The organism is Flavobacterium sp. (genome assembly GCF_036741995.1).
In the GTDB taxonomy this organism is placed as follows: domain Bacteria; phylum Bacteroidota; class Bacteroidia; order Flavobacteriales; family Flavobacteriaceae; genus Flavobacterium.
The window spans coordinates 57672-115342 of the sequence record NZ_DAINRG010000001.1 but is presented as its reverse complement, the minus strand read 5'-3'; the positions used below and the strand labels follow the sequence as shown (position 1 = coordinate 115342).

At 37.0% G+C, this 57671-nt stretch carries 55 protein-coding genes and 1 tRNA gene (2 of these 56 cut by a window edge); 26 read left to right on the top strand and 30 right to left on the bottom strand.

What is annotated here, in order from left to right:
* On the top strand, window positions 1–250 hold the 3' portion of the coding sequence (locus tag V7D82_RS00560) for an O-antigen ligase family protein (protein WP_333599020.1). Its footprint begins 926 nt before the window's first position; only the last 250 of its 1176 coding nucleotides appear in the window; the start codon falls outside the window, past its left edge; the stop codon is at window positions 248–250.
* Here V7D82_RS00560 and V7D82_RS00555 read toward each other — a convergent pair.
* Both V7D82_RS00555 and V7D82_RS00550 read right to left on the bottom strand, forming a co-directional pair.
* On the bottom strand, window positions 247–1347 hold the full coding sequence (locus V7D82_RS00555; protein ID WP_333599019.1) for a glycosyltransferase family 4 protein: 1101 nt from the start codon (window positions 1345–1347) through the stop codon (window positions 247–249). The genes V7D82_RS00560 and V7D82_RS00555 overlap by 4 nt on opposite strands.
* A gap of 86 nt (window positions 1348–1433) precedes the next feature.
* Window positions 1434–1952: a hypothetical protein gene (locus V7D82_RS00550; protein WP_333599018.1), complete on the bottom strand. Its 519-nt coding sequence runs from the start codon at window positions 1950–1952 to the stop codon at window positions 1434–1436.
* A 134-nt stretch (window positions 1953–2086) separates the two neighbouring features.
* On the opposite strand from V7D82_RS00550, the gene V7D82_RS00545 reads away from it, so the two are divergent.
* A complete protein-coding gene (locus tag V7D82_RS00545; protein ID WP_333599017.1) occupies window positions 2087–3328 on the top strand; it encodes an O-antigen ligase family protein in 1242 nt (413 codons plus the stop codon).
* On the opposite strand, the gene rfbD is transcribed toward V7D82_RS00545, so the two are convergent.
* Genes rfbD through V7D82_RS00505 form a run of 8 tightly spaced genes read right to left on the bottom strand, consistent with a single transcriptional unit; the run spans window position 3321 to window position 11585 of the window.
* Window positions 3321–4175 carry a dTDP-4-dehydrorhamnose reductase gene (rfbD, locus tag V7D82_RS00540; RefSeq protein WP_333599016.1) on the bottom strand — a complete coding sequence of 285 codons (855 nt, stop codon included), beginning with the start codon at window positions 4173–4175 and terminating at the stop codon, window positions 3321–3323. The two genes, V7D82_RS00545 and rfbD, sit on opposite strands and share 8 nt — an antisense overlap.
* Window positions 4169–4720 carry a dTDP-4-dehydrorhamnose 3,5-epimerase gene (gene rfbC, locus V7D82_RS00535; RefSeq protein WP_333599015.1) on the bottom strand — a complete coding sequence of 184 codons (552 nt, stop codon included), beginning with the start codon at window positions 4718–4720 and terminating at the stop codon, window positions 4169–4171. The genes rfbD and rfbC overlap by 7 nt, the downstream gene beginning before the upstream one ends.
* 3 nt (window positions 4721–4723) lie before the next feature.
* Window positions 4724–5581 carry a glucose-1-phosphate thymidylyltransferase RfbA gene (rfbA, locus tag V7D82_RS00530; protein WP_333599014.1) on the bottom strand — a complete coding sequence of 286 codons (858 nt, stop codon included), beginning with the start codon at window positions 5579–5581 and terminating at the stop codon, window positions 4724–4726.
* Between the two features lie 6 nt (window positions 5582–5587).
* Window positions 5588–6598, bottom strand: coding sequence for a hypothetical protein (locus V7D82_RS00525; RefSeq protein ID WP_333599013.1), 1011 nt, complete (start codon window positions 6596–6598; stop codon window positions 5588–5590).
* A 6-nt stretch (window positions 6599–6604) separates the two neighbouring features.
* Window positions 6605–8296: a DUF6909 family protein gene (locus tag V7D82_RS00520; RefSeq protein WP_333599012.1), complete on the bottom strand. Its 1692-nt coding sequence runs from the start codon at window positions 8294–8296 to the stop codon at window positions 6605–6607.
* Window positions 8297–8338: 42 nt separating this feature from the next.
* The gene (locus tag V7D82_RS00515; protein WP_333599011.1) at window positions 8339–9220 is read right to left on the bottom strand and encodes a carboxypeptidase-like regulatory domain-containing protein; all 882 of its coding nucleotides are present in this window, start codon (window positions 9218–9220) and stop codon (window positions 8339–8341) included.
* A 5-nt stretch (window positions 9221–9225) separates the two neighbouring features.
* Window positions 9226–10713, bottom strand: coding sequence for a GH3 auxin-responsive promoter family protein (locus tag V7D82_RS00510; RefSeq protein ID WP_333599010.1), 1488 nt, complete (start codon window positions 10711–10713; stop codon window positions 9226–9228).
* Between the two features lie 2 nt (window positions 10714–10715).
* Window positions 10716–11585, bottom strand: coding sequence for a M23 family metallopeptidase (locus V7D82_RS00505; RefSeq protein WP_333599009.1), 870 nt, complete (start codon window positions 11583–11585; stop codon window positions 10716–10718).
* A gap of 136 nt (window positions 11586–11721) precedes the next feature.
* On the opposite strand from V7D82_RS00505, the gene V7D82_RS00500 reads away from it, so the two are divergent.
* On the top strand, window positions 11722–11919 hold the full coding sequence (locus V7D82_RS00500) for a Sec-independent protein translocase subunit TatA/TatB (RefSeq protein WP_333599008.1): 198 nt from the start codon (window positions 11722–11724) through the stop codon (window positions 11917–11919).
* A 59-nt stretch (window positions 11920–11978) separates the two neighbouring features.
* Here V7D82_RS00500 and V7D82_RS00495 read toward each other — a convergent pair whose 3' ends face one another.
* From V7D82_RS00495 to V7D82_RS00475, 5 genes are all read right to left on the bottom strand, one after another.
* Window positions 11979–14102 (bottom strand): Tex family protein, encoded by a 2124-nt coding sequence (locus tag V7D82_RS00495; RefSeq protein ID WP_333599007.1) that lies wholly within the window; start codon window positions 14100–14102, stop codon window positions 11979–11981.
* Window positions 14103–14111: 9 nt separating this feature from the next.
* Entirely contained in the window at window positions 14112–14933 is an 822-nt protein-coding gene (locus V7D82_RS00490; protein WP_333599006.1) for an NAD(P)H-hydrate dehydratase, read from the bottom strand.
* A 1-nt stretch (window position 14934) separates the two neighbouring features.
* Complete coding sequence (locus V7D82_RS00485) at window positions 14935–15846, bottom strand: cation diffusion facilitator family transporter (RefSeq protein WP_333599005.1); 912 nt, start codon at window positions 15844–15846, stop codon at window positions 14935–14937.
* A 3-nt stretch (window positions 15847–15849) separates the two neighbouring features.
* On the bottom strand, window positions 15850–16281 hold the full coding sequence (gene rpiB / locus V7D82_RS00480) for a ribose 5-phosphate isomerase B (RefSeq protein ID WP_333599004.1): 432 nt from the start codon (window positions 16279–16281) through the stop codon (window positions 15850–15852).
* A gap of 635 nt (window positions 16282–16916) precedes the next feature.
* Window positions 16917–17150, bottom strand: coding sequence for a DUF2007 domain-containing protein (locus V7D82_RS00475; RefSeq protein WP_333599003.1), 234 nt, complete (start codon window positions 17148–17150; stop codon window positions 16917–16919).
* 110 nt (window positions 17151–17260) lie between these two features.
* Between V7D82_RS00475 and rnr the strand changes: the two genes are divergently transcribed.
* The 3 genes from rnr to V7D82_RS00460 all read left to right on the top strand — a co-directional run bounded on the left by rnr (window position 17261) and on the right by V7D82_RS00460 (window position 20857).
* Window positions 17261–19441 (top strand): ribonuclease R, encoded by a 2181-nt coding sequence (rnr, locus tag V7D82_RS00470; RefSeq protein WP_333599002.1) that lies wholly within the window; start codon window positions 17261–17263, stop codon window positions 19439–19441.
* 1 nt (window position 19442) lies between these two features.
* A complete protein-coding gene (locus V7D82_RS00465; RefSeq protein ID WP_333599001.1) occupies window positions 19443–20108 on the top strand; it encodes a head GIN domain-containing protein in 666 nt (221 codons plus the stop codon).
* 62 nt (window positions 20109–20170) lie between these two features.
* Window positions 20171–20857 carry a LysE family translocator gene (locus tag V7D82_RS00460; RefSeq protein ID WP_333599182.1) on the top strand — a complete coding sequence of 229 codons (687 nt, stop codon included), beginning with the start codon at window positions 20171–20173 and terminating at the stop codon, window positions 20855–20857.
* A 62-nt stretch (window positions 20858–20919) separates the two neighbouring features.
* On the opposite strand, the gene V7D82_RS00455 is transcribed toward V7D82_RS00460, so the two are convergent.
* Both V7D82_RS00455 and folB read right to left on the bottom strand, forming a co-directional pair.
* Window positions 20920–20990, bottom strand: a tRNA-Cys gene (locus V7D82_RS00455).
* Window positions 20991–21065: 75 nt separating this feature from the next.
* Window positions 21066–21425, bottom strand: a complete 360-nt coding sequence (gene folB, locus V7D82_RS00450; RefSeq protein WP_333599000.1) for a dihydroneopterin aldolase — start codon at window positions 21423–21425, stop codon at window positions 21066–21068.
* Between the two features lie 150 nt (window positions 21426–21575).
* Between folB and V7D82_RS00445 the strand changes: the two genes are divergently transcribed.
* The 4 genes from V7D82_RS00445 (at window position 21576) to V7D82_RS00430 (ending at window position 24477) form a co-directional block, all read left to right on the top strand.
* On the top strand, window positions 21576–23261 hold the full coding sequence (locus tag V7D82_RS00445; protein ID WP_333598999.1) for a glutamine--tRNA ligase/YqeY domain fusion protein: 1686 nt from the start codon (window positions 21576–21578) through the stop codon (window positions 23259–23261).
* Window positions 23262–23543: 282 nt separating this feature from the next.
* Window positions 23544–23870 (top strand): YtxH domain-containing protein, encoded by a 327-nt coding sequence (locus V7D82_RS00440; RefSeq protein ID WP_333598998.1) that lies wholly within the window; start codon window positions 23544–23546, stop codon window positions 23868–23870.
* A complete protein-coding gene (locus V7D82_RS00435) occupies window positions 23870–24220 on the top strand; it encodes a competence protein (RefSeq protein WP_333598997.1) in 351 nt (116 codons plus the stop codon). Before V7D82_RS00440 ends, V7D82_RS00435 begins: the two co-directional genes overlap by 1 nt.
* 2 nt (window positions 24221–24222) lie before the next feature.
* Entirely contained in the window at window positions 24223–24477 is a 255-nt protein-coding gene (locus tag V7D82_RS00430; RefSeq protein ID WP_333598996.1) for a DUF6327 family protein, read from the top strand.
* 29 nt (window positions 24478–24506) lie between these two features.
* On the opposite strand, the gene V7D82_RS00425 is transcribed toward V7D82_RS00430, so the two are convergent.
* Window positions 24507–25493 (bottom strand): SPFH domain-containing protein, encoded by a 987-nt coding sequence (locus tag V7D82_RS00425; protein WP_333598995.1) that lies wholly within the window; start codon window positions 25491–25493, stop codon window positions 24507–24509.
* An 80-nt stretch (window positions 25494–25573) separates the two neighbouring features.
* Here V7D82_RS00425 and V7D82_RS00420 point away from each other — a divergent pair, with 80 nt between their 5' ends.
* Window positions 25574–26197, top strand: coding sequence for a PorT family protein (locus V7D82_RS00420; RefSeq protein WP_333598994.1), 624 nt, complete (start codon window positions 25574–25576; stop codon window positions 26195–26197).
* A 34-nt stretch (window positions 26198–26231) separates the two neighbouring features.
* On the opposite strand, the gene gltX is transcribed toward V7D82_RS00420, so the two are convergent.
* Window positions 26232–27737: a glutamate--tRNA ligase gene (gltX, locus tag V7D82_RS00415; protein WP_333598993.1), complete on the bottom strand. Its 1506-nt coding sequence runs from the start codon at window positions 27735–27737 to the stop codon at window positions 26232–26234.
* Between the two features lie 130 nt (window positions 27738–27867).
* Here gltX and V7D82_RS00410 point away from each other — a divergent pair, with 130 nt between their 5' ends.
* The 5 genes from V7D82_RS00410 (at window position 27868) to V7D82_RS00390 (ending at window position 35258) form a co-directional block, all read left to right on the top strand.
* Entirely contained in the window at window positions 27868–31245 is a 3378-nt protein-coding gene (locus V7D82_RS00410) for a DUF4175 family protein (RefSeq protein WP_333598992.1), read from the top strand.
* The gene (gene ybeY, locus V7D82_RS00405; RefSeq protein ID WP_333598991.1) at window positions 31238–31660 is read left to right on the top strand and encodes an rRNA maturation RNase YbeY; all 423 of its coding nucleotides are present in this window, start codon (window positions 31238–31240) and stop codon (window positions 31658–31660) included. Before V7D82_RS00410 ends, ybeY begins: the two co-directional genes overlap by 8 nt.
* A 1-nt stretch (window position 31661) precedes the next feature.
* On the top strand, window positions 31662–33533 hold the full coding sequence (gene mnmG, locus V7D82_RS00400; protein WP_333598990.1) for a tRNA uridine-5-carboxymethylaminomethyl(34) synthesis enzyme MnmG: 1872 nt from the start codon (window positions 31662–31664) through the stop codon (window positions 33531–33533).
* A 54-nt stretch (window positions 33534–33587) separates the two neighbouring features.
* Window positions 33588–34433 carry a class I SAM-dependent methyltransferase gene (locus V7D82_RS00395; protein WP_333598989.1) on the top strand — a complete coding sequence of 282 codons (846 nt, stop codon included), beginning with the start codon at window positions 33588–33590 and terminating at the stop codon, window positions 34431–34433.
* Between the two features lie 246 nt (window positions 34434–34679).
* Window positions 34680–35258, top strand: a complete 579-nt coding sequence (locus tag V7D82_RS00390; protein WP_333598988.1) for an OmpH family outer membrane protein — start codon at window positions 34680–34682, stop codon at window positions 35256–35258.
* Window positions 35259–35322: 64 nt separating this feature from the next.
* On the opposite strand, the gene V7D82_RS00385 is transcribed toward V7D82_RS00390, so the two are convergent.
* Both V7D82_RS00385 and V7D82_RS00380 read right to left on the bottom strand, forming a co-directional pair.
* A complete protein-coding gene (locus V7D82_RS00385; protein WP_333598987.1) occupies window positions 35323–35706 on the bottom strand; it encodes a DoxX family protein in 384 nt (127 codons plus the stop codon).
* Between the two features lie 2 nt (window positions 35707–35708).
* Window positions 35709–36860 carry a DNA polymerase III subunit gene (locus V7D82_RS00380; protein ID WP_333598986.1) on the bottom strand — a complete coding sequence of 384 codons (1152 nt, stop codon included), beginning with the start codon at window positions 36858–36860 and terminating at the stop codon, window positions 35709–35711.
* A gap of 233 nt (window positions 36861–37093) precedes the next feature.
* Between V7D82_RS00380 and V7D82_RS00375 the strand changes: the two genes are divergently transcribed.
* The 4 genes from V7D82_RS00375 (at window position 37094) to V7D82_RS00360 (ending at window position 42101) form a co-directional block, all read left to right on the top strand.
* Complete coding sequence (locus V7D82_RS00375; RefSeq protein WP_333598985.1) at window positions 37094–38281, top strand: phosphoglycerate kinase; 1188 nt, start codon at window positions 37094–37096, stop codon at window positions 38279–38281.
* Between the two features lie 95 nt (window positions 38282–38376).
* The gene (locus V7D82_RS00370) at window positions 38377–40638 is read left to right on the top strand and encodes a LysM peptidoglycan-binding domain-containing protein (protein ID WP_333598984.1); all 2262 of its coding nucleotides are present in this window, start codon (window positions 38377–38379) and stop codon (window positions 40636–40638) included.
* A 38-nt stretch (window positions 40639–40676) separates the two neighbouring features.
* Entirely contained in the window at window positions 40677–41648 is a 972-nt protein-coding gene (locus tag V7D82_RS00365) for a DUF4837 family protein (protein ID WP_333598983.1), read from the top strand.
* Window positions 41649–41654: 6 nt separating this feature from the next.
* Entirely contained in the window at window positions 41655–42101 is a 447-nt protein-coding gene (locus tag V7D82_RS00360) for a GNAT family N-acetyltransferase (protein ID WP_333598982.1), read from the top strand.
* Here V7D82_RS00360 and V7D82_RS00355 read toward each other — a convergent pair whose 3' ends face one another.
* The 7 genes from V7D82_RS00355 to V7D82_RS00325 form a co-directional block, all read right to left on the bottom strand.
* Entirely contained in the window at window positions 42102–42914 is an 813-nt protein-coding gene (locus V7D82_RS00355; RefSeq protein WP_333598981.1) for an OmpA family protein, read from the bottom strand.
* A gap of 1 nt (window position 42915) precedes the next feature.
* Window positions 42916–44553, bottom strand: coding sequence for a S41 family peptidase (locus V7D82_RS00350; RefSeq protein WP_333598980.1), 1638 nt, complete (start codon window positions 44551–44553; stop codon window positions 42916–42918).
* Window positions 44554–44620: 67 nt separating this feature from the next.
* Window positions 44621–45007 carry a ribonuclease P protein component gene (rnpA, locus tag V7D82_RS00345; protein WP_333598979.1) on the bottom strand — a complete coding sequence of 129 codons (387 nt, stop codon included), beginning with the start codon at window positions 45005–45007 and terminating at the stop codon, window positions 44621–44623.
* A gap of 3 nt (window positions 45008–45010) precedes the next feature.
* The gene (locus V7D82_RS00340; RefSeq protein WP_333598978.1) at window positions 45011–45424 is read right to left on the bottom strand and encodes a hypothetical protein; all 414 of its coding nucleotides are present in this window, start codon (window positions 45422–45424) and stop codon (window positions 45011–45013) included.
* A gap of 74 nt (window positions 45425–45498) precedes the next feature.
* Window positions 45499–47382 (bottom strand): M1 family metallopeptidase, encoded by a 1884-nt coding sequence (locus V7D82_RS00335; protein ID WP_333598977.1) that lies wholly within the window; start codon window positions 47380–47382, stop codon window positions 45499–45501.
* A 46-nt stretch (window positions 47383–47428) separates the two neighbouring features.
* On the bottom strand, window positions 47429–49006 hold the full coding sequence (locus V7D82_RS00330; RefSeq protein WP_333598976.1) for a S8 family peptidase: 1578 nt from the start codon (window positions 49004–49006) through the stop codon (window positions 47429–47431).
* 72 nt (window positions 49007–49078) lie between these two features.
* Entirely contained in the window at window positions 49079–49939 is an 861-nt protein-coding gene (locus V7D82_RS00325) for an MBL fold metallo-hydrolase (protein ID WP_333598975.1), read from the bottom strand.
* Window positions 49940–50080: 141 nt separating this feature from the next.
* Between V7D82_RS00325 and V7D82_RS00320 the strand changes: the two genes are divergently transcribed.
* The 4 genes from V7D82_RS00320 to sufD all read left to right on the top strand — a co-directional run bounded on the left by V7D82_RS00320 (window position 50081) and on the right by sufD (window position 54045).
* A complete protein-coding gene (locus V7D82_RS00320) occupies window positions 50081–50410 on the top strand; it encodes a HesB/IscA family protein (protein WP_333598974.1) in 330 nt (109 codons plus the stop codon).
* Window positions 50411–50426: 16 nt separating this feature from the next.
* Entirely contained in the window at window positions 50427–51875 is a 1449-nt protein-coding gene (gene sufB, locus V7D82_RS00315) for a Fe-S cluster assembly protein SufB (protein ID WP_333598973.1), read from the top strand.
* 30 nt (window positions 51876–51905) lie between these two features.
* Window positions 51906–52658, top strand: a complete 753-nt coding sequence (sufC, locus tag V7D82_RS00310) for a Fe-S cluster assembly ATPase SufC (RefSeq protein ID WP_333598972.1) — start codon at window positions 51906–51908, stop codon at window positions 52656–52658.
* A 70-nt stretch (window positions 52659–52728) separates the two neighbouring features.
* The gene (gene sufD, locus V7D82_RS00305; protein WP_333598971.1) at window positions 52729–54045 is read left to right on the top strand and encodes a Fe-S cluster assembly protein SufD; all 1317 of its coding nucleotides are present in this window, start codon (window positions 52729–52731) and stop codon (window positions 54043–54045) included.
* Between the two features lie 40 nt (window positions 54046–54085).
* Here the strand turns inward: sufD and V7D82_RS00300 are convergent, their stop codons facing one another.
* The gene (locus tag V7D82_RS00300) at window positions 54086–54778 is read right to left on the bottom strand and encodes a hypothetical protein (protein ID WP_333598970.1); all 693 of its coding nucleotides are present in this window, start codon (window positions 54776–54778) and stop codon (window positions 54086–54088) included.
* A gap of 125 nt (window positions 54779–54903) precedes the next feature.
* On the opposite strand from V7D82_RS00300, the gene V7D82_RS00295 reads away from it, so the two are divergent.
* Together V7D82_RS00295 and V7D82_RS00290 are read left to right on the top strand one after the other, a co-directional pair.
* Window positions 54904–55899 (top strand): DUF2157 domain-containing protein, encoded by a 996-nt coding sequence (locus tag V7D82_RS00295; RefSeq protein ID WP_333598969.1) that lies wholly within the window; start codon window positions 54904–54906, stop codon window positions 55897–55899.
* Complete coding sequence (locus V7D82_RS00290; RefSeq protein WP_333598968.1) at window positions 55883–57040, top strand: hypothetical protein; 1158 nt, start codon at window positions 55883–55885, stop codon at window positions 57038–57040. Before V7D82_RS00295 ends, V7D82_RS00290 begins: the two co-directional genes overlap by 17 nt.
* 114 nt (window positions 57041–57154) lie before the next feature.
* On the opposite strand, the gene V7D82_RS00285 is transcribed toward V7D82_RS00290, so the two are convergent.
* Window positions 57155–57671, bottom strand: the end of a protein-coding gene (locus V7D82_RS00285) for a polysaccharide deacetylase family protein (protein WP_333598967.1). It continues 617 nt past the right edge of the window; the window shows 517 of its 1134 coding nt (coding positions 618–1134); its start codon lies beyond the right edge, outside the window; its stop codon occupies window positions 57155–57157.

The window sequence follows — 57671 nt, the reverse complement described above, 5'->3', positions numbered from 1 at the left end:
TTCCTTGTTTGCCCGCATCTGTTCTGATTTTGGCATTATTGGTATTTTCCTTGTGTTTTTTATAATGTATAAAGCTTCCGTATGCTTTTCTAGTAAAGACTATGTTTTTGCACAGGGTGTCTACATTTACTTTTTATTAAAACTCTTTAGGGATGGACATTATTTTCCGCCTGAATTCTTTTTCTTTGTGTGGTTGTTTTATTTTTCTTTGAGAGAAATAAAGGTTCTCAACGATGAGAACGCGGCCTAATCGCTGTAAATTTCTTGGTAGAAATCATGCGTTTCCCGACAGCACTTTTCCCAACTGAATTTGGAGGATTGCTCGAAGCCTTTGTTGATTATATCTGCTCTGAAAGTGTCTTCCTCTAACTGCCGCAACCCTTTTTTGAAAGCTTCAAGATTTAAATTGTTCTCTAAAATGGCCGCATTTCCGGAAACTTCAATGATAGAAGAATTTTTCAATGCCAAAACCGGACAGCCAGCCTTCATGGCTTCTATAATTGGAATGCCGAATCCCTCATAACTTGAGGGATAGACAAGGGCATGAGCATAATTATAAAGCACATTTAACGCCGCATTCTCCACATTGGAGATAATCTTTACCCTATTGATTGTTTCTTTGTCGAAAAGCCTTATTTCAGCTTTACTAAGGCTTCCGCCAACAATAACAAGATGTAGCTCTTTTTGTTCTTTCAGCAGCTGAACTACAAAATTAAAATTTTTGTAATTGACCCTTCCTCCCACAAACAGTATATAAGGTTTGTTCAAGTCGTGTAATTGTATGTATTGATTTGCCGAAGAATTGTTTGTTTTGTCAATGACATGATATTCATCACTAACTCCGTTATGGATAACGGCCACTTTTTGATTTTTGTTGGCGGGACAAAACTTTTTTAAATCCGTATAGGTGCTTTCCGAAATACAAATAATCCCTTTGGATCTTTTGATACAGCTATACTTCAACTTATTGTGAACTACTCTTTTGAGAAAACTCGAATAATAGTTATGTGTAAAATCATGAACGGTTGTTACTTCAGCAAAAATTTTACTCCCAACGAGCGGTCTGTAATAACTGGAATGATATAAAAAATAATCCTCTGTTGCTATTTTAACCTTCGATAGTCTTGCTTTTATAGATGACTCTATTGATGATGTGTTGACTATGAGCTTAGCTTCCGGGATGCTTAGTTGCTTTCTGTGAAAGTTAGACATAGCGTTTTTCTCTTCATAAAAAGAGAGATCATCTGATTTTTGATTCATCAAAAAATTGGAAAGTTCATACCAATAGTTAGACACACCGCCTTGAGTGACGTGAGAATAAATGATATTGTCGAGTATAATTTTCATAAGGAATGATTAAATAAATTATACTGTTCCCATGATGTTTTTGGAATAAATAAAAAAAGAAGTTGTACAACTTCTTTTTTTATTCTCTATTTTGTTAGAAGGCCTAATAATTTATCATTCCCCACTATGGATGGTGGATATTTGTTGCTGTGATTTAAATTAAATCTGGCATTTTTTAAATCCCATGAAAAAGAAGGATCAGTTGCAAAATATTCATTGTATTTGTTGTTATCCCCATCTAAAACCAGATTGGCTCCATTTTTAACAGTTACATTTTTAATTGTGATATAACTTTGGTCTTTATTCTTGCTAACACAAATCGATAAGTTTTCCACTTTTTGACCTTCCGGAATATCAAATGTAATTCTCTGTGCCATAGCAGAACCTTTTACCGCTTGCCAAATTGGTTTGTCGTACAAAAAGAAATTATCTTTTTGGTACACAACAGAAATACTATCGTCTTTTTCATAGATACCATCAATGATAACGGAATATTTATCGCTTACTGCTACTGGCTCTTGGGTAGCTTCAACTTCATTCTTTTTATCTTTTCCGCAAGAAGTTAATAATAAACCTGTAAAAAGCACTAAAATTAGTTTTCTCATTTTTATATTTTTTTTGATGAGCAAATATATTATATTTTCCATTAAACCATATATTTGTTAACTGAAATTAATAGAAAAAGTGGCCTGTTTTTATCATTTATTATGACTGCAAGAACCATTTTTAAATCCAAAGCATGAAAAAAATCTCCTTAAAACTATTCCCTTTTTTGATTTCTTTTTTGTTTATTTTTCCAATCCTGAAAGAGAGTTTGTCAAGTTTTATAGTCATTCTTATTTGCCTTAACACCATCATTTATAAAATAGCCGCCAAGGATTACACATTCCCAAAACCCAAAACACTACTACTTACCATTCCTTTTTGGATTATTCTGATTCGGTCTTTATTTACCAGCCATTTTAGTGTTAATGCGACTCACATTCAGCACGCATTGTTTTTTCTTTTACTCCCTGTATTTTTTCTATTAATTCCCAAAGAGTTTTTCAGAAAGGAGAAGCTAAATTTGTATTTTGAAATTCTGAAAAATGCCTGTTTTGTGATTGCCTTTGGTTATGTAATTGCTTTTTTGTGTGTCTATAATTTCTCCGATTTCTTTGTGTTCAAGTACGACATTCCTAAGTTTCGCGATTTTGTTTACAGCGAAGTTCCCTTTTTTAAAATCCATCCAACGTATTACACCTCGATTGTTTTTTTATGCACGGCCTACTCTTTTGAAAAAGTTTTAAAAGAAAAAAAATATATGGAGCTGATTTATATTGCAGTTTTCATCATGATTACCTTTATGCTTTTGGCCAAAATTAACATCATCATGATTGTAGGACTCTTGTTGTTTATGCTGGTGTTCCGCTCTCAAATTTCGGTAAAACAAAAAATAGCTTCTTCCGCGTTTTTTTTAGTTACGACTATGGTGCTTGTTTTGGCTATTCCCGGAATTAAACTTCGTTTTATCGAAGTCTTTAAAAGCTATAATAAACCTCCTGTTGGCGTTGCCTATGATTCGACAAACATCCGGGTGTCTATCTATAATTGCTGCTGGAATATTGCTAAAGACAATTATCTTTTAGGGGTTGGTTTTGAAAATTTGCAAACCGAATTGAATACCTGTTATAAATCAAATTACGATTCAAGTTTCTATGCATCGCACGATTATATGACGCATAATTATTATTTCTACCTATTACTTTCAAGTGGTATAATTGGTCTGTTATGCTATTTCTTTTACTTGCTTACTGTTATCCGAATTTGTTGGAAAACCAACCTTTTCCTTTTCAAAGTATTACTTTTTAATGTCTTAATAATCTGTTGTGTTGAAGATTATCTTTACAGACATTACGGCATTTTATACTTTAATTTAATGCTGGTTTGTTTTCTTCAATACTCGAAGAATAAGGAATCAGATGTTTTAGAAGTTAGGTAGTTTTTATCAGGCTTTCTTCCCAGTTCCTGATTGCAATTCCAAAAGCATTTTTAATTTTAGATTTGTCCAACACGCTGAATTTAGGTCTTTGGGCTGGCGTTGGATAACTGGTTGTGGGAATTGGCGTTACAGCTATAGCAATCTTATTGATTTCAAATATCTTTTGGGCAAAATCAAACCAACTGCATTGTCCTTCGTTACTGAAATTATAAATCCCGTAGTTATCATTCTTTGGGTTCAGAACCGTAGTTTTGATAATTGACACTAATGCTTCTGCTAAATCAACGGCATGCGTTGGCGTTCCAATTTGGTCATCAACCACCGAAAGGGAATCTCTTTCCGAAGCTAATCGCAACATGGTTTTCATGAAATTAGCTCCAAATTGCGAATAAACCCACGAGGTTCTCACAATAAAATAGTTCTCAAAAACAGCTTGAATTGCCTTTTCGCCATCCCATTTTGTTTGCCCGTAAACCCCGGTCGGATTGGGAATGTCACTTTCGGTATAAGGTGTGGTTTTGTTTCCGTCAAAAACAAAATCGGTAGAAATATGCAGTAAAATGGCAGAATACTTTTGGCAAGCTTCAGCTAAATTTTTGGTGCCAATAACGTTGATTAAATAAGCTTTCTCGGGCTCGCTTTCTGCTTTATCAACTGCTGTGTAGGCAGCTGCGTTAATACAATAATCCGGGTTAATCTCAGAAAAAACAGCTTCGCAATTGGCTTTGTTAGTGATGTCTAATTCGGAAGAAGAACGAAAAACAAAATGAACATCCGGATAATTTCCTGCTATGAATTGCAAACTTTGCCCCAATTGTCCTGAGCTTCCGGTAACTAAGACTACCATACTTTTTTGGCGTTTTCTAAAGTCGGTAAAAACTGGTCTTTTTCAGAAATCAACAAGGCTGATGTTGGGAAATTCCAATCAATATTGATACTGCTATCGCTATATAGGATGCCACCTTCGCTTTCTTTGTTATAAAAATTATCACACTTATAAAAGAACGTTGCGGTCTCACTTAACACCAAAAATCCGTGGGCAAATCCTCTCGGTACAAAAAACTGTTTTTGATTTTCTGCAGATAAAAGTATCGATTCGTATTGACCATAAGTTGGTGACTCGGGTCTGATGTCAACGGCTATATCAAGGACTTCGCCTTGTAAAACTCGAACTAGTTTAGCTTGAGCATGGGCTCCGGTTTGATAATGCAATCCACGAAGCACCCCTTTAGAGGAATACGATTGATTGTCCTGAACAAAATGCACTTTCTGGCCTGTCCCAATTTGAAATGTTTTCTCATTGAAACTTTCCATAAAATAACCCCGAGCATCTGTAATGATTTTGGGTTCAATTATATAGCAGCCTTCCAGTTTTGTTGCAATAAAATTCATGATTTAAATCAAACTTAATAAATGTGTCCCATAGCCACTTTTCAATAAGGGTTGGGCTAATTTTTTTAATTGTTCTGAGTCGATAAATCCCATTCGGTAAGCCGCTTCTTCTATAGCGCCTATTTTTAGTCCTTGTCGTTCTTCTATCACCTGAACAAATTGGCTGGCCTGCATCAACGAATTAAAGGTTCCCGTGTCTAACCAAGCGGTTCCTCTGTCGAGTATGCTTACGGTAAGCTTTCCTCTTTTTAAATATTCTTTATTAATATCGGTGATTTCAAGTTCTCCTCTATGGCTTGGTTTAATATTGGCGGCAATTTCTACAACATCATTATCATAGAAATAAATTCCGGGAACTGCAAAATTGGATTTCGGTTTCTCGGGTTTTTCTTCAATTGACAAAACTTTGCCGCTTTGATCAAAATCTACTACGCCATAACGTTCCGGATCATGAACATGATAGGCATAAATGATACCACCGTCCGGATTATTATTTGTTAACAGTAAATCGGATAAACCGGTTCCGTAAAAAATATTGTCTCCGAGCACTAAGGCTACTTTATCGTTTCCAATGAATTCTTTGCCAATGATAAAGGCTTCTGCCAGTCCGTTTGGATGTTCCTGAACGGCATATTCAAAACGACAGCCCAAACTTTTACCATCGCCTAAAAGCTGACGGAATAACGGTAAATCGTGTGGTGTGGAAATGATTAAAATCTCTCTGATTCCAGACCACATCAGGGTTGACAACGGATAGTAAATCATCGGTTTGTCATAAATAGGCATTAGTTGTTTGCTAACCGCTAATGTTAAAGGATGTAGTCTTGTTCCTGAGCCGCCGGCTAAAATGATTCCTTTCATAGCAAATTAATTTAAGGCTAATTTTGCTGATTGTCTTCTGTAAAAGTTTCTGAATAAATTCAACCCTATAAAACCTAAAATCAGTACTAATGGTAAAACAAGTTTCATTCTTCCGTTCAGTCCTTTAGTGTTTTTGACATTGATAACACTGCTGTTTTTCATTATGAAATGTTGATTGTTGATCAAGTCCATTCGTTCACCTCCCAATTCACCTACAAGATAATTTTTGGTTTTAATGATTTCATTCAATTGAGTGTTTTCATTATAATACACCAGCTTGTCACTTTTTTGGTTATTGGTTGTTGTTGCCGAAAATTCATTTAACAAAGCGTCTATTTGTGCGATTACAATTTCGTTTTGCTTCATTTTTACCTTAATGTTGTTTATCATTACCTTTCGAATATTTTCATAATAGTCGTTTTGGTTCAGGTAAGCCATTATAGGGTCAATCGTGCTTTTGCTGGTCACAAAACCTCTGGTGGAGATATGAATAATATGGCGTCCGTAATTTTTACTGGTCGTCTTATCTTTAATTACTTTATTGATATCCCCATCTTCAGAAAGCAACTTAACCAACTCGAAATTTTGAGTGTTTTGAGCATTATTGGCCATGCTGGTGTTGCTATTCACAAAGTTATAAATATCAATAATGGGTTCTATTTCTATTTGTCCTATACTACTTGGCTTTTGAATTCCGATTGATTTTAAGAAAACCGTATCTCTTTCTTTAATCTTAGATTCCAATAGGTCAATTTTGTCATATAAATAATCGGTACTTCCCAAATTGGGAGCCACTATGATTTCGTGGTCATAGGTATTGGATGTTTTATCAAGATAATACCCTCCTACTGCACCAATAACAAACAAGGAAATAAAAATGATTATGTTTCTTTTTATAAATAAAATTCCTCTGAATATAGAATTGGAAATACCTTCAAAAAAACTTCCTATTTTCTTGGAAATCTTTGATAAATCTATTTCTTGATCATCTGTATTATTTTGAGATTTTGCACTCATAAAAAATTATTTAATGTTAAAGATTTGTTCTAATATTTTAATGGTAATCAAATAGGTTGGTTTCACACCAGTAGTTCCCAATCCTCCCGAAGCTAAGGTGCTTCCGGTTTCCAAAGGATTATCCGAAGCGTAATAAGCATATCTCACTTTCACATTCGGGTGAATGCTTTTTCTGATTTTGGAGGCCGATTGAATCGCTTTTTGATAGTAAGCCCCTTCCATTTCCAATCCGATAACTTCCCAGGTTGACTCGTGGAAAAACTTCAACAAATCTTTATTCTGAAGTGATGTTCCCAGCACCGTGACCATAGGTCCTGAGCATACCGGAATGCCATTACCTTCAAACATTTTTGCCGTTAATTCATTCTCAAACGGATAATTGTCTGCCGTGCCTTCATTGATATGCGCCGAAGGAATCATGATATCTCCTTTACCGCCTTCCAAAATTCCGGCTTTACCCATAATCGAAACCGATTCTACGTTGAGTAAGGTTTTGTTTTTGCCTTCTTTATATGGTTTCAAAAGTTCGTCAATAGTTTCAAAAGCCTGCTCACCAAAAGCATAATCCATTACGATAAGTACCGGACTTTCTTTCCCGATTTTCGCTTTTGGAAAACTCGATTTAGCCCAGTCAATTTTAGCGGTATCAAAGATTTGAACATCAATATTGGTTCCCGATTGATCCGGAAGTGAAATCATACCGTGTTTAACAGCAAATTCTTCCACTTTATTTCTAACAGGATCGGCTCCCGATTTACTCAATTCCTCATAAATAAAGAAATCCGATTTGTCTTTGAATTTGGTTTTTAAAACCGTCGTGGCAAAAATAGAATTCATCACACTGTGCATGTTGGCACTGATGATGTGAATTGGTCTTTCTAATAAATTATTGGCTTTCAACGTTTCTTTGATGTTGTTCGCCCAAATTTCACCATGGATATGATGTCCTAATCTTTCTCTCAAAATCGGACTAAACGTAATAGTTCTTTTGTTGTTGTCCACGATTTCTTCGATGGCCAATTTGCCTAACCAGTAAATGACGTGTAAAAAACGATCCGGTTTTTCTTTGGTAGCAAAGGAATCATAGATGTCCAAAACCTCTGAAAAACTTCTTCCCAATACATTCGAAGCATGAGATAACGCTCTTTCTTTTTCAATCTGAGTTAACTTGGTATTTTGTTTTACCACTTCTTCCAGTTTTTCCCAATCCCGGGTCAACTCCACATTGGTTTCGTCTAATAAAACTCTGTCTTTTATTTTATGCGATTCGATAAAAATAAAAGTCAAATGCGTCAAAATATCATAAATATCCGAACGCCCGCGGGTGATTTCCACGTTCATTTGTTCGTCATCAATGCGATAACAATTACGTCTTCTCTTTGGTGGAACGATCGCCTGAAAATGCGATTTAGAATACCCTTCGTCAGAAGTTAAGTTGATAAAACGACATTCTTCAATGCCTACCGGAAGCCTCTCAATTACATAAAGTAACCCATTGAGCTCTACTTTTTCTTCGGCTATACTGCCGTAAATTTCCGGTCTTAGAGATAGCAAAGCTTCTCTTAACGTTTCTCCTGAAACACCCATTGGCTTATAAAAACCTCTGTTAAATAAATGTCTCATGGTAATGTACAATCGTTCGATAGCTGCCGACGATTCTTGCGCTCTTGAGCGCGAAATGTTTTTAATTTCTTTCATTAAATTGTTTTTTCTAACCTGCAAAGATAGGGTTTTTATGGTTTAGTTGGTCAGTACTATATTTATTGCGGGTTCATATATCATCATTTTCTCGGTAGAACTGCCATTCGCAGGTTTGGTTTCCCTGTTCCATTTTCCGCCATAGTATGTGTAATAGTAGTCACTTGGCACAAAATTATAAAGCACAAAAGGGTAGTAAGTTTTTTCTACACGGGTCGTATTGGAATTGTAATCGGTAATGGTGTTTTCGACTTTGTTTTTTTCGATAATTAATTTCTCAAATCCGACAAACATACCCTTTTTCGGCATTTTTAAATTAAAATCACTCACGTTGAAATACGATTTTTTTACGCCTTTTTTAACCGTCACTATAAAGTCTTTTTCCAGTAATTCATCGCTTGGAAAACCAAAATCATCCACGGTGTAAAAATGAATTCGGATAGTGGCATTTTCAATACTACTGTCTGTATAAATAGAAACCTGCTTCAGGTATCTTGTTTTTTTATATTTCGGAACGTAAGGAAAATATTTAACATCAATCCTCGGGCCGTTGTCAAAGGCCTGGGCAATTTCGTTTTTAGTACTGCCTATTTCCTGAGTTTTGGTTCCAAATCGCTTGGCAATTACAACCTCATCCAACTGAAATGTCTTTGGAATCAACTTCACTTCGCTCGCACGAGTGGCTTTTATTTTTAGCTTTTCATAGCCCAAAGCTGAAAAAATTAAATTCCTGCCTTCTCCTTTAATATTGATGCTAAACTCTCCGTTTTCTTCTGAAGTGGTGCCTTTGTTTTCGTTTTCAACGGCTATATTCACATACGAAATCGGCTTGCCGGTAAGGCTGTCTTTCACCACGCCTTTAATCTGAGCTGACAAGGAAAAACCTATCAGCAGCACCAACCACAACACTCTTTTTTCTTGCATCTTTTCTATCTTGTTTTTAATAAATCGGCTATTTTTCTATCATTGCTCAGCCTTGGCAATTTGTTTTGTCCGCCTAGTTTCCCGATGGATTTCATATATTCCTGGAACCCATTTTTCTGAACTTTAGTAACAACAAGCGTTCGCAGCACATTCCCTACAATCAAATCGTCATAGTATGCATTTTGTTGGCGCATGGCTTGGTCAATTTTCAAGGCAAAATCATTCAGGTTTTCGGGTTCATTTTCAAATTCAATAAACCATTCATGATAAGGCATTCCTTCGTTTGGATTGATTTGTGGTGCAACCGTAAATTCGTTGACGCGAATAGTCGATCCTTCCATTGCTTCCTGCAGAGCGCTTTCCACTTCTTTGCCAATGACGTGTTCGCCAAAAGCCGAAATGTAATGCTTAATTCGTCCGGAAACTATCACGCGATAGGGTTTCAAACTCGTAAATTGAACTGTGTCGCCAATGTTGTACGCCCACAGTCCGGCATTCGTGGAAATGATTAAAACGTAGTTGGTGTTTAGTTCAACTTCGCCAATGGTATACCGTTTAGGATTTTCAGTAAAAAACTCATCCGCTTTTACAAATTCATAGAAAATACCTGAGTTCAACAGCAGTAACATTCCTTTTTCTTTTTGAGAATCCTGGTAGGCAAAAAAACCTTCCGAAGCCGGAAATAATTCAATCGAATCTACTTTCCGACCAATAAGATTTTCAAATTTGGCCCGATACGGTTCATAATTCACGCCGCCATAAATGAACAAGTTGAAGTTCTTGAAAATGTCGCCAACGGGTTTGTTTCCTTTTTGCTGTAGTTTCTCAAAATACATCTGCACCCAGCTCGGAATACCAGAAATTACAGCCATGTCTTCCTTAAAAGTTTCTTCCACTATCGCATCGACTTTGGTTTCCCAATCCTCAATGCAATTGGTTTCCCAACTCGGCATTCGGTTTTTCTGCAAATATTTTGGAACAAAATGAGCCACTATGCCGGACAATCTTCCCAATTTGATTCCGTTTTTTTCTTCTAAAACCGGGCTACCTTGCAGGAAAATCATTTTTCCATCCACAAAATCAGCTTTACCCGTTTCATGGATGTAGCTTAAAATGGCATTGCGGGCCGCTTCAATATGAAAAGGCATCGATTCCTTCGTTAAAGGGATATATTTGGCGCCCGAAGTCGTGCCTGAAGTTTTAGCAAAATAAATCGGTTTTCCTTTCCAAAGAATGTCTGCTTCGCCTTTGACCACTCGGTCTACATAAGGTCGCAATTCCTCATAATCTCTGATGGGAACTTGTTGGGCAAAATGGTCAAATGTTTTGATTTCAGCAAAATGATGGTCTTTCCCAAACTGAGTGTCTTTGGCTGTAGCCAATAAATCGCGGAAAACTTTCTGCTGGGTTTCAATAGGATTTTGAACCCATTTTTGAGTTTTGTTGTGAATGCTTTTAGCAAATAATTTGGCAGCAAAGGACTTTATCGACATAGTTATTCGAATTCAATAAAAATACTCGGATCAATCGGGTAGCCGTCTTTCCACAATTCAAAATGCAAATGCACTCCGGTGGATTCCTGTCCGGTGGAACCAGCCAGGGCAATCACTTCTCCGGTTTTCACCACATCGCCCTGCTGTTTGGTTACGGAAGCCGCGTGTTTATAAACCGATATAAATCCATTGTTATGTCTGATGATGACTACGTTTCCGGTGTTCGGTGTCCAATCAGCAAAAATTACCGTTCCACTCAAAATGGATTTTATCGGAGTGTTTTTCGCCAAAGCGATATCCACTGCATAGTGCTTGTTTTTCGGATTGAATTTGTCAGTTATCATACCCTTTACCGGGGGGAAAAGCACCACACTAACTTTTGGTTTTGCCTTTTCAAAAAGATTGTATTTGTCTTCCCGAGCCACTTCTTCGCGCAATTGTAAATCGGCTTTGCTGGGTTTCAAATCATCTTCTGAAATAGGTTCGGAAGTAGCCGGTGTTATGGAATCTTTGCTGAATTTGGCATAATCCAAATCGCCGGTCAAAATCTTTTTAATCGAGGCAATATAGGCTTCATTCTTTTTCAAAGCATTGGTCAGCGAATCCGATTTTAGAGCTAATTCAGTGGCGTCTCTTTTCAATTTTGAGGAAGCATAACCGGGAATGTATTCGCGCAAAGGCGTAAAAGCAATGATATAAGTGGTCACAAAAATAATCAGTAAAGCCCCAATAGTTGCCACGACAAAGACATTCATCAAGGTCAGCCGCAACGAGAAAACTTCGGCAAAAGTATCTTCATTCAGAATCACCAAACGGTTTTTCGTGAATAACTTTTTCTTTAATATTTTACGCTTGAGTCGTTTCTCCGACATGGGTTTTGATTATAGCACAAATATAGAAAAAAAGGGGCGCTTTAGATTTTTTAAACTTTAACGTTCTTTAACGCTAAAAGCTTCCCCGCTATTAATTTATTTTCTACATTTGCAGAGTATTAAAAATCTCAATAACATGAACGCTTTATTTATATCATTAGAATTAACACCAGGACATATTTTTTTAATTTTAGCCGTAGTTTTATTGCTGTTTGGAGGTAAAAAAATTCCGGAACTAATGAAAGGATTAGGAACCGGTGTGAAAGAATTCAAAAATGCCGCTAAAGACGATACTACGCCTCCAGCCAAAAAAGAAGAAGAAACTAAGGAATAATCATTCTTTACCCCAAAATAAATCCCAAATTCTACTGTTAGAGTTTGGGATTTTTTATTTTATAAAACCATTGTCAGCTGAATGCGTTTGCGTTCTTCGTCTACCTCAACAACTTTGACCTGAACATGTTGGTGTAGTTTTACCACTTCATTCACATCGCTCACAAAACCTTCTTTGAGTTGTGAAATATGAACTAATCCGCTTTCTTTTATACCGATATCGACAAAGCAACCGAAGGCGGTAATGTTATTCACAATGCCTGGCAAAATCATACCGCTACGCACATCTTTCATCGATTTCACATTAGCATCAAATTCGAAAACTTTAGCTGCTTTTCTTGGATCGAGCCCTGGTTTTTCGAGTTCTTTTATAATGTCTTTGATTCCCAGAATTCCGATGTCAGCGGTACTGTAAAGCTCTGGTTTTATCAAGCTGATTTTGTCTTTTTTGCCAATCAATTCATTGGTTTTTAATCCCAAATCTTTGGCCATTTTTTCCACAATCGGATAAGCCTCCGGATGTACTGCTGAATTGTCTAACGGATTTTTTCCTTCTTTAATTCGAATAAATGCAGCCGCTTGTTGATAAGCCTTATCGCCCAATCTCGGTACTTTTTTCAATTGCTTTCTGTCTTCAAACGGGCCATTTTCACTGCGGAAAGCCACAATGTTTTCCGCCATTTTTTCACCAATTCCGGAAACATAACTCAACAACGATTTACTCGCCGTATTGATATTAATGCCAACCGAATTCACACACCGCACTACAACTGTATCCAATTCTTCTTTGAGTTTTACTTGGTCAACATCGTGTTGGTATTGCCCCACTCCTATGGATTTAGCATCAATTTTCACCAATTCCGCCAAAGGATCTGAAAGACGTCTTCCGATGGAAACCGAGCCACGAACCGTCACATCATAATTGGGAAATTCATCTCGGGCAATTTTACTGGCCGAATAAACCGAAGCTCCGGCTTCTGAAACCACAAACACCTGCACCGGTTTGTCAAAAGCAATCTTCTTAATAAAGAATTCCGTCTCGCGTGAAGCCGTGCCGTTACCAATGGAAATCGCCTCGATATTATAAGCATTCACCATCGATTTGATTTTCTTCATCGCCATCGCGGTTTCGTTCTGCGGCTGATGAGGGTATATGGTTTCATTATATAACAAATCCCCTTTTTCATCCAAACACACGATTTTGCAGCCACTTCTATAACCCGGATCAATCGCTAAAATTCGCTTCTCTCCTAATGGTGGCGCCAACAAAAGTTGTCCGAGATTCCCAGCAAAAACTTCTATGGCTTTGGCATCTGCTTTGGCTTTAGCTTCTTGCAATGTTTCGTTGGAAATGGCTGGTTCGAGCAATCTTTTGTAACTGTCTTTAATCGCTAAACGCAATTGGTCAGCGGTTTCCCGGTTATTTTTTATCGTGTTGTTTTCGATGAATTCTATAGCTTCTTCGTTTTCAATTTCGACATTTAGCTTGACAAAACCTTCAGCTTCGGCGCGCAACATGGCTAATAATCGGTGCGATGGTGCTTTGACAATAGGCTCTGCCCATTCAAAATATTGAGAAAATTTTTGAGCAGCTTCATCATCTTTTTTGGATTTCACCACTTTTGTTTCGACTATCGCTTTGCGTTGAAATAAACGTCGTAACGTTTTCCGGATGTAGATATTCTCGTTAATCCATTCGGCTATAATGTCGCGCGCACCTTGCAAAGCGTCATCTTCATTGGCAACTTTGGCATTTAAATATTTGGAAGCGATGAACTCGATGTCATCACTGTTTTGCCCCATAATGATTTTGGCTAAAGGCTCTAAACCGTTTTCACGAGCGACATCGGCTCTGGTTTTTTTCTTCTTTTTATATGGTAAATACAAATCTTCAATCTCCTGCAACTCGAAACTTTCCCGGATTTTTTTAGCCAATTCGGGCGTCAATTGTCCTTGCTCGTCAATAGTTTTGAGGATGCTGTCTTTTCGTTTTACAATTTCATCGTATTGCTTTGATAACTTGGCAATTTGCTCAATTACTACTTCGTCTAAATTCCCGGTTTGGTCCTTTCGGTAACGGGAAATAAAAGGAATAGTGCAGTCTTCAGAAAGCAATTTTAGCGTCGCTTCGATATTTTTGGGCGTAGTATTGACTTGGTTTTGAATGAATTGTATGCTGGTCATTTTGCGAATTTATGGTTGAATATGCTGGAAAGCGTTGCCAAGATCATCAATAACATCCGTTATCAACATGCTTTCCGGGCTTTGTTTTTTTAAGGTAATATCGGCTGCCAATCCGTGAAGATAGACGCCGAGAATGGCTACATTTATGGGTTCGTATCCCTGTGCCAAAAAAGCGGTGATAATTCCGGTCAACGCATCGCCGGAACCTCCTTTGGCCAAGCCTGAATTTCCGGTGGTGTTTTGATAACTTTCTTTTCCGTCAGTGATGAACGTTTGCGGTCCTTTCAGCACTATAATGCTGTTTAGTTCTTTTGCTTTGGCGATTGCTTTTTCAATTCTTTCTTCATCAGTAGTATGATTTCCGAATACTCTATCGAACTCTTTGACGTGTGGCGTCAGGATAGATTTGGCCGGAAGTTTGTTTAATAAATCTTGATTTTTGGCCAAAACCGTTAAAGCATCGGCATCAAAAACTATCGGAAGTTTTACATTTTCAATTAAGAATTCTACTTTTCTTTCGGCTGTTTTATCGGTTCCGAAGCCAGGTCCTATAGCGAAAGCATTGTACTTTTCAATAGCATTCTTTTCTTCCCGAAATTCAATCATCGCTTCAGGTATGGAAGTGAAAATAGCCAAGCGTTCTTTCTTTGGAATGTTTAGCGTGACCAATCCGGCTCCGGCTCGCAAACAGGCTTTGGCGGCAATAATAGCAGCACCCATTTTGGCTTGACTTCCGGCTATAATCAAAGCATGGCCGTGATTGCCTTTGTGGGAATCAGACAATCGTTTTTTGAAAATTTTTTGGATGCTATTTAAATCAAGAATAGTCATATTAATCCTGAACAATGAAATCTTTGGTCTCTTCTTCTTTCTTAAACTCGGGTTGGATATTGATATGATTGATGTGGAATTTTTCGAAAAGAATCCGTTCAATTTGATTTAGTAATTCGTTGAATTCACTCATTTTTATATCTTCCGAACAATCCAGATGGGCTTCGAGATGCAGCTCTTCGTCATTCAGATGCCACACATGAATGTGATGTAGTTTCCCAACTCCGGGAACTTTATGTACTTCGCGCACTAGTTCTTTGATATCAATAAAATCGGGTGTGAACAACATCAGCATTTTGGTAGATTCTAATAACAATTTGCCACCAACCACTATTAAATAAATGGCAATAGCAATCGTCATTACGCTATCCACCCAAAACCAACCATAGAATTTCATCAGCAATCCTCCTATCAAAACCGCTACTGAGGCCATCATATCGGTGAGTAAATGCAAATAAGCCGATTTCATATTGATATTGTGATTGGCATCTTTTTGTAATAACAAAACGGAAAGTCCGTTGACCACAATCCCTAAAAGTGCTAACCAAATCACTAATCCGGATTGAATCGGATGCGGATTAAAAAAACGTTCGATGGCTCCGTATATCAAAATAAAAGCCACTATAACCAAAGTCGCGGCATTGACAAAAGCAGCAATCAGTTCGGCTCTTTTAAAACCGAAAGTATTGTTAATCGAGGCTTTTCTTCTAGAGAGTTTATGGGCGATTAAACTAAAAACCAATGATAATACATCGGAAAAATTATGAAGTGCATCCGAGAGTAGCGCCAAGCTTCCGGAAATGATACCGCCTATAAGTTGGGCTACCGTTATTAAAAGATTCAGTAAAATGGAATAGATTAAATTCTTTCCTTGTACTTCATGTTTGTGGATATGCACGTGGTTTTGACACATAATCTATTGACAAGCGATTTTATTCACTCTGTTGGCATGTCTTCCACCTTCGAACGAAGTGTTTAAAAAAGTGTCTACCATTTCAACGGCTTGTTGTATAGAGGTGAATCGCGCCGGAATGCTGATAATATTAGCATCGTTATGTTGGCGCGCCAAAGCAGCAATTTCTTTAGTCCAGCACAAAGCCGAACGAATGCCTTGATGCTTGTTCACTGTCATGTTAATTCCGTTTCCGGAACCGCAAATCACAATACCAAAATCTGCTTTAGTTGTTTCCACATCAATGGCAACAGGATGTCCAAAATCAGGAAAGTCAACACTATCAAAAGTATCGGTTCCGTGGTTCAATACTTGATGTCCTTTTTGTTCTAAAAAGGTTACTATGGCTTTTTTATAATCGGGTCCGGCGTGGTCGTTTCCAATCGAGATTTTCATGGTGAATTGTTTGTAGTTATGCCTACAAATTTACGGAAACTATCGGTTGTTTTTTTACTTTATTGTAACTACTTGATTTTTAAAACACAAGGTTTTTTGGCAACTGAGATATTTTTATAACTATTTGAAAATCATTGAAATTTACACAGCATAATTGTTAAAATTATACATTGTTAATAGCATTTTGCAATTCGTTGATACTCAGTTAACCTTAAGTTAACAACAAATGTTAACAACTTTGGATAGAAAATTAGAAGTTTTTTGAGGTCGTGACGCTTTTTTTTCTAATCAAAAACAGCATCGAGAAAATCAAATTTAGTTTCGTCTTTTTTTGGAAAATTTATCAGCACAAATAAGAAGGTTGTCAACAAAAAGGAACAACTAAACTTATTAAAGAAATGGTTGTTATTTCACATGTTAACAACTGTTAACAAAAACTAAAAATTTGCTCATTTCAAGAACTTTAGCTACAAACTACATTGTTAATTTCTCTGTATAAGTTACGATAACTTTTAAAGATTCTCTTTTTAGAAAAAGTTATTGTCACTATTAACACGCTATAATAACCATCATAAATTTAAATTTAATTAAATCTTTTTTTTGATGTTTTTAATATGTGTTGACAACTTTCAGATTTATACAATTTTTAAATTATTGTTTAGGTCATCTAAAATTTGTTGCACGACTTCTTTATCGTTTGGATGAATTTTAAGTAGGATGCCGCCGTAAGCAAAACTGGCCAGCGGATCGGTAGAAACTAAGTTTTCGTTTTGAAACAAATAAGGGATTCCTTCGCGGTCTAAAATAGTTTTTAAAACCATGATTTCATGAGCAAAATTAAAAGTTGCAATCGTGATAAACTCAGTCATTAGTGAAGTTTTTATAAAGATACAAAAGTTATTTTTTCTATAAATCTTAATACTTGGTACTAAAATCTTAATACTTCTTCGTAATTTTCAGCATTAATAGAAAAGATACAATGAGTAAGAAACCCAAAAAGTTCGGGAAAAACGAAAAGACATTTTCCGAGAAGATTTTTAAAATATTATCCAAGAATGCCAATAAACCATTCAACTACAAACAAATAGCTGCTATCCTTGAGTTGGATGATACCAAAAGCAGAAACGAAATTATCAAAGATTTAAAGATACTCGCTGCTCAAAAACTGATTGTAGAATCTGAACCGGGGAAGTATTTAGTCAAAGCTACCAGTCAAAAATATTACGAGGGGAAAATAGATATGACTAGCAGAAAAGCCGGTTATTTTGTTTGTGACGAATTAGAAAATGATGTTTTTGTTCCGTTTGTTAATCTGAATCACGCTTTAGATGGCGATACGGTCAAAGCTTATGTGTACGATAGAAGAAGTTCCAGAAAACCGGAAGCGGAAGTATTGGAAATTTTAGAAAGACACAAAGAAGAATTTGTAGGTGTAGTTGATATTCAAAAGAATTTTGGCTTTGTAACTACAGCCAATGCCAAAATGTACACTGACATTTTTATTCCAAAAAATAAATTAGGCGATGCCCAACATGGCGATGTGGTTTTAGTAAAACTGGAAGATTGGCCTGCCAAAGCGGATTCTCCTTTTGGTTCTGTTATCAAAGTTTTAGGAAAACCAGGAGAACACGATACCGAAATTCATGCCATTTTAGCCGAATATGGTTTGCCTTATGATTTCCCGATTGAAGTGGAAGCATATGCCAATAAACTAGATACTTCGATTACACAAGAAGAAATTTCGAAGCGTCGTGACATGCGTAAAGTGTTGACTTTTACCATCGATCCAAAAGATGCTAAAGATTTTGATGATGCGTTGTCGTTTCAGGTTTTAGACAATGGAAATTTTGAAATTGGTGTTCACATTGCCGATGTTTCCCATTATTTGAAAGAAGGAACTATTTTGGATGATGAAGCCTATAAAAGAGCCACTTCAGTTTATCTGGTTGACAGAGTGGTACCCATGTTACCGGAAGTGTTATCCAATTTTGCTTGTTCATTACGACCTCACGAAGAGAAATATACCTTCTCCGCTATTTTTCAATTGAACCAAAAGGCCGAAGTTTTAGATTCCTGGTTTGGAAGAACCGTTATTTATTCTGACCAGCGTTTTGCGTATGAAGAAGCACAGCAGATTATCGAAACCAAATCGGATGTGATTCCAGCTGAAATTTCTTTAACCGGAAAAGAATACAAAGCGCCAAAAGAAATAATGGAAGCTACTTTAAAAATGGATGATTTGGCTAAAATTCTACGCCGAAAAAGAATGGCTGAAGGAGCGATTTCGTTTGACAAAGTAGAAGTGAAATTCAATTTGAATGAAGAGTCAGAACCAATTGGTGTTTTCTTTAAAATTTCGAAAGATGCTAACCATCTGATAGAAGAATTTATGTTGTTGGCAAATAGAAAAGTAGCCGAATTCATTGGCAAACAAAAGAAAACCTTTGTCTACAGAATTCACGATGAACCGAATGAAGACAAGTTGATAAACCTTCAGACAGTAATTTCAAAATTTGGATATTCGATTAATATGAAATCCAAACAGGATATTTCTAAATCGTTGAATAATTTATTGAATGAAGTCAATGGAAAAAAAGAGCAGAATTTGGTAGATACTTTGACGATTCGAAGTATGAGCAAAGCCAAATATTCTACCGAAAACATTGGTCATTATGGTTTGGCTTTTGATTTTTACAGTCATTTTACATCGCCAATTCGAAGATATCCTGATGTGATGGCACATCGATTATTACAATATTATTTGGATGGTGGCAAAAGCGTCAACCAGGAAGAATACGAAGAAAAATGTGCCCATTCCAGCGATATGGAAGGATTGGCTGCACAAGCTGAAAGAGATTCGGTGAAATACATGCAGGTAAAATACATGCAGGATCACAAAGATCAGGAATTCTTGGGTGTAATTTCAGGCGTTACCGAATGGGGAATTTATGTCGAAATCATCGAAAACAAATGCGAAGGCATGGTGCGTATTCGCGAAATCAAAGAAGATTATTATACGTTTGATGAGAAGCAATATGCTTTAGTTGGTCAAGCCACCAATAGTATTTTACAGCTTGGTGACGAAGTTTATGTTAAAGTGAAAAATGCCGATTTAGTAAAAAAACAATTAGATTTCCATTTTATCAGAAGAAAAGAATAGCATGAAAAAGTTAGTTTTTAGTTTAGGATTAATCAGTTCCATAGCGTTTGGACAAGTGGAGAAAAAGGTCGGCGATTTTACCAAAGTCACCTCCTTTGATCAGATTGATGTTTTCTTAATTCCAAGTACGGAAAACAAAGTGGTTTTGGATGGAAAAGAAGCTGCTGAAGTAGAATTGGTCAATAAAAATGGCGAATTAAAAATAAGAATGCCGTTGACAAAAATGCTCGAAGGTGATAATATTTCAGTAACGGTTTATTTCAAAAACATCACGGCGGTCGAAGCCAATGAAGGGTCCCGAATAGCTTGTGGCGATAAGATAAAATCTACTGCTTTTGACATTATTGCCAAAGAAGGTTCTGAAATAAAACTGATTCTTGAAGTTGATAAATTAAATGCCAGAGCAGCTAATGGTTCCAAAATTTCATTGGAAGGAAAAGCTAAAGTTCAGGAAGTTATAGTCAACTCGGGTGGAATTTATGAAGCGGAAAGTTTCAAAACCGAACAAACCACCATTACCGGAAATGCAGGAGGTGAAGCCGCTATTTATGCTAGTGATTTGGTTGAAGCCAAAGTAAGAGCTGGCGGGAACATTACCATATATGGAAAACCAAAACAAATCAACCAAAAAGTTGTTGCCGGCGGCAGTATTAAAGAAGCAAAATAGAAATACTTGAAATTGTTAAAATTTAATTCTAAATTGCAGTGTCAAAATCCTAACCCATTATGTTGCTCAACGATATTTTATCTGCCATTCCGCTTGGTTTTTTTCTAAGTTTTATGATTGGACCTGTTTTCTTTGTTTTATTGGAAACCAGTGTCGTCAAAGGATTTAGAGCCGCCGTAATGTTTGATTTAGGTGTTGTATTAGCGGATGTTATTTTTATTCTGATCGCCTTCTTCAGTAGTTACCGTTTGATTCAAAGTATCAAAAACGATCCGGCTTTGTTTATTTTTGGCGGTTTGGTAATGCTCACTTATGGCATTATTTCATTTGTAAAAAACAAAAAAGAATCCAAAAAAAGCATAGACGAAATCGACCCGAAAGAGTTAGCCAAAACCAATTATTTATCCTTGTTTATCAAAGGCTTTTTTCTGAATTTCATCAACATTGGAGTGCTGGGATTTTGGTTAGCAATCTTAATTACCATTGGTCCTCAACTTGAATTGAAAGCGTCCAGAATGATTACTTTTTTCTGTACTTTAATTCTCAGTTATTTTGTTACCGATATTTTCAAAATACTTTTAGCCAAACAATTACGCAACCAACTCAATCCGAAAAACATCCTTTTAATCAAGAAATTCATTAGTATAGTTTTGATTATTTGTGGTGTCGTTTTACTTTCTCAAGCCTGGTTTCCAAAAGAACAAAAAATGGTAAACAAAGCCTTTGAAAAACTTGAGAAAGACAAGTAAACTTCAAATTTTTATAAAAATTTACCACAAAAAAAAGAGACACAATACTGTATCTCTTTTAGAGGCATCGTCCGGATTCGAACCGGAGTAGGAGCTTTTGCAGAGCCCAGCCTAGCCACTCGGCCACGACGCCATTGTTGAATGGATGGCAAATATAGAATTTTTTTTGAAAGTTCCAAAGTTTAAGAGTTACAGAGTAACAAAGTTTTTAATTTCGGTATTCTTCCATTTCTATAGTAACCGCTTCCACATCGCCACCAATGGGCGGATTCAATTTTGAAACGGCTAAAAGTATTCTGGAAACGGCTGGTATTTCTCTGAAAATTCTAGTGATGATGCGGTGGGCTACATGTTCTAATAATTTGGAACGAATGGCCATTTCCTGTGTTACAATTTGATTTAAAAGTACATAATCTACAGTATCTTTCAACTCATCAGTAGTGGAAGATTTTCTCAAATCCGTCTTAATTTCAAGATCAACACGGTAATCAGAACCAATGCGCGCTTCTTCTTCCAAGCAGCCATGAAACGAAAAGGTTCTTATATTTTGTAATTTAATAGTTCCCATTTTTGCTGTTAATTTGTGGATTTGGTAATTTATTTATTGGATAAAAGTACTAAATATTTGCATTTCTGCTTTCAAAAAGTCAAATAACCAAATTAACGAATAACCAAATAACCAACATTTTTGATAACTTTGCGACTCAAAATTTTGAATATGTCAACAGAAGAGAAGTCGCTTAATTTCATTGAACAAATCATAGAGAAAGATTTGGAAAACGGTTTGGCTAATAACAAGCTGCGTTTTCGTTTCCCACCGGAACCTAATGGGTATCTACACGTGGGGCATGCCAGTGCTATTTGTTTAAATTTCGGTTTAGGAATTGATTATCAGGCTCCGGTAAATTTGCGCTTTGATGATACCAATCCGGCCAAAGAAGAGCAGGAATATGTTGACGCCATCAAAAGAGATATTGAATGGTTAGGATATTCATGGGCTAACGAATGTTACGCTTCGGATTATTTCCAACAATTATACGATTGGGCGGTGGAGTTTGTCAAAAAAGGAAAAGCTTATGTTGACAGTCAATCTTCGGAAGAAATGGCCAAGCAAAAAGGAACGCCTACGCAAGTGGGTACCAATTCTCCTTATAGAAACCGTTCTGTTGAAGAAAATTTAGATTTATTGGAGCGTATGAAAAACGGAGAATTTCCGAATGGAACTCATATTCTACGTGCCAAAATTGATATGGAGCATACCAATATGTTAATGCGCGACCCGATTATGTATCGTATTTTACATTCGCACCACCACAGAACCGGTGATAAATGGTGCATTTATCCAATGTACGATTGGGCCCATGGCGAAAGTGATTATTTGGAACAAATTTCACATTCCTTTTGTACGCTTGAATTTTTACCGCACCGTGAATTGTACGATTGGTTTTTGGACCAAGTGTATGATGACACCAAAGTGCGTCCAAAGCAAAGAGAATTTGCCCGAAGAAATCTATCACACACTGTAGTTTCTAAAAGAAAACTGCTGCAATTGGTCGAAGAAAAACACGTCACTGGTTGGGATGATCCAAGAATGAGCACCATTTCAGGAATGCGAAGACGTGGGTATCCACCTATGGCGATTCGTAATTTTGCTAATACTATTGGTATTGCCAAACGTACGAACCTGATTGATGTTTCGCTTTTAGAATTTTGTGTTCGCGAAGAATTGAATAAAACAACACATCGTGTTATGGCGGTTTTGAGCCCAGTGAAATTGGTGATTACCAATTATCCTGATGGAAACGAAGAATGGTTAGAAGCCGAAAACAATCCCGAAGAAGAAGTGATGACTTATAGAAAAGTCCCTTTTTCCAAAGAATTGTATATCGAAAGAGAAGATTTTCAGGAAGAAGCCAATAAGAAATTTTTCCGATTGACTTTAGGAACTGAAGTGCGTTTGAAAAATGCTTATATCATTAAAGGTGAGAGTGTTATTAAAGATGCTGACGGGAATATTACCGAAATTCATTGTACGTATGATACCGATTCCCGCAGTGGTAGCGGTACCGAAGCTTCACAAAGAAAAGTAAAAGGAACGATTCATTGGGTTTCTATTGCTCATGCAGTTCCGGCTGAAGTTCGTATTTACGACCGTTTGTTTTCACATGAAAATCCGGATGGCAATAAGGAAATCGACTTTAAAGAATTCATCAATCCAAATTCTTTAGAAGTCATTACCGGTTATGTAGAACCAAGTTTGCAATCGGCTAAAAACTTAGACCAATTTCAATTTCAACGCTTAGGCTATTTTTGTGTGGATAAAGATTCTTCTGCTCAAAAACTGGTTTTTAACAAAACAGTTGGCTTGAGAGATACTTGGGCAAAAGTGGAAGCTAAAGAATAAAAATAAGAATAGATTTTATAAATGAAAAGCCTGCTGTTTAGTGGGCTTTTCTTATTATATGTTTTTTCTATTAAAATCAAATTTTTTATTTTTTTAAGCTATTAAAACCGACCTCCATACTTGATTTTTATTCCACTTTCAGAATTCCAAATACTCAAATTATGGCTCTCCTGACGAACGCTGTTCATTTCGCTTTAAAATAAGTTTTTGTGGTTTAACCGGAATTTAACGTAAACGACAGGTAAAATTTTGTAATTTTATTAAAATTAAATTTTTGAAATTATGGCAACACGAAATAATGGCCTCATAGCACTTTTGGCCGGAGCAGCAGTTGGATTAGGATTGGGAATTTTATTTGCTCCTGATAAAGGTTCGAAAACAAGGGAAAAAATAAAAGACGGTTTTGATGATTTGAAAGACGAAGTGAAAACCAAATTCAATTCGATGGAAGGTGAGGCAAAAGAAAAATTTTCCAAATCAAAAGACGAGTTGAAAGACACTATCGATGAGTTGCTTTCCAAATCAAGTCATAAAGCTGAGGATGCTATTACCTATCTGGAAGAAAAACTTGCGGAGCTTAAAAAGCAAAACGCCAAATTGCAGAAATAATGGCCTTGGAAGACATCAGAGAAAATGTAGAAGACATTCAGGAAAATACGAAAGCCTACATAGACACAAGCTTGGCGTATTATAAACTTTGGGGTTTTAAGGTGGCGATGAAATCGACCACTTTGGCTCTCAAATTTTTTCTGATTGCCATTTGTTTAGTGATAGTATTGCTGTTTGTTTCCGTAGCTGGTTCTTTGGCTCTTGGCCAAATTTTCCACAGTTATCCATTAGGTTTTTTGTGCGTGGCGGGAGTATATTTGGTACTGGCATTGCTATTATTTTTAGTGAAAGACAAAATAGTGGAAGGCCCAATTCTGGAGAAATTCTCCGAAATATTTTTTAATGACTAGCCATGGAAACTAAAAAATATTCATCCTACGCCGAGATCGAAAGAGATTTAGAAATTCTAAAAATCGAAAAAGAAATTCATTATCAAAAGATAGTATTGAGCATTGAAAAAACTAAGGAAAGTATAGTGCCTTCCAAATCCATTTCCTTTGTGGCCGATGTATATGACAAAGTATTCTCAGGTACTTACGGCACGATTTTAAAGATTTTGATTCCTTATGCAATCAATTGGTTTATAAACAGAAAAAGAGGCGATTAAGCCTCTTTTTTTTATGGATTTTTGTTTTATTATTTTGCCGGCTCTTCCGGATTGGAAGTGTCTGAAGGATTATAATCCATAGAGGTTTTATTGCTTCTGTCTTTTACTCTTTTCGGCTGATTTTTCATTTGTTCGCCCATGATGCTTGACGCGGTAAAACTGGTTACCATATTGTTTAGCATGTCGCTGGCAGCTTGTGGAGAGTTTGGCAATAGAATCAAATTCGAATTGGTATCGGCACCAATGGCTTGTAAAGTATCATAGTGCTGCGTAATTACAATTAAAGCTGAAGCTTCTTGTGAATTGATACCCACATTGTTCAAAACTTCTACACTTTCTACCAAACCTTTAGCAATTTCTCTTCGCTGATCAGCAATCCCTTGCCCTTGTAATTTTTTGCTTTCCGCTTCGGCTTTGGCTTTGGCTACAATTCTAATTCTTTGCGCATCCGATTCAAACATGGCCGCTGTTTTTTCTCTTTCGGCAGCATTGATACGGTTCATAGCGTTTTTTACCTGAATATCAGGATCGATATCAGTAACCAAAGTATTGATAATGTCATAACCATAAGCCATCATCGCTTCATTTAATTCCCGTTTTACCGCGATAGCAATGTCATCTTTACGAACAAAAACGTCATCCAGAATCAATTTTGGCACTTCGGCACGAACCACGTCAAAAACATAAGCCGTGATTTGGTCATGAGGATATTCCAATTTGTAAAAGGCTTCGTAAACGTGTTCCTGTATCACTTTAAACTGAACCGAAACTTTCATTTTGATGAACACATTGTCTTTGGTTTGTGTTTCGATGATAACATCCAATTGTTGGATTCTCAAATTTACGCGACCGGCAATTCTGTCAATGATAGGCAATTTAAGCTGCAGACCGGAATTTCGAATGCTTTCAAATTTCCCGAAACGCTCAATAACTACGGCACTTTGTTGCTTTACCGTAAAAAAAGAAGAGAAAAGAATAATGAGTCCAAAGAATAAAATAACAGAAATAAATACCATGATTTTTTTAAATTAAATTGTTAGTACAGTGTTTATACGAAATATATGTATGTTTGTTACAAATTATTAGTTACTACTTCATGAATAAAAAAATAATATTCCTTTTGTTGTTAACAACAACTTTTGGATTTGCACAATACGGTTACCGGGATTCCAATATGATTGGCATTACTTTAGGATTAAATCAATTCAATGTTAACACTTCGGATATAGAAACCAAACCCGGGAATGGTTGGAATATTGGACTTTCGATGCGAGGCAATTTTTATGACGATTGGGATGCTATTTACGGCTTACAGTTTAGTGAATACAATTATAAAGTGGTAACCAAAAAAGGAGTACTGGGCGATAAAGATGTGAATTACAAATTACCTTGTGCCAACGTCACTTTTCAGTTGAGCTATAAGTTTATTGAAAACCATTTGAGTGCCGAATTTGGTCCAATGATTCAGATAAACGGGAATGCCCAGATTGATAAAGACGATGAAACTAATTTAGTAAAAGGAACAGCCCTTACGGCTAAGGATTTTACAAAAATGGGCAACGTTGGCGTTTATCCGGTTATAGGAATAACAGCCGGAGTGCGAAATGCCAGACTCAATGTATCGTATCAATACGGCGTTATGAATATGCTGGGTAAGGTGGAAGGCAATTTCAAAGGAAACGCTTCCATTATTAGTGGCAATGTGATTTTCTACTTCTAATAAAAAAGTCCCGAGTTATCGGGACTTTTCTTTTTTATAAACTTGTTATAGCTGTTTCCAATCGTTTGATGGTTTCTGCTTTTCCAATTAGTTCAACGATGTCGAAAAGATGAGGGCCTTTTAGCGCTCCAACCAAACTCAAACGGAAGGGTTGCATTACTTTTCCCATGCCAATTTCGTTTTGTGTCATCCAGTCTTTTACTATGGTTTCTATGTTTACTGAAGTGAAATCTTCAATGGTTGTTAGCACAGAAATTAATTGTTTTAATAAATCAGGTGTGTCTTCTTTCCAGTTTTTAGCTGCTTTTTCATCATAAGACGTCGGCGCTACAAAGAAATAGTCTGATAAATCCCAAAATTCGGAAACAAAATTAGCACGTTCTTTTATCAAAGAAACTATGGTTACCAATTTGTCATGTTCAACAGCAATTCCTTTTTCTGCCAAAATAGGAGCAAAGGATTTTGCCAAACTTTCATCACTCTGCTTTTGCAAATATTGATGATTGAACCATTTGTTTTTGTCCGGATCAAATTTGGCTCCGGCTTTGTGCACTCTATTTAAATCAAATTTGGCTACCAGTTCTTCCAATGAAAACAACTCCTGGTCTGTGCCGTCATTCCAGCCTAATAATGCCAAAAAATTAATCACCGCTTCCGGGAAAAATCCTTTTTCTCTGTATCCTGAGGAGATGCCTTCTTCGCTTTTCCATTCCAATGGAAATACCGGGAATCCCATTTTGTCACCATCGCGTTTGGATAATTTTCCGTTGCCAATAGGTTTTAAAATCAATGGAAGATGCGCAAATTCCGGTGCTTCCCAACCAAAGGCTTTGTACAATAAACAATGCAACGGCATGGATGGTAACCATTCTTCACCACGAATCACATGTGAGGTTTCCATCAAATGGTCATCTACAATATTGGCTAAATGGTACGTTGGCATTCCGTCACTTTTGAACAAAACTTTATCGTCTAATAAATTAGTTTCAAAAGTAATAGCACCACGAATGATGTCATGCAAATGCAACGTTTCATTAACAGGCGTTTTAAAACGAATTACATAAGCTTCACCGTCGGCAATTCTTTTCTCTGTTTCCTCATTTGAAATCACTAAAGAAGTATCCAGTTTTTCACGATTGTGCCAGTTGTAGATAAAGGTTTTCCCTTGCTCTTCGTGTTGTTTTCTGTGTGCATCCAAAGCTTCCGCTGTATCAAAAGCATAGTAAGCCCAACCCGAATTCACCAATTGGTCAGCGTATTGTTTGTACAAAGGCTTTCTTTCGGATTGACGGTAAGGACCGAATTTTTCATGCTTCCCAACGGTTTCGCTTGGTGCGATACCTAGCCATTCCAAAGCTTCAAAGATGTAGGCTTCGGCTCCGGGAACGAAACGATTTTGGTCGGTATCTTCTATTCGCAAATAGAAAACACCGTTATGTTTTTTGGCAAATAAATAATTGAACAAGGCAGTACGAACACCACCAATGTGTAAAGGTCCGGTTGGACTGGGAGCAAAACGAACTCTAACAGGTCTTGACATTGTATTGAAATTTGGTGCAAAGATAAAATTTAATTAGCCACGAATTGCTGAATTTTGATTGGCAAATTTTTAACGTTGGTTATTCACCAAAAATTGTACATTTATCGGTTATAAAAAAGAATTGCGAAAATTGGAGAATTCAAACATCATATATCAAAAGCTGGAAAGCTTTATTAAGAAGTTTTACACCAACGAATTACTACGCGGAACCATTTTCTTCGTAGGCTTGGGCTTGCTGTATTTTATTTTCACGCTTTTTGTGGAGTATTTCCTTTGGTTGAAACCAACGGCGCGAACTGTTTTGTTTTTGGTTTTTGTTGTCGTTGAACTGTTCCTTTTACTCCGCTTTATTTTGTTCCCGATTTTTAAACTTTTTAAGCTTCAAAAAGGGATTGATTACAAAGAAGCTTCGGCCATTATTGGAGAGCATTTTAATGAAGTAGGGGATAAACTGACTAATTTTTTACAACTATCCCAAGACCAAAACAAGTCGGAATTACTGTTGGCCTCGATTGATCAAAAGGCCAACACTTTGCAGCCTGTTCCTTTTGGAAATGCTATTAATTTGGGCAAAAACAAAAAATATTTACCGCTGGCCGTTATTCCCATTCTGTTCTTTTTGTTTTTCCTGATTTCAGGGAAAAGTGATATTCTTTCCCAAAGTTTGAATCGTGTGGTTCACTTTAAGCAACAGTTTTTGCCGCCGGCACCTTTTGAATTTGTGGTGTTGAATAACAATTTGCAAACCGAACAAAACAAAGACTTTTTATTGAAAGTAAAGACAGTTGGTAATGTAGTTCCGGAAAACGCTATGATTTTCATAGGAGACGAAAGCTATTTTATGGAAAGTACTAAAGCCGGTGAATTCGAATTTGTCATTCCGAAACCTGCCGAAGATTTAGAGTTTCATATTGAATCTAATGATGTTTCTTCACACGATTATGAATTGAAAGTAGTTACGGTGCCATCGATTGCCAATTTTGAGATGGTGTTGAATTTCCCGGGTTATTTAAACAAGAAATCAGAAGTCATCAAAGGAACCGGAAACGCTATTATTCCGGAAGGGACCAGAGTTACCTGGAGAATGAGCACTTTGGCTACACAAAAAGTGGATTGGGTGAATGAGAATAATCATTTTGCTTTCGCCAAAGAGGAGAACATGTTTTCGCTTTCCAAAAGTATACTTCAAAACACTGATTATCAAATTTTAACTTCGAATGCTAAGGTTCAGAATTATGAGAAGTTGAATTACCAGATTTCGGTCATCAAAGATCAGTTTCCAACGATCACCGTTAACAATGCACCGGATAGTTTGAAGGTAAATAAAAATTACGTTCTCGGTCAGGTTTCTGATGATTACGGATTGTCAAAACTGCAAATTGTTTATTATCCAAAAGACAAACCTACTGCTGCTAAACATGCCGCCATTACTGTTAAGAGAGATGTTTATGACCAGTTTGTTTTTTCGTTTCCAAGTAATCTCCCAGTAGAAGAAGGCGTTTCGTATGAGTATTATTTTGAGATTTTTGACAACGATGCTATTCATAATTTCAAAAGCACCAAATCATCCGTTTTCAGCAATAGGATTGCCACGGAAACAGAGAAACAAGATGAAATGCTGCAACAGCAAAACGAGAATATCAATTCATTAGCTAAATCATTAAAAGCTCAGGACAAGCAACTATCCGAAATGGATAAGTTGCAAAAAATGGGGAAAGAGAAAGATAATTTAGAATACAAAGAACAGCAAAAAGTGGATGATTTTATTCAGCGTCAGAAACAGCAAGACGAACTCATGAAAGAGTTCTCCGAGAAGATGAAAGACAATTTGGAGCAATTCAAAGCGGATAAGAAAGACGAGAAAAAAGACTTGCTTCAGGATCGGTTAGAGAAAACCAAAGAAGATTTAGAAAAGAATCAAAAACTTCTGGATGAGCTTAAAAAACTGAACGACAAAATCAGCAAAGAAGAGTTGTTCGAAAAGATGGAAAAATTCCAACAAGCCAGTAAAAATCAAACCAAAAGTTTGGAACAATTGGTCGAATTAACCAAGCGGTATTATGTGGAGAAAAAAGCGGAACAAATTGCAGATAAGTTAAACAAATTGGCCGACAAGCAAGATAAATTAGCGGACAAAACGGATGAGAATAATGCTGAGAAGCAAGATGAAATCAATAAAGAATTTGATAAGCTTCAAGAGGAGCTAAAGGATTTGGATAAAGACAATAAGGAGCTAAAAGCCCCAATGGATTTACCAAAAACAGCAGAGAAAGAGAAAAGCATAGACGAAGATTTAAAAGATGCTAAAGATCAATTGCAAAAGCAACAAAAAAGCAAGGCCAAGCCCAAACAAAAAAGCGCTTCCAAAAAAATGAAGCAAATGGGGCAGCAGATGCAAGAGCAAATGGAATCGGGTGAGGCAGAACAAATGGAGGAAGATGTAGCTATGTTGCGTCAGATTTTAGACAATCTTTTAGCCTATTCATTCTCGCAGGAAGATGTGATGAAGCAGTTTAAAAATTTGAAGCGTGGCGCTCCATCTTTCAATAAAAATTTAAAAATTCAGCAGGATTTAAAACAACAATTTAAACATGTTGATGATAGTCTTTTTGCCATGTCTTTACGAAATCCAAAAATTGCCGAAGACATTACTAAAGAAATTGGCAATGTTCAATACAATGTTGATAAAGCTATAGAAACCTTAGTTGAAGCTAATGTTCCAAAGGGAAATTCTCATCAGCAATATGCGGTTTCTTCTTCTAATAAATTAGCAGATATGTTGAGCGATATTTTGACTGGTATGCAAATGCAGATGCAAATGCAGGGTTCAGGTCAAGGAAAACCTAAGCCGGGTCAAGGGCAAGGAGAAGGAATGCAATTACCGGATATTATTAAGAAGCAAGAAGGCCTAGGTGAAAAAATGAAAAAGGGTATGAAGAAAGGCGATAAACCAGGCGAGGGTCAGGAAGGTAAACAAGGTGAAAAACCGGGTGAGGGCCAACAAGGCAGCAAAGGAAATAAAGGCCAAAAAGGAGGAGATTCCGGGCAAGGACAAGGAGGTAATCAAAAAGGAGGAGAAGAAGGACAAGATGGAGAGGGAGATGCAAAAGCAATTATGGAAATTTATAAGGAACAACAGCAATTGCGGGAAGCCTTAGAAAAAGAATTAAAGAAACAGGGTGTAGGCGGTAATGGGCAGAACACCTTAGATCAAATGAAACAAGTTGAGAAGCAATTATTGAATAAAGGTTTCAATAATGAGACTCTTCAAAAGATATTGAATGTGAAATATGAGTTGTTGAAACTTGAAAAGGCATTGCAGCAACAAGGCGAAGATAAGAAGCGTCAATCAGAAACCAATAAGAAAGAATTTAATAATCAAGCCACTGCATTGCCGAGTAAGCTTCAAGAATATTTAAATAGTATTGAAATTTTAAATAGACAAAGCTTACCTTTGCGCTCCAATTTTAACCAAAAGGTTCAAGAATACTTTAAAACCAATGATTAGTTTTAATTACGAGACAGATTTCAAACTAGAAGACGAAACAACTTATTCAGATTGGCTTTCCAAAGTCATTAGCTCTGAAATAAAGAACGAAGGTGAGATTAATTATATCTTCTGTGACGATGATTACTTATTGGAAATAAACCAACAATATCTTGATCATGACACCTTAACAGACATCATTAGCTTTGATTATTCTATAGGAAACGAACTACACGGAGATATTTTCATTTCGATTGAGAGAGTTCTTGAAAACGCATTAGATTTTAATGTTGATTTTGAGGAAGAATTGAAAAGAGTAATGGCTCACGGAGTTTTGCACTATTGCGGATACAAGGATAAAAGCGAGGAAGACGAAAAAGTAATGCGTCAAAAAGAGGAAGAAAAAATGAAGATGTTCCACGTGAAACACAATTAAAATGTTTTTAGAAAAATACGATACAATAGTAGTGGGAGCTGGTCATGCTGGTTGCGAAGCGGCGGCGGCATCAGCCAATATGGGATGCAAAACTTTATTGGTTACCATGAGTTTGCAAAACATTGCGCAAATGTCATGTAATCCTGCTATGGGAGGGATTGCCAAAGGACAAATTGTTCGTGAGATTGATGCATTGGGTGGTTATTCGGGGATTGTTTCGGATAAGACCGCAGTGCAATTCAAAATGCTTAATAAATCAAAAGGACCAGCGATGTGGTCTCCAAGAGTTCAAAGTGACCGGATGCGTTTTTCTGAAGAATGGCGATTAATGCTGGAACGAACTCCGAATTTAGACTTTTATCAGGAAATGGTAAAAGGCCTTTTGATTGTAAATAATAAAATTGAAGGAGTCATTACATCATTGGGAATTGAAATTAAATCTAAAACGGTTGTTTTGACCAATGGAACGTTTCTTAATGGATTAATTCATATCGGTGAAAAGCAATTCGGAGGAGGAAGAGCTGGTGAAAGTGCGGCTTATGGAATTACAGAAGATTTGATTAAGGTCGGATTTGAAGCCGGTAGAATGAAGACCGGAACACCTCCGCGGGTGGATGGTCGTTCATTGGATTATTCTAAAATGAGAGAAGAGCCTGGTGATAAAATTCCAGACAAGTTCTCTTATTCTGACGAAACCAAACCGTTGACTCTTCAAAAATTATGTCATATGACCTATACTTCTAATGAAGTTCATAACATACTCAGAGAAGGATTTGATCGATCCCCAATGTTTAACGGAAGAATTAAAAGCATCGGGCCAAGATACTGTCCATCTATTGAAGATAAAATTAATCGTTTTGCTGATAAAGAAAGACACCAGCTTTTTGTTGAGCCGGAAGGATGGAATACCGTTGAGGTTTATGTAAACGGATTTTCTACATCTTTGCCTGAAGACATTCAATTCAAAGCTTTGCGATCTGTTGAAGGATTTGAAAAAGTTAAGTTTTTCCGTCCCGGTTATGCCATCGAGTATGATTATTTTCCACCAACACAATTAAAACACACTTTAGAAACTAAGTTAGTAGAAGGGTTGTATTTTGCAGGTCAAATAAACGGTACTACCGGATATGAAGAAGCCGCTTCTCAGGGACTAATGGCCGGCATTAATGCTGCCTTAAAAGTTAAGGAACAAGAGCCAATGATTTTAAGAAGAGATGAAGCTTATATTGGTGTTTTGATTGATGATTTGATTACAAAGGGAACAGAAGAGCCTTATCGTATGTTTACTTCACGTGCTGAATACAGAACGTTATTGCGTCAAGATAATGCAGATTTTCGTTTAACGGCAAAATCCTATGAAATTGGTTTAGCTTCAGAAAAGCGATTAAAACGTATGGAATATAAATTCAATGAAAGTGAAAAAATGGTTGCTTTCTTCAAAGAAACAAGCGTTACTCAAGAAGAAGCTAATCCTATTTTAACTGAAAAGGAAAGCGCACCAATGGTACAATCGGATAAAATGTTTAAAGTTTTTTCCCGTCCTCAAATTGAATTAGAAGATATTTTAAAGTTTGAGAAAGTTCAAAATTATATACAAGAGAATGACCTGGATAAAGAAATTATTGAGCAGGCTGAAATTCAAGTTAAATATTCAGGATATATAGAGAAAGAAAGAAACAATGCGGAAAAATTAATCCGATTAGAAGATATTAAAATCCCGGAGAATTTCGACTACAACAAAATAAAATCAATGTCAATTGAAGCTAAACAAAAACTTAGCACCATTCGTCCGGTAACTATTTCACAAGCATCCAGAATTAGTGGTGTTTCACCTGCTGATGTTTCAGTCTTATTAATTTACATGGGAAGATAATTTTGCGTTCCACGTGAAACTAGTTTCTTTAAGCCTTACCAATACAGCCTTTATATGAGTTTTCAAAATAATATTTTTTTTCAAAAAGTTAGAGATTATTCTGTTTCCAAAGAAATATTCGAATTGCATCACAATCCGGAATATGATATGTTAATTACATTTCCAAAACCAAGTTTGGAAAAACTACCGAGTTATTATGAAAGTGATGACTATATTTCCCATACTGATGGGAAGCGTTCTTTGTTTGAAAGAATGTATCAATTGATAAAAAGTGTAGCACTAAAAAATAAATTAAAACTAATCAATACACAATCTCAAAAAGGAAAACTTTTAGACATTGGTGCAGGAACAGGTGATTTTTTAGTAGTAGCAAAAAATGACGGTTGGCATATTACAGGAATTGAACCAAGTGAAAAAGCAAAAACAATTGCTATAAATAAAGGAGTGAAATTTGCCGAAAGCTTAGCGGTTTTAGAAAGTAATTCTTTTGATATAATTACCATGTGGCACGTATTAGAACACGTTCCAAATCTTGAAGAATATATCTTGGAATTGAAAAGATTACTAAAACCATCCGGAACCATTGTAATTGCCGTTCCTAATTTTAAATCTTTTGATGCTACGTATTATGGTAAATTTTGGGCAGCTTATGATGTTCCGAGACATATTTGGCATTTTTCAAAAACAGCTATTGGGAAATTGTTTGCTGAAAAAGAGATGAAACTAACGGAAGTGCTTCCAATGAAATTTGATAGTTTTTATGTGAGTTTGCTTTCTGAAAAATACAAAACCGGAAGAATGAATTTTTTTAGAGCTTTTTTTGTGGGTTGGAAGTCAAATCTCAACGGAAATAAAACAAAAGAGTTTTCATCGCACATTTATATCATAAAAAACAACTAAAAAGCCAATAGAGCGCTTGTTTTCAAGTCAATCAATGTGAGTTGTGTCTTTTGTTGCCTGAAAAGGGAAAGTTGCTTTAAGAGCCTTGTTTTAAACCAAAACCTATAATTTAGAACTATCATTAGTTAGACAGCAATAACTAATAATTATACTGACTAAACGATCAAAAATCATAAGTTTTAAGCTTTAGATTGGTGTCGTTTATTTTTATACTTTTGAAACCGAAAATAAATTTTATAAAACAGAATGAAAAAAACTATTATCCTTTTTGCAGTGGCTATTTCAATTATGGCTTGCAACAAAAACGCTACAACGACAAAAGAATTTAAAACAGCATACATTGATACATCAAAATTGATGGAAGAATCAACAGAAGCAAAAGATATTGAAGCCAAATACAAAGACAAATCTAAAGTAATGGGAAGTCAGTTAGAAGCTGAAGTGAATCGTTTCAAATCGGAAGCTGCGAGTTTTAAGCAAAATGCTGCTTCTAACGGACAAGCTTGGGCACAACAAAAAGGAGCTGAATTGCAACAAAGAGAGCAACAATTAAATTATGCACAGCAAGCTATGTTGCAGCAATTGCAGCAAGAAAGCGGAGTTGAAATGGATTCTTTGGTAAAAACATATAAAAAAGTTATCAAAGAATACGGAAAAGAAAAGGGATATGATTATATCTATGGCACTGGTGATGCGCAATCTATTTTGTACGCAAAAGACAATTACGATATCACTAAAGAGCTTATAAAATTGGTTAACGACAAGTATAAATCTTCGGATAAAAAAGAAGTAAAAACAGAAACTAAAAAAGAAGAAAAGAAATAATTCTTTAGTTGGAACCATAAAAAAAGCCTCAAATTTTGAGGCTTTTTTGTTTTATATCAAATGGTTAACTCAACCAAAAAACAGCTAAGATGGAAGGCACAAAATAAATGGCAATGGTTCTGGCACCATCATAATCTTTTGCCAATCGCTGGCCTAACAATAACATTATCAGTGTAATACTTGAGAAAACTGCGCCATAAAAACCAAAATTTCTTCCGCCATTTACCAATAATTCAACACAACCAACAAGTGTAAAAACGCCGGTTATTAATTCTAAAATCAGAATGATAAACAAGGCTAGCGGCACATAATTTTTCAAAATAGTTTGAGCAAAATGACTTTTGAGCCAATCCACATTGCCTTGCCAGGCAAATACTTTGTCATAGGCTGATTGTATAAAAGTGACAGCCAAAAAAAGCAATACTAAAACGGAAGCAGTATTATTCATATCTATTCATTTTTATGGATTAAACGAGTAAGTTTTATAGATAAATCAGTTAAAATTATCTTGGCATTTCCATTCCTTTCAATGTGATAAATCGCATCCGAAAGTTCACTAAAAATAGGGTTTATATTATTTCCATTGACAAAAGGAGCAAATTTTTCCAAACTGAATTTGTCAACAGTCGGTTCCAAATAAACTAATTTATCAGTTTGATAGTTCAACAGCATCGCTTGTCGAAACATTACAATACAATAATTCAAAAATTGCTTTTGTCCTTCGCGTCCCAAACCTGCAATTTCTTCACTCCAGGAAATCAAATCCTGAATGGCAGCAGCATTTCCTTTGGCTCTAAAAGCAGCTCTTACCCAATCTACAAACCATTTTTCAAAAGGCAAATCATCACCATCATTCTGTAAAATATGAATTGCTTTATTGTAATTTCCTTGTGATTGATGCGCTACTTTGGTTGCCGATGCTTCATCTAAAAAATATTTTTCTCTCAAAGCTTTTATAATTACAGCTTCAGGCAAAGCGCCAAAATGCAATACTTGACAGCGCGAACGAATGGTTTGAATAATATCTTCTTCGTTTTCAGAAATTAAGAGAAACAGCGTTTTTTCAGGTGGTTCTTCTAACAGTTTTAACAATTTATTGGAAGCGGCAATATTCATTTTATCCGCCATCCAGACAATCATAATTTTATAACCGCCTTCATAGGATTTCAATGCTAAAGCTTTCAAAATATCCTGTGCGTCATCCACACGAATTTCGCCCTGTTTGTTTTGCACACCCAAATGTTTGTACCAATCAAACAAACTTCCATAAGGATTTGCCAAAACAAATTCGCGCCAATCCATAATAAAATCACCACTTTTTGGTTTAGATTTTACTTCGTCATTGGCCACATTCGGATATACAAAATGCAAATCGGGATGGGAAAGCGATTGGAATTTCAAATTACAACTTTCGTTGCCGCCATTGTTTTCATGGCCAACATTGTTGCACAAAACAAATTGAGCATATGCTACGGCCATCGCCAAAGTTCCACTGCCTTCCGGACCGATAAACAATTGTGCATGCGGAATCCTTCCCGACAAAGCGCTGGTTACGAGATGGTTTTTAATATAATCCTGACCGAGTATGTCTGAAAACTGCATAGAGCAAATATAGACGAAATATTTTGCTAAATGAAAAGGAATGTTTGGGTTTGCATACAGTTAAAAGGTAAAGTCCTCTTTGGTATGGGGAAGCATAAGGTAGCACTATTCTATTGAAAATAAACAGTTTATACCTTAAAATTTCCTTAAAAATCATCGATAAAAGCACAAAAAAGACCGATGAAATTAATTTTTATTATATTTGCAAGGATTCGAACCTACTAAAAAGCCAAATGAAAACACTTCAGGATTTTAATTTCAATGCTAAAAAAGCAATCATTCGCGTAGATTTCAACGTTCCTTTGGACGAGAGTTTTAACGTGACGGATGCTAACCGAATTGAAGCTGCAAAGCCCACCATTGATAAGATTCTTGCCGATGGAGGAAGTGTAATTTTGATGTCACATTTGGGCAGACCTAAAGGAAAAGAAGATCAGTTTTCCTTGCGTCATATAGTAGCCAAATGTTCAGAAGTTTTGGGAATAAAGGTTCAATTTGCATCAGATTGTCGTGGCGAAATAGCACAAAATGCAGCCAAAAATTTAAAGCAAGGTGAAGTTTTATTGTTAGAAAACCTTCGTTTTTATGCTGAAGAAGAAGCCGGCGACGAAAATTTTGCCAAAGAATTAGCATCCTTGGGAGATATTTATGTGAATGATGCTTTCGGTACAGCGCACCGAGCCCATGCTTCGACAACGATTATTGCCAAGTTTTTTCCGAATCATAAATGTTTTGGTATGCTTTTGGCTAAAGAAATAGAAAGTTTAAATCGCGTATTGAATAATTCAGTAAAACCAGTAACGGCAGTGCTTGGAGGTTCAAAAGTATCTTCCAAAATCACGGTTATTGAAAATATATTAGACAAAGTAGACCACATGATTATTGGCGGCGGAATGACGTTTACTTTTGTAAAAGCTTTGGGCGGCAAAATCGGAGATTCTATCTGCGAAGATGACAAACAGGAATTAGCATTAGAAATTTTGCGTTTGGCCAAACAGAAAAATGTTCAGATCCATATTCCGGTGGATGTGATTGCCGCAGATGCTTTTTCAAACGATGCCAACACGCAAGTAGTTGATGTTCGCGAAATTCCGGATGGATGGCAAGGTTTAGATGCCGGGCCAAAATCGTTAGCCAATTTTAAAGAAGTAATCATGAATTCAAAAACGATTCTTTGGAACGGACCATTGGGTGTTTTTGAAATGGAAACCTTTGCCAAAGGAACAATTACATTAGGAAATGATATAGCAGAATCAACTGCAAACGGAGCTTTCTCTCTTGTTGGTGGGGGCGATTCTGTGGCAGCCGTAAAACAATTCGGACTGGAAGAAAAAATGAGTTATGTTTCAACCGGCGGTGGCGCCATGTTGGAAATGTTAGAGGGAAGAGTTTTACCGGGAATTGCAGCGATTTTAAATTAATTTAAAAAAGTAACACAATAATAAACAAATATTTACGTTGTAAATGATATCATTTACAACTGAAATTTCTCAAATACCACTTTATAATATTGATTATGAATTTGAAAAAAATAACAACCTTAGCAGTATTTCTGGTTTCCACGGCAATTTTTGCTCAGGATGACTTAAGTATTACACCGTTTAAAAAAGACTTAACCAACAAACAAGTTCTAGATTCTATCAAAGCTACTTTTGTTCACGACAACATAGCATCCTGTATTGATAGCCTGTGGATGAAAGAGTTGGCCAGTTTAGACTTGTATAACGAATTGACACTTGACATCAAAAACATCAATGTGGATGAAAAAGTAGATTACGAATTGCCAACCGCATTGTTGAAAGAAAGATTAAAGAAAATGGACGAGAAATCGCCTTTCAATATCGAGTGGAATCAAGGTTTGGAAAACGTAATCAAATCGTTTTTAAAGAATAGAAAAAAATCTTTTGAAAGATTAATGGGTATTTCTCAGTTCTATTTCCCAATGTTTGAAGAGTCATTAGCCTCCCAAAATATTCCATTAGAAATTAAATATTTAGCCGTTGTAGAATCTGCTTTGAATCCAAGAGCAGTTTCCAGAGTAGGCGCAACAGGTTTGTGGCAATTTATGTACCAAACCGGAAAACAGTACAACCTGAACATCAATTCATATGTGGATGACAGAAACGATCCACTGAAATCAAGTAATGCTGCTACGCAATACATGACCAATATGTACAAAATTTTTGGCGATTGGGACTTGGTGTTAGCTTCTTATAATTCAGGACCGGGGAATGTGGCAAAAGCCATCAGACGTTCAGGAGGACAACAAAATTATTGGAATATTAGAAAATATTTACCAAAAGAAACACAAGGGTACTTGCCGGCATTTTTGGCTACTATGTACATCTTTGAATACCATAAAGAACACGGGATTAAACCAGACAGAGCCATTGCCAATCATTTCGCAACGGATACCATCATGATTAAAAACGCCATGACTTTCAAACAAATTTCAGAGTTGTTGGATGTTCCGGTTGCTGAATTGCAGTTCTTAAATCCGTCGTATAAAAGACAAGAAATTCCTTTTATCACTGGCGAACAACATTTTTTAAGATTACCAATCGATAAAATTGCGGTGTTTACTTCGAATGAAGATAAGATATACGCTTATGTGCAATACGAAGCCAGCAAAAGAGAAAGACCCTACGAAAGTATGTTAGCCACAAGAGATTCTATTGGTGGTGGTTCTTCGGTATCAAGAGTGAAATACCACAAAGTGAGGCGTGGTGACAGTTTGAGTGAGATTTCTTCTCAATATGGTGTTGCGATGTCGGATCTTAAAAAATGGAATCATCTGAGAAATAGCAAAGCTCCTGTAGGAAGAAAACTGAAGATTTACACCACAGAAGCTATTGCTTCCAACGATAAGAAAATGGTTAAGCCGGATACAATTTCGGTAAAGGAATCAACGGCTTTGGCTTCGAATACCTCAAAAATATTTAAAGAAGAAAAAGTAGTTTCGTTTAAAGATGTAGTGAAATACCACAAAGTTAAAAAAGGAGACAACCTTGGTGAAATCTCAGATAAATACGGAGTTGCTGTAGCCGATGTCAAAAAATGGAACCACTTAAAAGGAAGTAACATTCCGTTAGGAGCCAATATAAAAATCATCAAAAACGAAAGAGTAGTTACTGTAGTTAGAAAAGAAGTTAAAGGAAACAAACCGGCTTTAGATGCGAAAACCGAAACAGCTGTAGCATCTAACGATACAGATTCAGAGGCTACTGAAAACCCAAAAGACTACTACCAAGTACAAAGAGGTGATAATCTATTTAGCATTGCCAAAAAATTCAATGTTAGTTTAGAAGACTTGAAAAAGTGGAATAATCTGGATGATTTGAACGTGCAGCAAGGTTCTAAATTAGCATTGGCCAATACCGCTGAAGAAGCTAAAGAAGACGAGCCAAAAACCGAAACCAAAATCGTTGAATACAAAGTTAAAAAAGGAGACAATCTTGGAAGTATAGCCCGTAAATACAATGTGGCTGTTACCGATATCAAAGAATGGAACGATATGGAAGACAACAATGTTAAATTAGGAGCTTCGCTTATTGTTTCCAAAAAAGAAGTAGCAGTTAACGAACCAAAATCATCTAAAAAAGAAATCATAGCCGCTAACGAAAGAGACGAAGTAAAATTATACTACGTGAAAAAAGGAGACTCTTTGTTCAGCATAGCTAAAAAATATCCTGGCGTTACCATTTCTGATATCAAAAAATGGAACGGAATTAAAAACGAAAGTTTAAAACCGGGAATGAAATTAAAAATTAACGGTTAATCCGAAAATCTTCAATAAATTTGGGTTTTATTTCAGTTATGAATAAAACCCTTTTTTTATGGCTTTTAGGCTCAGTATGCCTGAGTTCTTGTACGTTTAAAAACAACAAGTTTCCCGACGAATCTTCCGCTGCCATCAATACTATTGCCGTAATCATAGATGACCAACTCTGGAATGGCGAAGTGGGCGACAGCATCCGGAATAAATTTGCCTCACCGGTTTTGGGCTTGCCACAGGAAGAACCTTTGTTTTCCATCAATCAATATCCGGTAAAACTTTTTGAAGGCTATTCTACCGACAGCCGCAACATCATCATCATCAAAAAAGACATCGAGAACAAATTCGAAATCAAAGAAAACGAATTTGCCTCGCCACAGAATGCCATTCACATCTCGGGCAGAACTGCTTTTGAAATATTGGAAATTTTAGAAAAGAATACGCCGGCCATCATTCAAAAAATGCGCGAAACGGAGATTCTACAGGAGCAAAAAACGTTCAAAGATTCGTTATTGGATACCAAAAAAATCCAGAAAAAATTCAACATCAATTTGCTGATTCCCAAAAAATACGAATATGTGATGCGCCGGAAAAATTTCATCTGGCTCAAAAAAGAAATCACCAGCGGTAACAACAGTCTGATCATCTATGAAATTCCATGGAAAAGCATTCGCCGCAGCAATGCTGTGAAAGACATTATTAAAATCAGAGATTCCGTAGGGAAACTTTACATTCACGGTTCGGCAAATAAAACGATAATGGTTACCGAAGAAGCTTATTCTCCTTACTTCTCAAAAATAACTTTGGATGGTAACAAAGCTTATGAAACCAAAGGAACCTGGCAAATGAAAAACGACTTCATGTCGGGACCGTTCATTAACTACGCAATTTTTGATAAAGCCAATAGGCGTATCTTGGTTTTAGAAGGATTTTGCTATGCACCTTCCAAAGAAAAACGCGATTTGATGTTTGAATTGGAAGCCATGATTAAGTCGATTCAAATCAAAAAATAAGAACTCATGAATTTAGAATGGAAAATAAAGCGATTTGAGGCACTTTCTGGTAAAGAGCTTTATGATTTGCTGCAATTGCGCAGTGAAGTCTTTGTGGTGGAGCAGGATTGCGTCTATCAGGATATTGACGGCAAAGATCAGAAAGCATTGCACTTGATTGGCGAAGATAATGGTCAAATTGTGGCGTATGCCCGTTTGTTTAAAGCTAATGATTATTTTGAACAGGCTTCCATTGGAAGAGTCGTGGTGAAAACAACGTACAGAGATAAAAAATTAGGGCACATCCTGATGCGCGAAGCGATTTACTTTATGAAGTCGCAGCTTGATGCCACAAAAATCACCATTTCGGCACAGTTGTATTTGAAGAAATTCTACGAAAGTCACGGATTTATTCAAACCAGCGAAATGTATCTCGAAGACGACATTCCACACATTGAAATGAAAAGAGGCTAATTATACTTTTGAGATAACCAATTCTACTCTTCGGTCATATTCGGCGCCTTTGCCAAGTGGCACGGTATTGCCATATCCTTTGAAAGTCATTCGGTCTTTTGCAATTTTCTTCCAAATCAAATATTTGTAAACGGCCTGAGCACGATTTACAGAAAGTTGTCGTTTCTTGGTGTCCATATCAATGGCTTCTTTCTGATAAGGAGGCGTGCAACACACATGGCCCTGAATTTCGAATTGCAGGTTTTTGTATTTCATTAATAATTTGGCAACTTTATCCAATTCTGTCTTGGTCTTATAAGTCAATTTACTGCTGCCTCGGTCAAATAAAACATTGTCAAGATAAATATGGTCGCCAACGATATGATGTTTTTGAATGCTGTTGTAGTAGCCCGGAATTTCTATTTTTGGTAAGGGTTTTAAATTCAACACCACATCCACCCGACGGTTTTTAGACCGTTTTTCCGGAAGATTCTCTACAATATCATCATCAATCAAGATCCTTCCTTTGCCTTCAATGGTGATAATGACTTTGTTGGTAATACCATTTTCAATAAATTTATTTTGAATGGCCGTGGCTCTTTTAGTGGAAAGTTTGTAGTTATAAGCATCTTTCCCGACATCATCAGTATAGCCAAAAATCTGAATGGATTCTATTCGGGTGGAATCAGTTTTTTTGATAAAATCAACCACTTCACCCACTTGTTTTTCGTTCAGAGCATACTTGTCGAAGTCAAAATAAACAGAGTGAACCACTTCTTCCTGTGCCTGAAGAAACCCAAAAAATAGTAAGGGCAGGTATTTTAATAACTTCATACTAAATTTTTAAAATCTTATTATAACCGGGCTTGTCATTTAATACCTCGACAGCCTTTTTGATTTCGAAATTATTTTTGATATAATACTGATATAATCCTTCCTTGTACTGGTATCTTTTGATGATTTCGTCTAAAAGCAAATTTTTAATTTCGGTTTTATTTTTATCAATCAGCGTTTCTTCACTTTTCTCTAAAGCCGAAAGCAGTTGTTGGTATTCCACCGTAATGGCTCCATCAACATTTTCTTTTTTGGCTTTTTCCAAAGTGTTTTTCAAAGCAATCTCGGTTTCCGTATCTAATGAGATTTTTTCGCGTTTCAGATACGCTTTAAAATCAGCAATGTCAGCATCGGTAATCGTTGGAATCTTATCACCCAAATTTGGATTTTTGTAATAGTAGTAAGTAGCGTAATTGAAGATTCCGTCATTTTTTTGCAGGGCTTCAGCTATGGCACTGGTTTTGGTGTTTTCTAAAACCACATCCGGCAAAATACCACCGCCGTCATAAACCGTTCTTCCTTTTTTGGTTTTAAACGCATTGTAATTTTTGGCATCGGTTCGGATGGCTTTTCCGCCGGCATCTTTATGGGCATAATCCAACGCCTGAATACATCTGCCCGAAGGTGTGTAATATTTGGCAATCGTAACCTTAACCTGAGTATTATAGACCATATCAAACGGACGTTGCACCAATCCTTTTCCATAACTTCTGCTGCCAATAATCACAGCGCGGTCTAAATCCTGTAATGCTCCCGAAACAATTTCCGAAGCCGAAGCACTCTTCCCATCTACGATTATAGTCAACGGAATCTCGGTGTCAACGGGTTCGCGAGTGGTTTTATTGGTGTTGTTGTATTTGTTGTTTTTCGATTTGGTGGTTACTATAGTCTCTCCTTTGGGCACAAATAAACCGCAAATATTTACCGCTTCGTTCAACAATCCTCCAGGGTTTCCGCGCAAATCTAATACGATTTGTGTGGCACCATCGGCTTTCAGTTTTTCAAGCGCTTCTTTAGTGTCCGAAAAAGCTTTGGCATTGAATTGCGACAAGACGATGTAACCGGTTTTATCATCAATTTTTCCATAAAACGGCACGGCTTTTACCTCTACTTCATCCAAGACTAATTGCGTTGTCATGGGTTTTCCCTGGCGAAAGTATTTGATGTCAATTTTAGTGTTTTTAGCCCCTTTCATCAGTTGGGAAGCATCGTCTTTAAAGTCGGCCAAAAGCACGTCGCCAATTTGTGTAATCTCATCTCCGGCTTTCAATCCGGCTTTGTCTGCCGGAAATCCTTTGTACGGTTCCTTGATAATGATTCGGTCGTCTTTGCGTGTAATCAAGGCGCCAATTCCGGTGTATTCTCCGGTGTTGTTAATTTTGAATCGGATGACGTCCTGCTCGTTGAAATAATTGGTATACGGATCTAAATCAGCCAGCATGCTTTTGATGGCTTTGTCCATCAACTCCGCCGGATTGGTTTCATCAACATAGTTTTGATTGATGGTTTTGTAAAGTGTGGTGAAGATTTCTATTTGTTTCGAAATTTCGAAGAAATCGTCTTTGAAACTTACGCCGATAAAGAGGAATACGCTCAGGATTACCGGTATATAATATCTTTTTTTGAGGGATGACAACATGGTTTTTTCTTTAAACAAGTTAACGAATATACTAATTTACTTCAAACGAATCGGATTCCGTTTTTAGTTAACATTTTTTTTCTTCCTGAAGCACTTTCACAAATTTTTCGAAAAGCTGAATGGTCTTGTCATTGATTTCCTGATAAGACAGTTTGTCTTTGGTTTGATAGAAAAACATCATACAATATTTGGCTTCTAAATTAGCCACCAAAAGCGACTTGTTCAACCGGTAACATTCTCTCAAAACGCGTTTGAAATAATTGCGGTCGACGGCATTTTTAAAATGCTTTTTGGAAACGGAAACGCCAATTTTGAGCGGAACATTTTCTTCAAAATCATGCTGCACATACACCAAACGCAATGGAAATTTGCTCACTGATTTGCCCTCGGAAAAGAGCAGATCAATGATTTTTTTGCTTTTGAGTTTTTCGGCTATCGGATAGGAATTATCCATGAATTATTTGTCGTTGTAGATGTTGTAAACGAATTTCACTTCGTTATAATTGACATAAATCTGCATTCGGTTGTTTTCCTTTTTCTTGGTGATTATAAAAATTTTGCACTTAGAAAACTTATTATCCACGCACTCAAAAGGAACAATATTGGTTTCTTCCGTATCTTCAATTTCTCCGTAAGCTTTGATTTTAAACGATTGAATTTCGGAAGAATTGATGGTAATCAAATCTTTTTTGGCATCAAGCGTTATCAGCACATTGGCAGCCACAAAATCAGACCATTCATTCCACGTTCCGTCATTTTTTTTATCGGTAAAACTAACGCTGCTGGTTTTGAATCGAATAGGTTGGGCATAACTTTTTTGAAAACCCAAGCCAATAACTAGCAAAAGAAATAGCATTTTTATGTTCTTCATAGTGACAAATATTTGTGGTAAATCTACAAATTCTATTCCAAAAAAAAAGCGAACCCAAAAGTTCGCCTTTTTATTTATTTCTGCTCAAAAACATTATTCTCTGGTTTAACATCAGCCATTAAACCACTTGGATCAATGGTTATTTTTTTAATCTCCGTTTTTGCTTTTGGAATTTCGAAAAAGTAATTTGGATAGGCCCAAGCCCAATCAGGTAAAACGGTTCTTTTACTTTCCGGTGTTGGATTTTCTTTTTCAAAACTCATCATGCGCAGCGGGATATAGAAGCTTTCTTTAGTACCATCGGTATATTCTACCAGGATATCCATCGGCATAGGAGTTCGCCCGATTCTTTCTAAAGTAACACCGGTTCTTTGTACGCCATCGGTGGCACTTTCTACATTTTTTATTCCGTAATCAATCGTATTGATGGTTGCTGTCCAATCGGTTAAATACCAATCGAGATTAGCTCCCGAAACGCGTTCGGCTGTGCGCTTAATGTCATTAGGCGTTGGGTGTTTGAATTTAAATTCGGAATAATAGCGTTTAAGGGTTTTTAGTACGTTGTCTTTACCGATCAGATATTCCAATTGGGTTAAGAAAAGCTCGCCTTTGGTATAAGAAGCTACACTATAACTTTTATTTTCATCATAACGGTCGCCATGCGTAGAAAGTGGTTGTTCTTTGCCCGAGTTGACTAATTTCACATAAGATTTATAAGAAGGCTCGAAAGGATTGGCTACTTTCTTTTCGGCAATTTCATTCAAGGCTAAATCTTCAATATAACTCGTAAATCCTTCATCCATCCATGGATGTTTGCTTTCGTTGGAAGCCAAAATATGTTGGAACCAAGAATGACCCAACTCATGGGTTGCTGTACCCACAATTCCTTTTAAAGTGCCGTTGCCCAGCATTAAAGTACACATGGCATACTCCATTCCGCCATCGCCACCCTGAATAAAGGAGTATTGTTTGTACGGATAATTACCTACTGTTTTATTGTAAAAATCCATTACTCCTGCCATAATAGGTTGCGCGTTTTTCCAATTGTCAATGATTTTGGAATTGTTGAGGTAAAGGAAATGCAAGTCCACATCATTAGGTCCTTTAATCACATCGTGAATGTAATTTTTATCGGCAGCCCAGGTAAAGTCATGTACATTGGGCGCATAGAAATGCCAGCTTAGTGTTTTTTGTTTTCTGGGAATGGTAACGGTTACTCCGGCATCTTGATAATTATAGCCAATTTCATTTTTGTTCAGTAAATAACCACTTCCGCCCAAAATATATTTTTTATCGATAGTGATAGTCACGTCAAAATTACCCCAAACACCATGAAATTCTCTTCCAATATAAGGGTCAGCATGCCATCCTTCAAAATCAAATTCGGCGATTTTCGGATACCATTGGGCCATTGAAAGCGCAACACCTTCCGAATTATTACGCCCGGAACGTCGAATCTGCACCGGCACTTGTCCGTCAAAATCTAAAGTAAAAGTGGTTGATTTTCCGGGAAAAATAGGTTGCGCCAAATCAACCTCTAAAATGGTGCTCACTTCTTTGGCTTGGGCCGTAACACCATCCTGCTTGAAGTTGGTAATCTTCAGATACCCAATTTCATCGGGTTGTAATTTAGCAATGCGACTTTCCTTAATTTCTTTGCCGTCCACTTTGGTTTTGGTAACCATTCGGGCATCGGGGTCGGCAATATTTTGTACCCGACTATCCATTTCGCTTCCCGGCTGAAAGGCATTGTTGTATAAATGATAAAACACCCGGCGCAAGGTATCGGGTGAGTTATTGGTATAAATTAATTCTTGTTTGCCTTTGTATTGAAAGGTTTTGACATCCATAGTCACATCCATTTTATAATCGACATGTTGTTGCCAATACCTATTGGATTGTGCTAAAGTGAGGGAAACATTCAGGAAAAGAAAACCAAATAAAAGGGGATGCTTCATAATTGAGAAAAAGTAAAAAAACGGAAAGTTTCGACTTCCAATACGTTTATAATTTAGGATCGTTTTTTGTTTTGTTCGACATTTCGTCTGCCAGTTTTAAGGCATTGTAGGCATTTACCAGTTTTCCGGAAACACAAGTTTTTGAGAATGGTATTTTTTCACCATTTTCACCAACTTCTACCTCAAAATTCAACGGTGTGCCGGATTGCAGGATAATTTGTTTTACCTGACCGGCTTTCAAATTTGGATAATAAGAACGGATTAAAGCAGCCACTCCGGCAGTGTTGGGCGATGCCATTGAGGTTCCTTGTTCGTATTTGAATTTGTTTTGCGGCACAGTAGCATAAATTTTGACACCCGGTGCAAATATATCAACGTTTTGGGCACCATAATTTGAAAAATCAGCCACAATTTTTTCGCCATAATTGTAGTTGATAGCACCAATAAACAATACGTTATCGGCTATTTCTGTTTTTCCATCTTCGGTATCTGCCGGGAAAGTAGGATTAACATCAATGTCTTTGCTGTCATTTCCGGCAGCAAGAACCACTAAAACATCTTTACTTTCGGCATACTTTATAGCATCCCAAACCCATTCTTTGTGCGGAGAATAATCTTTTCCGAAACTTCCGTTAATCACTTTGGCGCCGTTATCCACGGCATAACGAATGGCCAAGGCAATGTCTTTGTCGTATTCGTCTCCGTTGGGAACCGCTCTGACCGGCATGATTTGAACATTGTTGGCCACGCCATCACCACCAATACCGTTGTTTCTGATTTGAGCAATAATTCCGGCCACATGAGTTCCGTGCAGGGAGTCTTTTCGGTCTTTAGAATAGACCACATTGTTGCCGTATTTCTTGTTAGTAATGTCGTCCGGATTATCCCCAACTATTTTTCTGCCTTCAAAATCTTTGTTCAGATTGTAGTTGAGTTCGTCGTAAATGTAGTCTTTGTATTCCTGAAGTTCCTCTCTAAAGCCACTTCCCACATCAGAAGCATAAGCTAACAACATAGCTTTACTTTGGTACAAAGAAAATTTTACAGAAGCTACTTGTTTCAGTTCTTCCAATGTGTAGTCGTCTTTTTTTAGATACTCCCGAATGGTTTTATCGGCATTCCACAACAGGTCAACGATTTCTTTTTGCGACATGGTTTTTTGATATCGTATGTCATAATCTGCCAATGCCTTTTTATAAGTTTCAGAACCATCATCACCTTTTTTCAGAATACGAACCAACTCTAGGTTTTCATTGTTGGATTCACCGAGAAAATTCCAGCCGTGTACATCATCAACATAACCGTTTTTATCGTCGTCTTTTCCGTTGTTTGGAATTTCTTTTTTGTTGGTCCAAATAGCGCCTTTCAGATCGGGTTGCGTAATATCAACTCCGGAATCTATGATGCCGACGATTACTTTAGTGCCTTTTTTGTTTTTCAAAAGTTCGGCGTAAGCCTTGTCCACACTCATGCCGGGAATGCTGTCTTGTTGCAAATCAAGATGACTCCATCTTCGCAATTGCTGTTCCGTTAAGGGTGCTTTTTTGACAAACTTTTGATCGGGCGCTTGTGCTAATACCGACAAGGAGAACAAGGATACTAATAGAAATGGGAAAATTTTCATAGTAAATCATTTAATTTCAATACTTAGGCGTAAAATTAAATGCTTTTGTTACAGCTAAAGCCACTATTAACACTACTTTAATACATCTTCACAACTGAAAACCTTTTTCAAACGAATGCCTTTTTCGGTGTTTTCTACCGTGATGATTTGGTTGTGAGCATCATGCTCGAGCCAGAGGTAGTAATTGTTTGCAACAGCCGTATGTAGGAATTTAGATTTTTCCGGTAAAGTCAATAACGGTCTGGTGTCATAGCCCATTACATAAGGCAGCGGCAAATGTCCCGCCGTTGGAATTAAATCCGCACAGAAAACAATGGTTTTGCCTTCGTATTGAATGTGTGGTAACATCATTTTTTCGGTGTGACCATCCACATAAAAAATCCCGAATCCCAATTCTTCTGAAACGCCAAAATCACCTTCCGGTCTTTTGATAAAATTCAGCTGGCCGCTTTCCTGCATGGGTAAAATATTTTCGGAAAGAAAAGACGCTTTTTCACGCGCATTCGGCTTAGTAGCCCATTCCCAGTGATTGTCATTTGTCCAGAATTTGGCATTTTTGAAAGCCACTTCATAACCGGTTTTAGCGGCGTTCCAATTCACACTGCCGCCACAATGGTCAAAGTGCAGATGCGTCATAAAAACATCCGTCACATCATCGCGGTGGAAACCATATTTCGCCAAAGAACCATCCAACGAATGTGTGCCCCAAAGTGAATAATAACCAAAGAACTTCTCCGATTGTTTGTTGCCCATTCCGGTATCAATCAGGATTAAGCGGTTGCCGTCTTCTATCAGCAGGCATCTGGCTGCAATGTCAATTAAATTGTTGTCATCTGCCGGATTGGTTTTGTTCCAAATGGTTTTGGGCACTACGCCAAACATGGCACCGCCATCTAGCTTAAAATTTCCGGCTTCTATTGGGTATAGTTTCATTTTGAAATCTTTTTACAAATTTATTGAATTAAAAATCATTTTTTTCTATTTGCACATTAGTTATAAAAATGTTAGCCATAGTAGCAAAAACAGATATTTGTGTTAACTTTGCCTGTTATTTAGACAAAATTAAAATAAGCTATGATTAAAGTTTCAGATACAGCCAGCAAAAAAATCATCGATATGATGAAAGATGACGGTTTTGACGCTGCCCAGGATTACGTGCGAGTAGGCGTAAAGAGTGGAGGTTGCTCTGGTTTGTCGTATGAATTAAAATTCGACAAAGAGCTGGGCGAAAACGACAAAGTTTTTGAAGATAACCACGTGAAAATTGCCGTTGAAAAAAAATCATTTTTATACTTAGCCGGAACCATTTTGGAATTTTCGGGCGGATTGAACGGAAAAGGATTTGTATTTAACAATCCAAATGCTTCCAGAACTTGTGGTTGCGGAGAGTCGTTTTCACTATAACATTTAAACCAACAAAATGTCAAAATACACCGAAGACGATTTAAAAATTGAACTCGAAAACAAAGAATACGAGTACGGATTTTATACGAATATAGAGTCTGATACCTTTCCTATTGGCTTAAACGAAGACATTGTTCGCGCTATTTCTATGAAAAAAGAAGAGCCACAATGGATGACCGACTGGCGTATTGAAGCCTTTCGTGCCTGGCAGGAAATGATTGAACCGGAATGGGCGAACGTGCATTATGAAAAACCAAACTTTCAAGCCATTTCGTATTATTCAGCTCCCAAAAAAGTAGATCCAAGTAAAACCCTGGATGATGTTGATCCGGAGCTTTTGGCGATGTACAAAAAGTTGGGCATCTCCATCGACGAACAAAAAATGATGAACAATGTCGCTATGGATATTGTAGTCGATTCGGTTTCGGTAGCTACGACTTTCAAAAAAACATTAGCCGAAAAAGGGATTATTTTCTGCCCGATTTCGGAAGCGATTAAAGAACATCCCGAATTGGTTCAAAAATATTTAGGAACTGTTGTTCCTCAAAAAGATAATTTTTATGCAGCGTTGAACTCAGCCGTTTTCTCAGATGGTTCGTTCTGTTATATCCCGAAAGGCGTTCGTTGCCCAATGGAATTATCAACGTATTTCCGTATCAACCAAGCCGGCACCGGTCAGTTCGAAAGAACTTTGGTAATTGCCGATGAAGATAGTTACGTTTCGTATCTGGAAGGTTGTACCGCACCAAGTCGTGATGAAAATCAATTGCACGCAGCGGTGGTAGAACTTATCGCAATGGATAATGCCGAAATTAAATATTCTACCGTTCAAAACTGGTATCCCGGAAACAAAGAAGGGAAAGGCGGAGTTTTCAACTTCGTAACCAAAAGAGGCTTGTGCGAGAAAAACGCAAAAATCTCCTGGACACAAGTAGAAACCGGTTCTGCCGTAACTTGGAAATATCCTTCCTGTGTGCTGAAAGGCGATAATTCGGTGGGTGAATTTTATTCGATTGCCGTGACTAATAATTTCCAGCAGGCCGATACCGGAACCAAGATGGTGCATTTGGGTAAAAACACTAAATCGACTATCATTTCCAAAGGAATCTCAGCCGGAAAATCACAAAACAGTTATAGAGGTTTGGTGCAAATTGGCGCCCGCGCTGAAAACGCCCGTAACTTCTCGCAATGCGACTCGTTACTAATGGGAAATAACTGTGGAGCGCATACCTTTCCGTACATCGAAAGTAAAAATTCTTCAGCCAAAATAGAACACGAAGCTACGACTTCCAAAATTGGGGAAGACCAAGTTTTCTATTGCAACCAACGTGGTATTCCAACGGAAAAAGCCATCGCGTTAATCGTAAACGGTTTCAGTAAAGATGTATTGAACAAGCTGCCAATGGAATTTGCCGTAGAAGCTCAAAAATTATTGGAGATTTCGTTAGAAGGTTCAGTAGGATAATCATAAATCAGAATAAAACACATTTAAAAAATGTTACAAATAACAAACTTACACGCTTCTGTTGAAGACAAAGAGATATTAAAAGGCATCAACCTTGAAGTAAAAGCAGGAGAAGTGCACGCCATCATGGGACCAAACGGTGCCGGAAAAAGTACACTTTCTTCCATCATTGCCGGAAATGAAAATTATACGGTAACCGAAGGCGAAATCCTTTTGGAAGGGGAAGACATTTCCGAATTGGCACCAGAGGAAAGAGCGCACAAAGGAGTTTTCCTGTCGTTCCAATATCCGGTAGAAATTCCGGGTGTTTCGGTGACTAATTTTATGAAAACGGCCATCAACGAAAGCCGCAAAGCCAACGGAAAAGAAGAAATGCCGGCCAATGAAATGCTGAAACTCATCCGTGAAAAATCAGAATTATTGGAAATTGACCGCAAGTTTTTATCGCGTTCGTTAAATGAAGGTTTTTCAGGTGGTGAAAAGAAAAGGAATGAGATTTTCCAAATGGCCATGTTGGAACCAAAATTGGCCATCCTTGATGAAACCGATTCAGGATTAGATATCGATGCTTTGAGAATCGTAGCCAACGGCGTAAACAAATTGAAAAACGAAAACAACGCGGTGTTAGTAATCACCCACTACCAACGTTTGTTAGACTATATTATTCCTGATTTCGTTCACGTTTTAATGGACGGAAAGATTGTAAAATCGGGCGACGCTTCTTTGGCGCTTGAACTTGAGGAAAAAGGATACGATTGGATTAAACAAGAGCAAGAAGCTTAAAATAGTATTCAGTTCTCAGTAGTCAGTATTTTAAAGCTGGTAACTGCGACTGCGACTGTAAACTAAAAAAATGGAACTAAAAGAAAAACTTATATCTTCCTTTATGGCGTTTGAAGAGCAAATCGATGTTCATTCTGAACTTCACGATGTGCGTACTTCGGCCATCAAAAACTTTGAAAATAAAGGTTTTCCAACTAAAAAAGAGGAAGCCTGGAAATACACTTCGCTGAATGCTATTCTTAAAAATGATTATTCGGTTTTTCCAAAACATGAAAATGCTATTGAATTTGCTGATGTGAAGAAGTATTTCCTCCACGAAATTGACACCCACAAAGTGATTTTTGTGGACGGAAAATTTTCTTCGTTTTTATCGGCCACCACACACGATGGTTTGGATGTTTGCTTAATGGCCTCGGCCTTAAATAAACCCAAATACAAAATGGTGATTGATGAATATTTCAACAAAATTGCCAGCAAAGAAGAAAGTTTAACAACTTTGAATACGGCTTTCGCCAATGAAGGTGCCTACATCAATATTCCGAAAAGCAAAGTGGTGGAAAAACCAATCGAAATCATTTATTTTTCGACAGGACAGGAAGATGCCTTGATGGTTCAGCCAAGAAACTTGGTAATTGTTGGCGAAAATGCTCATGTACAAATTATTGAAAGACACCAATCGCTAAACGAGAATCCGGTGCTGACCAATTCGGTTACTGAGATTTTTGCCCAAAAACGCGCCATTGTTGATTATTATAAAATTCAAAACGATTTGCAATCGGCCAACCTGATTGACAACACATATATTTCGCAAAAACAGGAAAGTAGAGTTTCAGTACACACCTTTTCTTTTGGTGGCAACATCACCAGAAACAACCTGAATTTCTACCATTTTGGTGAAAGAATTGACTCAACCTTAAAAGGAATTACAATTATTGGTGATAAGCAACATGTGGATCATTATACTTTGGTAAACCACTCAACCCCAAATTGCGAAAGCCATCAGAACTACAAAACCATTTTGGCCGATAGTTCAACAGGTGTTTTCAATGGTAAAATTTACGTAGAAAAAGAAGCGCAAAAAACCGATGCTTTCCAACAAAACAACAACATTTTATTGGGCGACAAAGCCACCATCAACGCCAAACCACAATTAGAAATCTTTGCTGATGATGTAAAATGTTCCCACGGGTGTACCATTGGACAATTAGACGAAACGGCTATGTTTTATATGCAATCCCGAGGCATTCCAAAGAAAGAAGCCAAAGCGTTGTTGATGTATGCCTTCTCTAACGAAGTGATAGAAAGCATCAAAATCCCGGAATTGAAACAGCGAATTACCAAAATCATCGCCATGAAATTAGGTGTGAATTTAGGATTCAATTTATAATAAAAAAGGGTGTCAAATGGCACCCTTTTTTATTGCAATATTAATGCAGTTCATAACTGGTTAAATACCTTGTTTTTGTTATATTATCAACCGTGCTTGTTTCGGTTTCTTTAATTAGGCCAATGTCTTTTGCAAGCCAATAGTCACTATGAATAGTATTAATTTGTCCATTTGAATTTACCACTATGTCCATTTTCATTTTGATGATGTTATTATACGGAACACCGCCTAATGTTTCACTCACGTCTCTTGCTGTTATGGTACCCTCATAGGTGATTTGTGCGTTAAAACTCCCCGAACCACTACCGCCCGAATAAGTTACTTTCGGTGATGCCGCACCATGCCAGCTTTCACCAACAGCAAGATCGTCCCTGAAAACCTTCACTTCATAAGGCTCTATCACAATGGTAGTGGAACCCTGATTTTCAGTAGTAGTGCCTGCTTTTTGATAATAACTAGCTCCTTTTTTAGTCATCCAATTTGGGATGGATAAATCGCTATTGGTATCAGTCATTTCATAATAAGTCACTCCGCCAAAGGTTGTAGTTCCTATTATTGTCGCTACGGTATTGGTAGTACCATCGGTATAATTCCATTTGTTGTTTACCGCCATTGGGAAATAATTTCCGGTTGTTGTCCCGTTGGAATCTCCCGAAGAATCACTGCTGCAAGATGAAACAACTAATCCAGTTACAACCAGCATAACTACTCTGATTAAATTGATTTTTTTCATGGTTCTAGTTTAATTGGTTTATTCAAAAGTAAGATTTTTTTCTAATTTGTCAAATTTCTTTTTTGGCGGTTTTTGTTTTCATTGAATTCTGTATATATTTGGTTCTCATTAAAATAGCATGACAGTTGGAAAAACAGACGGAATTACTCACCGAAGAACTCGTTTCTAAAGGCTTTGTTACCAAAGATCAAAATAACGAAATCAGACAATACAGACAACTTGGAATTTTCTCCCTAAACAGTGAGCTTCTTTTTTTTGTATACCTGTCGGTGCTTCTTTTTACTACCGGCATTGGAATATTGGTGTATAAAAATATCGACAGCATTGGGCATCTTGCCATCTTGGCGGTCAATTTTATAGCGATGCTGGTTTGCTTTTATTTCAGTTTCAAAAAAGCCAAAGGATTCTCCAAAGAAGAAGTACTTTTTGATAATTCTATGTATGACTATTTGGTTTTGACCGGTAGTATTTTGGCCTGTATTTTCATTGGTTACGTTCAATTTCAATACGCCGTTTTTGGTCAAGATTTTAGTTTGGTTTCTTTGTTTTCGGCCGCTTTGTGTTTTGGCGTTGCCTATTATTTTGACAATAAAAGTGTGCTTTCTATTGCTATTACTGCTTTGGCCACTTTTATCGGAATCACTATAACGCCACAGACTTTATTGGAAAACGATGTTTATTCGAATCCGAATCTAAGCTATTCCGGATTGGGATTGGGCTTGGTTTTGATTCTTTGGATGGAATATTCTTCCAGAGAAAATATTAAAAAACATTTCCACATTGTCTATGCCACTTTTGCCTTGAATTTGGTTGGCATTTGTTGTATTGCCGGACTGTTGGAGGATTATTGGCCTGTTTTTGTTCCGATAACAGCAGCTGCTATTTACTATTTCTATAAGAGAAGCTACCAAATAACATCCACGTTTATGTTTGTTCTTTCGCTGCTTTACGGGTATGTCGGAATCAACATTGCGTTGGGAAGAATAATCGATTTGCTGAACGGCAGTGATTTTATACAATTTATCCTCTTCTGTTCCCCATTCTACGTTATAGGTTCTATATTCCTATTTATAAAATTAGTTCAAAAATTCAATAAAGAAAAACATGAAGGCATACAGTAGTGAGAAATTAGAAAATGGCCTTCTGGTAGCGGAAGCCAAGCGATTGTTCAAAATGAAATTCATTTCAAAAGAACAACTGATGACCGCTATTGCCGAATTGCCATTGTTGCAGTCCAGTAGTATTTTTATCCGGTTTGGATTTTTTCTGCTGGGTGTTTTTCTGTTTTCTTCTATAGCGGGTTTTTTGTCTTTAATTTTCGGACAGCTTTTGGATTCGCATTTTAACATAATGGTTTATTTCTATGCTTTTATAGGATTTATTGGGATTGAAATTTTGGTTAAAAACGAGTACTATCGGCATGGTTGGGATGATGCTTTTATTGTGTTAACGCAAGCGAGTTTTTGTGGCGCCGTTGGGATACATTCGGAATCATTGGTTTCTGTTTTTGCCGTTATGTTTGTGATGGGTTTCTTGAGTTGCATCCGATACGTGAATACGCTTTCGGCCTTGCTTTCCTGTGTTGGATTGGTTGGTTTTTTCTTTACGCTAATCACCGAATTCAAAGTAATCAGCAGCCTGTACCTGCCTTTTGTCGGATTGGTTTTAGCCGCCGTGATTTATTATGTTTTTTATAGTTTCAGTACCAATGCTAAGTTTTTCATTTATCGAAATGCCTTGCAGTTCACTAAAATTTTCAGTTTAGTCTTGGCCTATGCTTCGGTAAATTATATGGTCGTTCGCGAACTTTCCGAAAGTTTGATGGGTATCGTAGTAGAAAAAGGAAACGATATTCCGTTGGCATTTTTGTTTTACGGACTCACCTTTCTCATTCCGTTGACCTATATCTACTATTCATTGCAAAAGAAAGACAGAACGGTGTTGACCATTGGTTTGTTGACGCTGGGCTATTCGTTTTTCACCATTCGATATTATTACAGCCTGATGCCGCCTGAAATGGCTCTGGTACTAGCGGGATTGCTACTTTTCGCTATTTCCTTTTTTGCCATAAAAAAACTGCAACACAAAGAAACCGGAATTACCTTCCAGCCTGATAGGGATTCCAACAGCAATCTGATGCTAAATGCTCAGGCACTGATTATCAATTCCCAAATCAGCACAAAAGCTCATGTCGCTCCGGAGAGTAAAATGCCGTTTGGTGGCGGAGGCTTTAGTGGCGGAGGCGCCGGGGAAAGTTTCTGATAAAAGCACTATTTTGGAATTCTGATTGCTATTTCCCAATGAAATAAAAAATCCTCCCGTGAGCAACGAGAGGATTTTTTATTAAAAGCAAGCATTAGCGTTGTTATTTCTCGGTTAGAGCTTATTGGCGTCCTTAAAAATAATACCCGAATTGGCAAAAGCTTGTAACATTGCTGGCAAAGCTTCATTTGCTTTTGGGTGGATATCATGAAAAAGGATAACGCCTTTACGCCACAAGAGCATCAGGGTTTCTACCCTATCGGTTACTTCAGGAGCCGAAATTTTCGAATTCCAATCTTGTGAATCTATGTTCCAAAGCATTACTGTTGCGTTGATTGAATTAAGATATTGTGATACTTTTTCAGTTCGTTGTCCGTAGGGAGGACGGAAATATTTTCTTTGATTAGAAAACGGCGTAACGGATTCAATCGTATTGAAAGTATAATCAATCGACTCTTGCCAGGATTCTAAATATTGATGTGACTTGTGAATTTTTCCGTGCGATTCTAACTTATTGCCTTGATAGAGTTCAGCTAATTTAGCTGTAGAAGAAGCAGCAATTCTGTTTTGCAATGATTCTCCCAGAACGAAAAACATTCCGTTGAGGTGCAATTTTTTTAATGTGGCAACC

Excerpts from the sequence above, each read along its gene's own strand:
- V7D82_RS00555 (WP_333599019.1), bottom strand. The coding sequence starts at position 1,347 with ATGAAAATTATACTCGACAATATCATTTATTCTCACGTCACTCAAGGC.
- V7D82_RS00550 (WP_333599018.1), bottom strand. The coding sequence starts at position 1,952 with ATGAGAAAACTAATTTTAGTGCTTTTTACAGGTTTATTATTAACTTCT.
- V7D82_RS00545 (WP_333599017.1), top strand. The coding sequence starts at position 2,087 with ATGAAAAAAATCTCCTTAAAACTATTCCCTTTTTTGATTTCTTTTTTG.
- rfbD (WP_333599016.1), bottom strand. The coding sequence starts at position 4,175 with ATGGTAGTCTTAGTTACCGGAAGCTCAGGACAATTGGGGCAAAGTTTG.
- rfbC (WP_333599015.1), bottom strand. The coding sequence starts at position 4,720 with ATGAATTTTATTGCAACAAAACTGGAAGGCTGCTATATAATTGAACCC.
- rfbA (WP_333599014.1), bottom strand. The coding sequence starts at position 5,581 with ATGAAAGGAATCATTTTAGCCGGCGGCTCAGGAACAAGACTACATCCT.
- V7D82_RS00525 (WP_333599013.1), bottom strand. The coding sequence starts at position 6,598 with ATGAGTGCAAAATCTCAAAATAATACAGATGATCAAGAAATAGATTTA.
- V7D82_RS00520 (WP_333599012.1), bottom strand. The coding sequence starts at position 8,296 with ATGAAAGAAATTAAAAACATTTCGCGCTCAAGAGCGCAAGAATCGTCG.
- V7D82_RS00515 (WP_333599011.1), bottom strand. The coding sequence starts at position 9,220 with ATGCAAGAAAAAAGAGTGTTGTGGTTGGTGCTGCTGATAGGTTTTTCC.
- V7D82_RS00510 (WP_333599010.1), bottom strand. The coding sequence starts at position 10,713 with ATGTCGATAAAGTCCTTTGCTGCCAAATTATTTGCTAAAAGCATTCAC.
- V7D82_RS00505 (WP_333599009.1), bottom strand. The coding sequence starts at position 11,585 with ATGTCGGAGAAACGACTCAAGCGTAAAATATTAAAGAAAAAGTTATTC.
- V7D82_RS00500 (WP_333599008.1), top strand. The coding sequence starts at position 11,722 with ATGAACGCTTTATTTATATCATTAGAATTAACACCAGGACATATTTTT.
- V7D82_RS00495 (WP_333599007.1), bottom strand. The coding sequence starts at position 14,102 with ATGACCAGCATACAATTCATTCAAAACCAAGTCAATACTACGCCCAAA.
- V7D82_RS00490 (WP_333599006.1), bottom strand. The coding sequence starts at position 14,933 with ATGACTATTCTTGATTTAAATAGCATCCAAAAAATTTTCAAAAAACGA.
- V7D82_RS00485 (WP_333599005.1), bottom strand. The coding sequence starts at position 15,846 with ATGTGTCAAAACCACGTGCATATCCACAAACATGAAGTACAAGGAAAG.
- rpiB (WP_333599004.1), bottom strand. The coding sequence starts at position 16,281 with ATGAAAATCTCGATTGGAAACGACCACGCCGGACCCGATTATAAAAAA.
- V7D82_RS00475 (WP_333599003.1), bottom strand. The coding sequence starts at position 17,150 with ATGACTGAGTTTATCACGATTGCAACTTTTAATTTTGCTCATGAAATC.
- rnr (WP_333599002.1), top strand. The coding sequence starts at position 17,261 with ATGAGTAAGAAACCCAAAAAGTTCGGGAAAAACGAAAAGACATTTTCC.
- V7D82_RS00465 (WP_333599001.1), top strand. The coding sequence starts at position 19,443 with ATGAAAAAGTTAGTTTTTAGTTTAGGATTAATCAGTTCCATAGCGTTT.
- folB (WP_333599000.1), bottom strand. The coding sequence starts at position 21,425 with ATGGGAACTATTAAATTACAAAATATAAGAACCTTTTCGTTTCATGGC.
- V7D82_RS00445 (WP_333598999.1), top strand. The coding sequence starts at position 21,576 with ATGTCAACAGAAGAGAAGTCGCTTAATTTCATTGAACAAATCATAGAG.
- V7D82_RS00440 (WP_333598998.1), top strand. The coding sequence starts at position 23,544 with ATGGCAACACGAAATAATGGCCTCATAGCACTTTTGGCCGGAGCAGCA.
- V7D82_RS00435 (WP_333598997.1), top strand. The coding sequence starts at position 23,870 with ATGGCCTTGGAAGACATCAGAGAAAATGTAGAAGACATTCAGGAAAAT.
- V7D82_RS00430 (WP_333598996.1), top strand. The coding sequence starts at position 24,223 with ATGGAAACTAAAAAATATTCATCCTACGCCGAGATCGAAAGAGATTTA.
- V7D82_RS00425 (WP_333598995.1), bottom strand. The coding sequence starts at position 25,493 with ATGGTATTTATTTCTGTTATTTTATTCTTTGGACTCATTATTCTTTTC.
- V7D82_RS00420 (WP_333598994.1), top strand. The coding sequence starts at position 25,574 with ATGAATAAAAAAATAATATTCCTTTTGTTGTTAACAACAACTTTTGGA.
- gltX (WP_333598993.1), bottom strand. The coding sequence starts at position 27,737 with ATGTCAAGACCTGTTAGAGTTCGTTTTGCTCCCAGTCCAACCGGACCT.
- ybeY (WP_333598991.1), top strand. The coding sequence starts at position 31,238 with ATGATTAGTTTTAATTACGAGACAGATTTCAAACTAGAAGACGAAACA.
- mnmG (WP_333598990.1), top strand. The coding sequence starts at position 31,662 with ATGTTTTTAGAAAAATACGATACAATAGTAGTGGGAGCTGGTCATGCT.
- V7D82_RS00395 (WP_333598989.1), top strand. The coding sequence starts at position 33,588 with ATGAGTTTTCAAAATAATATTTTTTTTCAAAAAGTTAGAGATTATTCT.
- V7D82_RS00390 (WP_333598988.1), top strand. The coding sequence starts at position 34,680 with ATGAAAAAAACTATTATCCTTTTTGCAGTGGCTATTTCAATTATGGCT.
- V7D82_RS00385 (WP_333598987.1), bottom strand. The coding sequence starts at position 35,706 with ATGAATAATACTGCTTCCGTTTTAGTATTGCTTTTTTTGGCTGTCACT.
- V7D82_RS00380 (WP_333598986.1), bottom strand. The coding sequence starts at position 36,860 with ATGCAGTTTTCAGACATACTCGGTCAGGATTATATTAAAAACCATCTC.
- V7D82_RS00375 (WP_333598985.1), top strand. The coding sequence starts at position 37,094 with ATGAAAACACTTCAGGATTTTAATTTCAATGCTAAAAAAGCAATCATT.
- V7D82_RS00370 (WP_333598984.1), top strand. The coding sequence starts at position 38,377 with ATGAATTTGAAAAAAATAACAACCTTAGCAGTATTTCTGGTTTCCACG.
- V7D82_RS00365 (WP_333598983.1), top strand. The coding sequence starts at position 40,677 with ATGAATAAAACCCTTTTTTTATGGCTTTTAGGCTCAGTATGCCTGAGT.
- V7D82_RS00360 (WP_333598982.1), top strand. The coding sequence starts at position 41,655 with ATGAATTTAGAATGGAAAATAAAGCGATTTGAGGCACTTTCTGGTAAA.
- V7D82_RS00355 (WP_333598981.1), bottom strand. The coding sequence starts at position 42,914 with ATGAAGTTATTAAAATACCTGCCCTTACTATTTTTTGGGTTTCTTCAG.
- V7D82_RS00350 (WP_333598980.1), bottom strand. The coding sequence starts at position 44,553 with ATGTTGTCATCCCTCAAAAAAAGATATTATATACCGGTAATCCTGAGC.
- rnpA (WP_333598979.1), bottom strand. The coding sequence starts at position 45,007 with ATGGATAATTCCTATCCGATAGCCGAAAAACTCAAAAGCAAAAAAATC.
- V7D82_RS00340 (WP_333598978.1), bottom strand. The coding sequence starts at position 45,424 with ATGAAGAACATAAAAATGCTATTTCTTTTGCTAGTTATTGGCTTGGGT.
- V7D82_RS00335 (WP_333598977.1), bottom strand. The coding sequence starts at position 47,382 with ATGAAGCATCCCCTTTTATTTGGTTTTCTTTTCCTGAATGTTTCCCTC.
- V7D82_RS00330 (WP_333598976.1), bottom strand. The coding sequence starts at position 49,006 with ATGAAAATTTTCCCATTTCTATTAGTATCCTTGTTCTCCTTGTCGGTA.
- V7D82_RS00325 (WP_333598975.1), bottom strand. The coding sequence starts at position 49,939 with ATGAAACTATACCCAATAGAAGCCGGAAATTTTAAGCTAGATGGCGGT.
- V7D82_RS00320 (WP_333598974.1), top strand. The coding sequence starts at position 50,081 with ATGATTAAAGTTTCAGATACAGCCAGCAAAAAAATCATCGATATGATG.
- sufB (WP_333598973.1), top strand. The coding sequence starts at position 50,427 with ATGTCAAAATACACCGAAGACGATTTAAAAATTGAACTCGAAAACAAA.
- sufC (WP_333598972.1), top strand. The coding sequence starts at position 51,906 with ATGTTACAAATAACAAACTTACACGCTTCTGTTGAAGACAAAGAGATA.
- sufD (WP_333598971.1), top strand. The coding sequence starts at position 52,729 with ATGGAACTAAAAGAAAAACTTATATCTTCCTTTATGGCGTTTGAAGAG.
- V7D82_RS00300 (WP_333598970.1), bottom strand. The coding sequence starts at position 54,778 with ATGAAAAAAATCAATTTAATCAGAGTAGTTATGCTGGTTGTAACTGGA.
- V7D82_RS00290 (WP_333598968.1), top strand. The coding sequence starts at position 55,883 with ATGAAGGCATACAGTAGTGAGAAATTAGAAAATGGCCTTCTGGTAGCG.